The organism is Mesorhizobium silamurunense (genome assembly GCF_014843905.1).
Taxonomy (GTDB): domain Bacteria; phylum Pseudomonadota; class Alphaproteobacteria; order Rhizobiales; family Rhizobiaceae; genus Mesorhizobium; species Mesorhizobium silamurunense.
On record NZ_LPVS01000034.1, the window covers coordinates 1 to 56,578 of the forward strand.

General features: G+C 63.2%; 50 protein-coding genes, 2 tRNA genes and 4 pseudogenes (1 of these 56 cut by a window edge). 20 read left to right on the forward strand and 36 right to left on the reverse strand.

The window, feature by feature from the left end; all coding sequences use genetic code 11:
* Positions 1-1,737, reverse strand: a 1,737-nt coding sequence (locus AU465_RS08720; protein ID WP_210325035.1) for a VCBS domain-containing protein, incomplete at its 3' end; no start/stop codon positions are given.
* An 827-nt stretch (positions 1,738-2,564) separates the two neighbouring features.
* Positions 2,565-2,918: a hypothetical protein gene (locus tag AU465_RS38015; RefSeq protein ID WP_246505936.1), complete on the reverse strand. Its 354-nt coding sequence runs from the start codon at positions 2,916-2,918 to the stop codon at positions 2,565-2,567.
* Here AU465_RS38015 and AU465_RS08730 point away from each other — a divergent pair.
* The 8 genes and pseudogenes from AU465_RS08730 (at position 2,846) to AU465_RS08765 (ending at position 9,327) form a co-directional block, all read left to right on the forward strand.
* Positions 2,846-3,877: an HlyD family type I secretion periplasmic adaptor subunit gene (locus AU465_RS08730; protein ID WP_312891227.1), complete on the forward strand. Its 1,032-nt coding sequence runs from the start codon at positions 2,846-2,848 to the stop codon at positions 3,875-3,877. The two genes, AU465_RS38015 and AU465_RS08730, sit on opposite strands and share 73 nt — an antisense overlap.
* Positions 3,878-3,888: 11 nt before the next feature.
* Positions 3,889-4,044 (forward strand): annotated as a pseudogene (locus AU465_RS37095) (JAB domain-containing protein); the annotation flags it as partial.
* Positions 4,045-4,196: 152 nt separating this feature from the next.
* Entirely contained in the window at positions 4,197-5,081 is an 885-nt protein-coding gene (locus tag AU465_RS08740) for a cytochrome c oxidase subunit II (RefSeq protein WP_192245924.1), read from the forward strand.
* A 21-nt stretch (positions 5,082-5,102) separates the two neighbouring features.
* Positions 5,103-6,878: a cytochrome c oxidase subunit I gene (gene ctaD / locus AU465_RS08745; RefSeq protein WP_192245926.1), complete on the forward strand. Its 1,776-nt coding sequence runs from the start codon at positions 5,103-5,105 to the stop codon at positions 6,876-6,878.
* On the forward strand, positions 6,875-7,579 hold the full coding sequence (locus tag AU465_RS08750; RefSeq protein WP_192245928.1) for a cytochrome c oxidase subunit 3: 705 nt from the start codon (positions 6,875-6,877) through the stop codon (positions 7,577-7,579). Before ctaD ends, AU465_RS08750 begins: the two co-directional genes overlap by 4 nt.
* A gap of 10 nt (positions 7,580-7,589) precedes the next feature.
* The gene (locus AU465_RS08755) at positions 7,590-8,312 is read left to right on the forward strand and encodes a heme-copper oxidase subunit III family protein (RefSeq protein WP_192245930.1); all 723 of its coding nucleotides are present in this window, start codon (positions 7,590-7,592) and stop codon (positions 8,310-8,312) included.
* A gap of 23 nt (positions 8,313-8,335) precedes the next feature.
* On the forward strand, positions 8,336-8,728 hold the full coding sequence (locus tag AU465_RS08760; RefSeq protein ID WP_192245932.1) for a cytochrome C oxidase subunit IV family protein: 393 nt from the start codon (positions 8,336-8,338) through the stop codon (positions 8,726-8,728).
* A 125-nt stretch (positions 8,729-8,853) separates the two neighbouring features.
* Positions 8,854-9,327, forward strand: a complete 474-nt coding sequence (locus AU465_RS08765) for an aminoacyl-tRNA deacylase (RefSeq protein WP_192245934.1) — start codon at positions 8,854-8,856, stop codon at positions 9,325-9,327.
* Between the two features lie 42 nt (positions 9,328-9,369).
* Here the strand turns inward: AU465_RS08765 and AU465_RS08770 are convergent, their stop codons facing one another.
* The 4 genes from AU465_RS08770 to tig form a co-directional block, all read right to left on the reverse strand.
* Positions 9,370-10,188, reverse strand: coding sequence for a DUF2189 domain-containing protein (locus AU465_RS08770; RefSeq protein ID WP_192245936.1), 819 nt, complete (start codon positions 10,186-10,188; stop codon positions 9,370-9,372).
* A 469-nt stretch (positions 10,189-10,657) separates the two neighbouring features.
* Positions 10,658-11,038: a c-type cytochrome gene (locus tag AU465_RS08775; protein WP_192245937.1), complete on the reverse strand. Its 381-nt coding sequence runs from the start codon at positions 11,036-11,038 to the stop codon at positions 10,658-10,660.
* Between the two features lie 187 nt (positions 11,039-11,225).
* Entirely contained in the window at positions 11,226-11,744 is a 519-nt protein-coding gene (locus tag AU465_RS08780) for a hypothetical protein (protein ID WP_192245938.1), read from the reverse strand.
* A gap of 185 nt (positions 11,745-11,929) precedes the next feature.
* Complete coding sequence (tig, locus tag AU465_RS08785; protein WP_192245939.1) at positions 11,930-13,429, reverse strand: trigger factor; 1,500 nt, start codon at positions 13,427-13,429, stop codon at positions 11,930-11,932.
* 344 nt (positions 13,430-13,773) lie between these two features.
* Here tig and AU465_RS08790 point away from each other — a divergent pair.
* A tRNA-Leu gene (locus tag AU465_RS08790) sits at positions 13,774-13,858 on the forward strand.
* Between the two features lie 360 nt (positions 13,859-14,218).
* Positions 14,219-15,151: a COG3904 family protein gene (locus AU465_RS08795; RefSeq protein WP_192245941.1), complete on the forward strand. Its 933-nt coding sequence runs from the start codon at positions 14,219-14,221 to the stop codon at positions 15,149-15,151.
* A gap of 52 nt (positions 15,152-15,203) precedes the next feature.
* Here the strand turns inward: AU465_RS08795 and AU465_RS08800 are convergent, their stop codons facing one another.
* Together AU465_RS08800 and AU465_RS08805 are read right to left on the reverse strand one after the other, a co-directional pair.
* Complete coding sequence (locus AU465_RS08800) at positions 15,204-15,785, reverse strand: GDYXXLXY domain-containing protein (RefSeq protein ID WP_192245942.1); 582 nt, start codon at positions 15,783-15,785, stop codon at positions 15,204-15,206.
* Positions 15,782-16,899 (reverse strand): annotated as a pseudogene (locus tag AU465_RS08805) (DUF2157 domain-containing protein). Before AU465_RS08805 ends, AU465_RS08800 begins: the two are co-directional and overlap by 4 nt.
* A 234-nt stretch (positions 16,900-17,133) precedes the next feature.
* Between AU465_RS08805 and AU465_RS08810 the strand changes: the two are divergent.
* The 5 genes from AU465_RS08810 (at position 17,134) to AU465_RS08830 (ending at position 19,790) form a co-directional block, all read left to right on the forward strand.
* Positions 17,134-17,274: a DUF1127 domain-containing protein gene (locus AU465_RS08810; protein ID WP_006335194.1), complete on the forward strand. Its 141-nt coding sequence runs from the start codon at positions 17,134-17,136 to the stop codon at positions 17,272-17,274.
* Between the two features lie 49 nt (positions 17,275-17,323).
* Entirely contained in the window at positions 17,324-17,464 is a 141-nt protein-coding gene (locus AU465_RS08815; RefSeq protein ID WP_071096637.1) for a DUF1127 domain-containing protein, read from the forward strand.
* Positions 17,465-17,825: 361 nt separating this feature from the next.
* Positions 17,826-19,241 (forward strand): methylenetetrahydrofolate--tRNA-(uracil(54)-C(5))-methyltransferase (FADH(2)-oxidizing) TrmFO, encoded by a 1,416-nt coding sequence (trmFO, locus tag AU465_RS08820; RefSeq protein WP_192245944.1) that lies wholly within the window; start codon positions 17,826-17,828, stop codon positions 19,239-19,241.
* Between the two features lie 4 nt (positions 19,242-19,245).
* On the forward strand, positions 19,246-19,491 hold the full coding sequence (locus AU465_RS08825) for a hypothetical protein (protein ID WP_192245945.1): 246 nt from the start codon (positions 19,246-19,248) through the stop codon (positions 19,489-19,491).
* A complete protein-coding gene (locus tag AU465_RS08830) occupies positions 19,488-19,790 on the forward strand; it encodes a hypothetical protein (RefSeq protein ID WP_192245947.1) in 303 nt (100 codons plus the stop codon). The genes AU465_RS08825 and AU465_RS08830 overlap by 4 nt, the downstream gene beginning before the upstream one ends.
* Before the next feature lie 8 nt (positions 19,791-19,798).
* Here the strand turns inward: AU465_RS08830 and AU465_RS08835 are convergent.
* The 5 genes and pseudogenes from AU465_RS08835 to yajC form a co-directional block, all read right to left on the reverse strand.
* A pseudogene (locus AU465_RS08835) lies at positions 19,799-20,742 on the reverse strand (sterol desaturase family protein).
* A gap of 246 nt (positions 20,743-20,988) precedes the next feature.
* Entirely contained in the window at positions 20,989-21,837 is an 849-nt protein-coding gene (locus tag AU465_RS08840) for a phytoene/squalene synthase family protein (protein ID WP_192245949.1), read from the reverse strand.
* The gene (locus AU465_RS08845) at positions 21,838-22,227 is read right to left on the reverse strand and encodes an Mth938-like domain-containing protein (RefSeq protein ID WP_192245951.1); all 390 of its coding nucleotides are present in this window, start codon (positions 22,225-22,227) and stop codon (positions 21,838-21,840) included. It lies immediately after the preceding gene.
* A 13-nt stretch (positions 22,228-22,240) separates the two neighbouring features.
* Positions 22,241-24,796: a protein translocase subunit SecDF gene (gene secDF / locus AU465_RS08850; protein WP_192245953.1), complete on the reverse strand. Its 2,556-nt coding sequence runs from the start codon at positions 24,794-24,796 to the stop codon at positions 22,241-22,243.
* A 55-nt stretch (positions 24,797-24,851) separates the two neighbouring features.
* Entirely contained in the window at positions 24,852-25,190 is a 339-nt protein-coding gene (yajC, locus tag AU465_RS08855) for a preprotein translocase subunit YajC (protein ID WP_067000009.1), read from the reverse strand.
* 268 nt (positions 25,191-25,458) lie between these two features.
* On the opposite strand from yajC, the gene AU465_RS08860 reads away from it, so the two are divergent.
* Positions 25,459-26,331 carry an ATP-binding protein gene (locus AU465_RS08860; protein ID WP_192245955.1) on the forward strand — a complete coding sequence of 291 codons (873 nt, stop codon included), beginning with the start codon at positions 25,459-25,461 and terminating at the stop codon, positions 26,329-26,331.
* 101 nt (positions 26,332-26,432) lie between these two features.
* Here the strand turns inward: AU465_RS08860 and AU465_RS08865 are convergent, their stop codons facing one another.
* From AU465_RS08865 to AU465_RS08925, 13 genes are all read right to left on the reverse strand, one after another.
* Positions 26,433-27,962, reverse strand: a complete 1,530-nt coding sequence (locus tag AU465_RS08865) for a peptidoglycan DD-metalloendopeptidase family protein (protein ID WP_192245957.1) — start codon at positions 27,960-27,962, stop codon at positions 26,433-26,435.
* 139 nt (positions 27,963-28,101) lie between these two features.
* Positions 28,102-28,755 (reverse strand): protein-L-isoaspartate(D-aspartate) O-methyltransferase, encoded by a 654-nt coding sequence (locus AU465_RS08870; RefSeq protein WP_192245959.1) that lies wholly within the window; start codon positions 28,753-28,755, stop codon positions 28,102-28,104.
* The gene (gene surE, locus AU465_RS08875; protein ID WP_192245961.1) at positions 28,752-29,510 is read right to left on the reverse strand and encodes a 5'/3'-nucleotidase SurE; all 759 of its coding nucleotides are present in this window, start codon (positions 29,508-29,510) and stop codon (positions 28,752-28,754) included. The genes AU465_RS08870 and surE overlap by 4 nt, the downstream gene beginning before the upstream one ends.
* 4 nt (positions 29,511-29,514) lie before the next feature.
* Entirely contained in the window at positions 29,515-30,819 is a 1,305-nt protein-coding gene (gene serS / locus AU465_RS08880) for a serine--tRNA ligase (protein ID WP_192245962.1), read from the reverse strand.
* A 110-nt stretch (positions 30,820-30,929) separates the two neighbouring features.
* Positions 30,930-31,793, reverse strand: a complete 864-nt coding sequence (gene tatC / locus AU465_RS08885; RefSeq protein WP_192245964.1) for a twin-arginine translocase subunit TatC — start codon at positions 31,791-31,793, stop codon at positions 30,930-30,932.
* The gene (gene tatB / locus AU465_RS08890; RefSeq protein WP_192245965.1) at positions 31,790-32,500 is read right to left on the reverse strand and encodes a Sec-independent protein translocase protein TatB; all 711 of its coding nucleotides are present in this window, start codon (positions 32,498-32,500) and stop codon (positions 31,790-31,792) included. Before tatB ends, tatC begins: the two co-directional genes overlap by 4 nt.
* 44 nt (positions 32,501-32,544) lie before the next feature.
* Complete coding sequence (locus AU465_RS08895; protein WP_192245966.1) at positions 32,545-32,766, reverse strand: twin-arginine translocase TatA/TatE family subunit; 222 nt, start codon at positions 32,764-32,766, stop codon at positions 32,545-32,547.
* Between the two features lie 179 nt (positions 32,767-32,945).
* On the reverse strand, positions 32,946-33,701 hold the full coding sequence (gene scpB, locus AU465_RS08900) for an SMC-Scp complex subunit ScpB (protein ID WP_192245968.1): 756 nt from the start codon (positions 33,699-33,701) through the stop codon (positions 32,946-32,948).
* Positions 33,698-34,498 carry a segregation and condensation protein A gene (locus tag AU465_RS08905; RefSeq protein WP_192245970.1) on the reverse strand — a complete coding sequence of 267 codons (801 nt, stop codon included), beginning with the start codon at positions 34,496-34,498 and terminating at the stop codon, positions 33,698-33,700. The genes scpB and AU465_RS08905 overlap by 4 nt, the downstream gene beginning before the upstream one ends.
* Positions 34,499-34,560: 62 nt before the next feature.
* Positions 34,561-35,580: a beta-N-acetylhexosaminidase gene (gene nagZ, locus AU465_RS08910; RefSeq protein ID WP_192245971.1), complete on the reverse strand. Its 1,020-nt coding sequence runs from the start codon at positions 35,578-35,580 to the stop codon at positions 34,561-34,563.
* A gap of 134 nt (positions 35,581-35,714) precedes the next feature.
* Positions 35,715-39,320: an SPOR domain-containing protein gene (locus tag AU465_RS08915; protein WP_192245973.1), complete on the reverse strand. Its 3,606-nt coding sequence runs from the start codon at positions 39,318-39,320 to the stop codon at positions 35,715-35,717.
* A 103-nt stretch (positions 39,321-39,423) separates the two neighbouring features.
* Positions 39,424-41,181 carry an arginine--tRNA ligase gene (gene argS / locus AU465_RS08920; protein WP_192245980.1) on the reverse strand — a complete coding sequence of 586 codons (1,758 nt, stop codon included), beginning with the start codon at positions 41,179-41,181 and terminating at the stop codon, positions 39,424-39,426.
* Between the two features lie 61 nt (positions 41,182-41,242).
* Positions 41,243-42,460 carry a deoxyguanosinetriphosphate triphosphohydrolase gene (locus tag AU465_RS08925; protein WP_192245982.1) on the reverse strand — a complete coding sequence of 406 codons (1,218 nt, stop codon included), beginning with the start codon at positions 42,458-42,460 and terminating at the stop codon, positions 41,243-41,245.
* 70 nt (positions 42,461-42,530) lie between these two features.
* On the opposite strand from AU465_RS08925, the gene erpA reads away from it, so the two are divergent.
* The 4 genes and pseudogenes from erpA to AU465_RS08945 all read left to right on the forward strand — a co-directional run bounded on the left by erpA (position 42,531) and on the right by AU465_RS08945 (position 44,449).
* Entirely contained in the window at positions 42,531-42,878 is a 348-nt protein-coding gene (erpA, locus tag AU465_RS08930) for an iron-sulfur cluster insertion protein ErpA (protein WP_192245984.1), read from the forward strand.
* Between the two features lie 8 nt (positions 42,879-42,886).
* Positions 42,887-43,274: pseudogene (locus AU465_RS08935) on the forward strand (VOC family protein).
* Positions 43,275-43,281: 7 nt separating this feature from the next.
* Positions 43,282-44,076 carry an exodeoxyribonuclease III gene (gene xth, locus AU465_RS08940; protein ID WP_192245985.1) on the forward strand — a complete coding sequence of 265 codons (795 nt, stop codon included), beginning with the start codon at positions 43,282-43,284 and terminating at the stop codon, positions 44,074-44,076.
* Positions 44,077-44,155: 79 nt separating this feature from the next.
* On the forward strand, positions 44,156-44,449 hold the full coding sequence (locus tag AU465_RS08945) for a hypothetical protein (protein WP_192245987.1): 294 nt from the start codon (positions 44,156-44,158) through the stop codon (positions 44,447-44,449).
* A 50-nt stretch (positions 44,450-44,499) separates the two neighbouring features.
* On the opposite strand, the gene AU465_RS08950 is transcribed toward AU465_RS08945, so the two are convergent.
* The 10 genes from AU465_RS08950 to AU465_RS08995 form a co-directional block, all read right to left on the reverse strand.
* Positions 44,500-45,327, reverse strand: a complete 828-nt coding sequence (locus AU465_RS08950) for a tetratricopeptide repeat protein (protein ID WP_192245989.1) — start codon at positions 45,325-45,327, stop codon at positions 44,500-44,502.
* The gene (gene ilvD, locus AU465_RS08955; protein WP_192245991.1) at positions 45,314-47,038 is read right to left on the reverse strand and encodes a dihydroxy-acid dehydratase; all 1,725 of its coding nucleotides are present in this window, start codon (positions 47,036-47,038) and stop codon (positions 45,314-45,316) included. The genes AU465_RS08950 and ilvD overlap by 14 nt, the downstream gene beginning before the upstream one ends.
* Before the next feature lie 283 nt (positions 47,039-47,321).
* On the reverse strand, positions 47,322-48,572 hold the full coding sequence (locus tag AU465_RS08960; protein ID WP_192245993.1) for an OmpP1/FadL family transporter: 1,251 nt from the start codon (positions 48,570-48,572) through the stop codon (positions 47,322-47,324).
* 361 nt (positions 48,573-48,933) lie between these two features.
* Positions 48,934-51,717: a valine--tRNA ligase gene (locus AU465_RS08965; RefSeq protein ID WP_192246007.1), complete on the reverse strand. Its 2,784-nt coding sequence runs from the start codon at positions 51,715-51,717 to the stop codon at positions 48,934-48,936.
* Positions 51,718-51,932: 215 nt separating this feature from the next.
* Entirely contained in the window at positions 51,933-52,742 is an 810-nt protein-coding gene (locus tag AU465_RS08970; RefSeq protein WP_192246009.1) for a PopZ family protein, read from the reverse strand.
* Between the two features lie 237 nt (positions 52,743-52,979).
* Positions 52,980-54,341 carry a TolC family outer membrane protein gene (locus AU465_RS08975; RefSeq protein ID WP_192246196.1) on the reverse strand — a complete coding sequence of 454 codons (1,362 nt, stop codon included), beginning with the start codon at positions 54,339-54,341 and terminating at the stop codon, positions 52,980-52,982.
* Between the two features lie 219 nt (positions 54,342-54,560).
* Complete coding sequence (locus AU465_RS08980; protein WP_192246011.1) at positions 54,561-55,235, reverse strand: protein-L-isoaspartate O-methyltransferase family protein; 675 nt, start codon at positions 55,233-55,235, stop codon at positions 54,561-54,563.
* A 124-nt stretch (positions 55,236-55,359) separates the two neighbouring features.
* Positions 55,360-55,433: transfer RNA gene (locus AU465_RS08985), tRNA-Cys, on the reverse strand.
* 120 nt (positions 55,434-55,553) lie between these two features.
* Positions 55,554-55,925, reverse strand: coding sequence for a hypothetical protein (locus AU465_RS08990; RefSeq protein WP_192246013.1), 372 nt, complete (start codon positions 55,923-55,925; stop codon positions 55,554-55,556).
* Positions 55,926-56,098: 173 nt separating this feature from the next.
* Positions 56,099-56,578, reverse strand: the 3' portion of a protein-coding gene (locus tag AU465_RS08995; protein WP_192246015.1) for an ATP-dependent DNA ligase. Its footprint extends 432 nt past the window's final position; the window shows 480 of its 912 coding nt (coding positions 433-912); its start codon lies off the right edge, out of view — the gene reads right to left on this strand; its stop codon occupies positions 56,099-56,101.

Genomic DNA, 56,578 nt, shown 5'->3' on the forward strand with positions numbered 1-56,578 from the left:
AGCGATGGCAACCGCAGAACCGTTCTCGGTGAAGGTCGCCTGGTAGTCGGCCCCGATCTTCAGGCTCGAGTTGTTGGCATCCAGATCCACCGTCGCCGCGTCGTTGGTGCCGGTGATGGTCACCGTCACCGTCCCCGTCGCCGTGCCGTCCTGGCTCGTCACCGTGAAGGTGTCGGTCACGACCTGACCCGCGGTCAGTTCGTTGTGCGCGGTCAGTTCGTTGTGAGCGCCGTTGCCGGCGTAGGTCCAGGCGCCGTCGGCGTCGATCGAGAAGTCGCCATAGGTGCCGGCCGCATTGGTCTGCGCCACCACATGCGCTTCACCCGTGTCAGGGTCGGTGATCGTCAGCTGGCCGCTGGTGTTCAGCGCCGCCGCCGCGTCGCCTTCGGTCACGGACTTCGAGTCCGAGCTCACCGTCGCCGCGTCGTTGGTGCCGGTGATGGTGACGGTTACGACCTGCGTTGCCGCCGAGCCATGGCCGTCGTTGACCGTTACGGTGTAGTGCTCGACCACGCTCTGGCCGTCGGCCAGGTACTGGGCGGCGGCGTTGTTGAGGGCGTAGTGCCATTGCACCGAGCCGTTGGCGGCGTTCGCGGCTTCACTGACAGGGTCAAGCGAGAAGGTGCCGAGCGCAGTCTCACCGGCGGTCGGCGTGAACGACGCAGTGTGGCCATCGCTGAGGTCGACGTCGTTGAAGGTGATCGTGCCGGCGGCGTTGAGCGAGTCAGTCGCCGAAGGTGTCGTGTTGGCATCTTCGACGACCGCACCGTTCTGTGCGCCGCTGGTGATCGAGACAATGTCATTCGTTCCAGTGATGGTGATGGTAAGCTGCGCAGTATCCGTGAGCCCATGCGGGTCACGGACGGTGTATGTAAACACCTCAGTGACTGTGACCCCGTCCGCCAGCGCGTTCGTGTCCACATCACCGTTGTTGAGCGTGTAGGTATAAGTTCCGTTCGCATTCAAGGTCAGTGAGCCATAGGTGCCCACCAACGGAGATCCGACGGTCCCCCCATTTCCAGATCCGGATTCCGGACCTGTCCGGACCGCCGAGACAACCAAGGACGGCTGGCCATCGTCCGCATCCGTATCGTTAGACAGCACGTTGCCCGCGGCTGTGGGATCGCCCGCTACAGGTGTATTTCCCGGGCCAACACCGGCCTCGCGCACCGGATCCGCGGCGTTGGTGTCGTCAATTCCGACAGGTGAGCCTGGGTCACGGGCGACGAAAACCTGCTCGATCGCGGAGACTTTCAAATTGATGCTGGTGAAGGTGAATTCTGCCTGACCTGCCTGTCCGGTATTCACGTTCGAGTTCGCGGCTATAAAGGCTCGAAACTGAGCAATCTCACCGTTAAGCGTCGTCATAAACGAAGCGTTATTGAGCTGATCATTGCTTAGATAGATGAAAAGCGTATCGATTTCGGCAGTGCCCTTGGCAGCATTCCCGTTGCCGCCATCATAGGCATCGTAGCCGGAAAAGATCGTTTGTCCGGCCGTCGTTCCCGTGCCGAAGACTTGGCCGCCGATCTTGTACTGATTTTCCCATGCTCGGTAGATAAGAGTGTCCGCCCCGGATCCGCCCAAGACCGTATCGAAGCCGGTGCCTCCATCGAGCGTGTCTGCGCCCGATCCGCCATTCAGGCGGTCGTTTCCAGCGCCCCCGGACAGCACGTCGTCTCCGCTGCCGCCAACTAGATTGTCGTTGCCGCTCGTGCCAACAGTCGAAGTGGCCATTTCTACCCCCTGCGGACAGACGCTCCCGGCGCCCGCCTATTGGCCGTCCGAGACGGCCGACTAACCATGCCGAAAAGATCGGCGCCCAGTCTAACGGGGAGAGGAAATGATCAAAGTGCCATGCAACCAGGCGCAACCCGACAGCCTGGCCCGTGGGCCAGCCATATTGGCAGCTCACAGACAGGCGGTGGCTCGATGGTGATGACTGCGACGGCTATAAATAACCGCGCTGCGTTTCCCCTGCCCCAGTAGCGCTGTAGCTCGTTGTTGCCGGTCGGGAGATAATTCGCGCTACCCCTATATATTAGGATATTATTAACTCTATCCCGGGAAGCGTCAACAGCCAACTCGATGAACAGTTAACGACAAAGGCGTACTTGTACGCGTTCGCGAAAAAACTTCATCGATCGATGGAAGTCTGGGCCAACAACGATCGGCAACTGCTGGAGCGAATCGGTCGGAGGCTGGTTGCGCATACAACCGTCTTGCCGCGCTTGCCGCCGTGCTCCGAAATCGTCGTCTCGACAGCGCACTCAGTTCGTCCTTGATCAAGACTGCCTCGGCCGTCCGGGCTGGCCCGATGCGGCTTCTAAGGCCGAGTGCATCGATTAGGTACGCCCCGTAGCGTGTTCTCATTATTCCGATTGCCGCCCGTCACTGATGGTGAACGTTGATTGCGTTCTGGTACTTAACGAAGGCCAGCCGCAAATGTTCGGCCCGCGTGACGGCGTGCTGGCGCAACTGCGCCGTCCCGAGCAGCAGTCAGCAGCGCCGCAGGTCCGGGTCGTGAGCTCTGAAAGGACGGGATCGTGACGGAAGCTGCCCTGTCATTGGAAATGCCGCCCCCACCGCCCGCCTGGCCGGCGGTGAGGGCCTACGTGTTCGGTGGCCTGACCGTCATCGGTCTGTTGTTCGGCTGCTTCGGCCTTTGGGCGGCGACAGCGCCGCTGACCAGCGCGGCGGTCGCGCCGGGTATGGTGAAGGTGGACAGCAACCGCAAGACCGTCCAGCACCTGGAGGGCGGCATCATCCGGGAAATCCTGGTCCGGGAAGGAGATGCGGTCAAACAGGGCCAGACATTGGTGCGCCTTGACGGGCTCGACGCGGAATCCGATCGCGATGCCGTGCGCGGCGAGCTCGACTCCGCGCTCGCCAGCGAAGCCCGCCTGACGGCGCAGCACGACGCCCTGAGCACAATTCCATCCCGGCGGACTTGTCGTCCAGGCGAAGCGAGCCGGGCGTCGCCGAGGCCATGGCCGGACAGGAGCGCATCTTCCGGGATCAGGCCAAGGTGCAGGCGTCGGAGGTCGAGGTCTGGCAGCAGCGGATCGCCCAGTACCAGGCTCAGATGTCGGCGCTCGCCGCGAGAGTTGCAGCCTTCGAGATCCAGTTACCGTATCTGCGGGAAGAGCTGGCGGACGCCCGCACACTTCTCAAGAAGGGCTATGGCGTGAAGTCCCGAGCGCTCCAGCTCGAGCGCCAGATCATCGCCGCCCAGGGCGAGGCCGACTCGAACCGCGCGAGTATAGAAAGCCTGCGACAGCAGGTCGCCGAGGCAAATGCACAGATCGACAATGGCCGGCTCTCGTATATCAAGAAGGCCGCCGAGGATCTGCGTGACGTTCAGACCAAACGCTCGGATCTCGAAAAGGCGCTTCAGAAGACCGGAGCGCGCGCAGCGCGCCGGGATGTCGTCGCGCCTGAGGATGGCGTGGTGATGAACCTTCGCTACTTCACGCCGGGCGGAGTTGTGGCTGCGGGCGGTGCTATTCTCGACCTCGTTCCCGTTCAGGACAAGATGGTGCTGGACGTCAAGATCCAGCCCCTGGACATCGATGTCGTTCGCCCTGGTCTGCCGGCGACGGTGCGCCTGGTGGCGTACAAGCAAAGGACCACGCCCACGGTGGAGGGCGCCGTTACCCGCGTTTCAGCCGACGCGGAGATCGACGAGCGCAGCGGAGCGACGTTTTTCAAGGCAACAGTCGAGGTGGGCGCCGATCAGCTCAAGAAGCTCCCTCAAGTAAAGCTATATCCGGGAATGCCGGTGGACGTCTCCGTTGTTACCGGCAGGCGAACCCTGCTCGAATATCTTTTCCAACCGGTTGCCGACAGTTTTGCTCACGCCTTTAAAGAGGAGTGAGCAGTAACAGGGTTTTGGTCAATTCGGCCCCTTCTTGCTCCCGGCGAGCCGACGCCGTCGCGCCGCAGATCATCGACACGGCGAAGCCGCTCGGCATCGCGGTCCACGACCACATCATCATCGGCCGCAAGGGCAATGCCTCGATGAAGGGCCTGCTGCTGATCTGAGGTGTTTTCCCGACGTCCGAGGATGCAGGGGAACGACGCTGTCTCCTCATCAGACAGTCGGCTCTGGAATTTCAACGGGAAATCGATCATGATGCGGTTTGGTATTTTCCCGGGATGCTTCGTGTTCCGGCGAAATACTGGAGGAACGGGACATGGCAGTAGTGCTTGTACTCGTTTTGATCGTCGTGGGCTCGGTGTTGTTCCACTTCCTGAGCCCATGGTGGTGGACGCCGATTGCCTCGAACTGGGACTATATCGACAACACCATCATCATCAGCTTCTGGATCACCGGCATCGTCTTTTCCGCTGTCGTGCTCTTTATGGCCTACTGCGTCTTCCGCTTCCGGCATCGGGAAGGCAATCGCGCGGCATATGAACCGGAGAACAAGCGCCTCGAATCGTGGCTGATGATCGTCACCGCTGCCGGTGTCACTGCCTTGCTGGTTCCCGGCCTGTTCGTCTGGAGCCGCTTCGTCAACGTTCCCAGCGAGGCCGCCGATATCGAGGTTATCGGTCAGCAATGGCAATGGAGCTTCCGCCTGCCCGGCAAGGACGGCAAGCTCGGCACGTCCGACACCCGCGACGTATCGGCTGAAAATCCGCTCGGCATCGCGCCCGGCGACCCCAACGGCCAGGACGATATCGTGGTCGAGGCGGCAGACCTGCACTTGCCGGTCGGCAAGCCGGTCAAGGTGCTATTGCGCTCGATCGACGTGCTGCACGATTTCTACATCCCGGAATTCCGCGCCAAGATGGACATGATCCCGGGTTCGGTCACCTATTTCTGGTTCACTCCAACCAGGACCGGAACCTTCCAGGTCTTGTGCGCCGAGTTGTGCGGCCAGGGACACCCGCTGATGCATGGCACGGTCGTGGTCGACACCGAGCAGGACTATCTGGCCTGGGTCGGCCAGCAGCAGACCTTTGCGCAATTGTCGGCGCCCAAGCAAACGGGCTCTGTGAACCAACCGTCAGGAAAGACGATGGCGTCCGGTTTGGACGTCGCGGCAAAGCTCGAAACGCTCGAGGCCCGCTGAACAGGGCGCGGAGGTGCTCCCATGGTCGACGTCACACCCGCAGATGCCGTTCCCCCCGCCGAAGTCGGGGAGGTGGAACTCTACCATCCGCACAGCTGGTGGACGAAATACGTCTTCTCGCAAGACGCCAAGGTCATAGCGGTCCAGTATTCGGCGACGGCAACGGCAATAGGCCTCGTCGCGCTGGTGCTGTCCTGGCTGATGCGCCTGCAGCTCGGCTTTCCCGGCACGTTCGACTTCATCACTCCGGAGGCCTATTATCAGTTCATCACCATGCACGGCATGATCATGGTGATCTACCTGCTCACGGCGCTCTTCCTCGGCGGCTTCGGCAACTACCTCATCCCGCTGATGGTCGGCGCCCGCGACATGGTCTTTCCCTATGTCAACATGCTGAGCTACTGGGTCTATCTGCTGGCGGTGCTGGTGCTGGTGTCGAGCTTCTTTGCGCCGGGCGGACCGACGGGCGCCGGCTGGACGCTCTACCCGCCGCAGGCGATCATGACCGGCACGCCGGGAGGCCAGGACTGGGGCATCATCCTGATGCTCTCTTCGCTCATCCTGTTCATCATCGGCTTCACCATGGGTGGCCTGAACTATGTGGTGACGGTGCTGCAGGGCCGCACGCGCGGCATGACCTTGATGCGCCTGCCGCTCACCGTCTGGGGCATCTTCACCGCCACCGTCATGGCACTGCTCGCCTTCCCGGCGCTGTTCGTTGCTTGTGTGATGATGCTGCTCGACCGCCTGCTCGGCACCTCCTTCTTCATGCCGGCGGTTGTCGAGATGGGCGAGCAGCTGCAGCACAATGGCGGCAGCCCGATCCTCTTCCAGCATCTGTTCTGGTTCTTCGGCCACCCGGAAGTCTACATCGTGGCGCTGCCGGCCTTCGGCATTGTCTCCGACCTGATCAGCACCCATGCGCGCAAGAACATCTTCGGCTACCGCATGATGGTCTGGGCCATCATCGCCATCGGCGCGCTGAGCTTCGTGGTCTGGGCGCACCACATGTATGTCAGCGGCATGCACCCCTATTTCGGCTTCTTCTTCGCCACCACCACCTTGATCATAGCCATTCCGACCGCCATCAAGGTCTACAACTGGGTGCTGACGCTGTGGCGCGGCGACATCCACCTAACCATACCGATGCTTTTCGCGCTCGCCTTCATCGTCACCTTCGTCAATGGCGGCTTGACCGGGCTCTTCCTCGGCAACGTGGTTGTCGACGTGCCGCTCTCCGACACGATGTTCGTCGTTGCCCATTTCCACATGGTCATGGGCGTCGCCCCGATCCTGGTGATCTTCGGCGCGATCTACCACTGGTACCCTAAGGTAACCGGCCGCATGCTCGACGAGACGCTCGGCCGCTTCCATTTCTGGGTGACCTTTCTTGGCGCCTATCTGATCTTCTTCCCCATGCACTATCTCGGCCTGATGGGCATCCCGCGGCGCTACGCCGAGCTGACCGACATGACCATCATGACGGAGTCGGCCCATCATCTGAACTCGTTCATCAGCATCATGGCCTTCATCGTCGGCTTCGCGCAGATGGTGTTCCTGTTCAACCTGATCTGGAGCATCCGCCATGGTCGCGAGGCCGGCGGCAACCCGTGGCGGGCAACGACGCTCGAATGGCAGACGCCCCATACGCCGCCTGCGCACGGCAATTTCGGCAAGGAGCTGCCGATCGTCTATCGCTGGGCCTATGACTACAGCGTTCCGGGCGCCAAGGAGGACTTCATCCCGCAGAACGTGCCTGGCTCCTTCGGCCTCGGCCCATCCAGGGAGCAACCATGAGCGTCATCCTGGTCTTCTTGGCTGTGATCGCCGGCTTTGCCGGATGGTGGCTTTCGCACCAGCGGCTGACGGCGAAGCCGTGGCTCGAGCAAGGCCTGGCGGGAGATTTCGTCAGCCTTGACCGGTCGGCCCTGCCCACCGCCAAGATCGGCCTCGGCGTCTTCCTCGCCGTCGTCGGCTGCCTGTTCTCGCTCTTCACCAGCGCCTACTTCATGCGCATGGGCCTGTCGGACTGGCGGCCGCTGCCGCTGCCGCGCCTGCTCTGGCTGAACACCGGCGTGCTGGTGCTGAGCAGCGTCGCGCTGCAATGTGCCGTGGTCGCCGCGCGCAAAGGCCAGATGGACATGGTCAGGCTCGGCCTTGCAACGGCCGGACTGACCGCCCTCGCCTTCCTTGCCGGCCAGTTGATGGCCTGGCGGCAGCTCACCGAAGACGGCTACCTGCTGGCCTCCAACCCGGCCAACAGCTTCTTCTATCTGATCACCGCAATGCATGGCCTGCACATATTGGGCGGGCTGGTCGGCCTCGGCAGGACGAGCGCCGGCGCCTGGAACGGAGCGCGGCCGGAGCGGCTGCGCCTCAGCGTCGAGCTCTGCGCCATGTATTGGCATTTCCTGCTTTTTGTCTGGCTCTGCATCTTCGCCGTTCTGGCCGGCTGGGCGGCGACGTTCATCGACATTTGCCAACGGCTGCTGACCTAGGAGACCGGCGATGGCCGAGACGACCCTGACACATACCGACCGGATGGCGCCCCGGCCAGCGGGCTGGCAAGGCATCGCCGCCGACTGGGCCTCGGACCAGCGCGCGTTCAAGAACGTGTCCTGGGGCAAGGCCATGATGTGGATCTTCCTGCTCAGCGACACCTTCATTTTCGGTTGCTTCCTGCTGTCCTATATGACGGCGCGGATCTCCACGCGCGTGCCGTGGCCGAATCCAAGCGAGGTCTTCGCCTTGCGCATCGGCGGCTCGGAAATCCCCCTCATCCTGATCGCCATCATGACTTTCGTGCTGATCTCCAGCAGCGGAACCATGGCCATGGCGGTCAATTTCGGCTACCGCCGCGATCGTCGCAAAACCGCGATCCTGATGCTTTTGACCGCCGCGCTCGGCGCGACCTTCGTCGGCATGCAGGCCTTCGAATGGACCAAGCTCATCACCGAAGGGGTGCGGCCCTGGGGCAACCCCTGGGGAGCCGCGCAATTCGGCTCGTGCTTTTTCATGATCACCGGCTTCCACGGCACCCACGTGACCATCGGCGTGATCTTCCTGATCATCGTGGCGCGAAAAGTCTGGCGCGGCGACTTCGACATCGGACGACCCGGTTTTTTCACCAGTCGCCGGGGCCGCTACGAGAATGTCGAGATCATGGGACTCTACTGGCACTTCGTCGATCTGGTCTGGGTGTTCATCTTCGCCTTCTTCTATCTTTGGTGAGAGGCGGGCTTTGAGAGGAAGACATGGCTGAAGCAACCGCAAACGGTCTCGGACAACACGCGCTGCACTCCACCCACGATGCGGTGGCCGCCGCCAAGGCGGACACGCATCAGGAACACCCGATCAAGCTCTATCTGGTGGTCTGGGCATGGCTGTTCATTCTCAGCACCTGCTCCTATCTAGTCGACTATTTCGGTATCGACGGTTACCTCAGATGGTCGCTTATCCTGATCTTCATGATGCTCAAGGCAGGACTGATCGTCGCCGTCTTCATGCATATGGCCTGGGAGCGGCTGGCGATGATGTATGCGATCATCCTGCCGCCGATACTGGTGCTGGTTTTCGTGACGATGATGGTCTTCGAGGCCGACTATACGCTTTTGACCCGTATCGCATTTTTCGGGCCCGGCCCCTGACGCGATTCGAGTCCGGCCGCAGCACGACCAGCCGGGCACAGTAGGGCCGGCCATGAAACCATAGGGCCGCCGGTCCGTTTTTGGTTTGGCGTGTGCGTCGTAAACTCAAGCAAAGGACGCGGACAATGACGATAGCAAACAGACTGAGAGACTTTATCGACGGCAAAGGCATCTCCTACGATACCGTCGGGCATCATCGAACCGCCACCAGCAGGCAGGCCGCCATTGCCGCGCACGTGCCCGGCAGCATGATGGCGAAGTCCGTGGTCGTTCACCATGAACTCGGCTATGCGCTGGCCGTGGTCCCAAGCACCCACAGGATCGAACTCGGCAAGCTGCAGGACGTTATGGACACCCGCCTCGGGCTCGCTTCCGAGGACGAGGTGGTATCGCTCTTCGATGATTGCGACATCGGCGCCATACCGCCGATCGGCGCGGCCTATGATGTGCCGGTCATTCTGGACGAAAGCCTGCGTGACGCCGCCGATATCTATTTCGAGGGCGGCGACCACAAGACGCTTGTTCATGTCAGCGGCAAGGATTTCCGCAATCTGACCACGGGCGCGCGTCAGGCACGGTTCAGCCACCCGGCCTTGTGAGAGAGTACCGGCGCTCTCGCCGGTACTCGTGACAGGGTTCGCTCAGTTCGCCGGTCTTGGGATGGCCGGCGCCTCCACCACCTTGCGATACACATGCCAGGTGGCATGGCCGAGGATTGGCAGCACGACCGCCAGCCCCGCGAACACCGGCAGCGATCCGATGATCAGCCCAACGGCGACGATAAGTCCCCAGACGGCCATTACGATCGGGTTCGTCAGCACCGCGCGCACCGAGGTGTGAATGGCTTCGTAGGCGCCGACATCGCGATCAAGCAGCAGCGGGAAAGCCACCACGGTGGTGCACAACACGACCACGGCGAATATGAACCCGATGGCGTGACCCAGCACGATCAGGGTCCAGCCGCGCCCGGTGGCGAATATCTCAGTGATGAAGCTGGACAGCGACGCCGGTGGCTCGGGGCCGAACAGCTGCTCGTAGAAAATCTTGGCGGTCAAAAGCCACGTGATGAAGATCGCAAACAGCATGATCCCGACCGCGGCGATGGCCGGCAGCGCCGGGGAGTTCCTGACCTCGAACGCGTGGCGCCAGGATATATCGAGACCGGCTTCCCGTCTGCGGCTGATTTCGTAGAGGCCGATCGCCGCGAACGGGCCGATCAGCGCAAAACCGGACACCAGCGGAAATAGCAGCGGCAGCGCGTTCGCCCCCGATGTCCAGGTCGCGAGCACCACGCCGACGAGCGGATAGATCATGCACAGAAACACGATGTGAGAGGGTTTGACCATGAAGTCGTCGATACCGCGCCTGAGTGCGTCGAAAAGATCGGATACACCGATCTTTCTCACTCTCGTGTGCTCCAGCGTTTCGCTGGCCCCTGCGATCACGTGAAAATTTGCCATGACCATTCCTCCAGACAAGGTCCGGCAAGGTCGCGGATTCACGGTGCTACCGCTCTGCGTGACTGGCCACCCAAACCGCGACCTGCACCGGCAGCCAACATACTCCTTCGTGCCCGATTTGTCGTCTTTTCATTGGAGCGGGTGCGGTGGCCGGCCAACGCTGCATACTGGTTCCAGAGGTTTTTTTGCGGTATTCTCCTATAGCGTCGCGCGCCCCTGAGGGGCGCGCAAAAGGACGCTGGATCACTTTGATTGGCCCATGATCCTTTCCCGATTTTCGGGGTCATGCGCCCGGTCGAAGGCGAACGTCATGGACACGCGGACGCTTCTCATACTCGGCCTTGGCATCGTTATTCTGCTGGTGTTGGGATTCTTTGCGCTGCCGGCATGACGGCGCTGGGCACGACACTCAGCAGCGCAATGGGCCGGGGCGAGCCGGCGACCACCGACAGAGCCCGGAAGGACCCGCTCACTTGGAAAACTGTTTCAGGTAAGCGATGACGTTGGCTATGTCCTGATCGCTCTTGAGCCCGGGAAACGCCATCTTCGTCCCTTTGACCATCGCCCTGGGATCGTGAAGATACTTTGTCAGCGTAGGCTCGTCCCATTTGATGCCGGATTTTCCGGCCTCGATCATGGCCGTGGAATAAGTGAAACCGGGATGCGTGCCTGCGGTGCGCCCGATGACGCCGTGCAGAGACGGGCCGACCTTGTTCTGGTCCTGGTCGGCAATGTGGCAGACCTTGCACTTGGTGAAGACCTTCTCGCCTGCGGCAGCATCCTGCGCCTGCGTTGGGCTTGCGAAGAAGGTCGTAGCAGACAAGACGATGAAAAGCGCGGTTGAGCGCATGGCACTTCCTCCCTGGCCGTCGTTTACGTCGGACGATCCGCACCGCGCCAGCCCCTGGCGTGCCCTGCACGGCAGAGCGGAATATCCGCGTCCCTTCAGTGGGATTGCGGCACCTACATACCACAGAATCGTCGCAATGGGTAAGAAAAAGCCAGCTTTTGCGAAGGTTTAGGCGTGTGCGGACAGGTCACGGCAGGTCGGTCTTGCAGCTTGAGGCCATCTGCCCGATCGCCTCGGACAGACCGGCAAGTTCGAAATCGGCCTCGCCGCGTCCGGACAGCAGGCCGAAGCGCCAGGACAGCAACAGCCGGTTCGCCGAAACCAGCCGCTTGATGCCGTCATCCCCTTCCCTGACCAGCAATTTGCCGCGAGGGCCAACGGACCAGCTTTCATCGATTTTGCTGCCACCGTCGACCATCACCGACATGGTGATCTTGCGGCTGGCCGAAACCGCGTCGTTGAGCTGCAGCCATTCGCTCCAGCGCGGTTCGCCGTCGGGCCGGCAGGCCAGCGTCAGGACCGGACTGTAGCCCAGCGCGCCGCCGCCGGTGATCAGCTTGTTGGTAGCGTAAAGCGACGCCGTCACCTGGCCGTCGCCGGCGGCGTCGACGCGCCAGTTGCCGAGATCGGGTCCGGCCTGTGCGACACGGGCCGTGGCAAGCAAGAGCGCCGCGGCAACGACCACGCCCTTCATCTTGAATGCCATAATCACCCGTGCCTCCGAACAACCCCGCGACATGCGATACCGCGCAGATAATCATCAACGTTCGGTATCGCCAGCAGCCGGCATTCATCTGAAGCCGATTGTGTTGCCGCGCGGCAACAACGAATGCGGTAACGAAAAAGGCCGCCTCAAGGGCGGCCTTTCGAAAATCGCGTTATTGAGCCGTATTACTCGGCGTCCTTGGCTGCCTTTTTCTTCGGCGCGGCCTTCTTCTTGGGCTCTTCCGCCTCGTCGGCGGCTTCGCCCGCCTTTGCTTCACTTGCCTTGGCCTCGGCCTTCTTCGAGGAAGCCTTCTTCGCCGGCTTCGCCTTGGTCGCGGTTTCAGCCTCCTCGTCGTCGGCCATCAGCTCTTCCTTGCTGACCTTGACGTCGTTGACCGAAATCTGGCCGAGCAGGTAGTCGACGACCTTCTCCTCGAACATCGGCGCGCGCAGCGAATTGATCGCTTCGGGATTGTTGCGATAGAACTCGAAGGCTTCCTGCTGCTGGTTGGCCGGGAAGCGGCGGACCTGCTCGAACAGGCCGCGCTGCAGCTCTTCGTCCGAGACGGTGACGCCGGCCTTCTCGCCAATCTCGGCGAGAACCAGGCCGAGACGCACGCGGCGTTCGGCCAGACGCATATATTCGGCGCGCGCCTCTTCTTCCGTCGTCTCCTCGTCGGCGAAGGTGCGGCCGGCAGCTTCGAGGTCGCGGTTGACCTGCGCCCAGATGTTGTTGAACTCGGCCTCGACGAGCTTTGACGGCGCCTCGAAGGAGTAGGCGGCATCGAGCTGGTCGAGCAGCTGGCGCTTCACCTTCTGGCGGGTCATCGAACCGAACTGGTTCTCGATCTGACCGCGCACGATCTCGCGCAGGCGCTCAAGCGATTCCAGGCCAAGGTTTTTGGCCGTTTCGTCGTTGATCTCCAGCGCGCCGGGTGCGGACACTTCCTTGACGCTGACGTCGAAGGTGGCTTCCTTGCCGGCCAGATGGGCCGCCTGGTAGTTTTCGGGGAAGGTGACGCTGATCTGCTTCTCATCGCCGGCCTTGGTGCCGATCAGCTGGTCCTCAAAGCCCGGGATGAATTCCTTGGAGCCGAGCACCAGCGGCTGGTCGGTGCCGGCGCCGCCGGCGAAGGCCTCGCCGCCGATCTTGCCGACATAGTCGATGCTCACGCGGTCGCCTTCGGCGGCCTTGCCATCCTTCGGCTCGTAGCTGCGCGCCGACTCGGCGACCCGCTTCACTTGGTCGTCGACTTCCTGTTCCGGCACGTCGTAAACTTGGCGCGTCACCTTGATGTCGGAGAAATCCTTGACCTCGATGGCCGGGATGACCTCGTAGTTGAGGCGGAACTCGAAGTCGGCGCCGCCGGCCAGGATCTTCTCGGCTTCCTTCTCGTCCTCGGTCATGATGACTTCGGGCTGCATGGCGGCCTTCTCGCCGCGGCCCGAGATGATCGAACGGGTCGAGTCGTTGAGGATCTCGTTGACGACCTCGGCCATGAACGACTTGCCGTACATCTTGCGCAGGTGCTGCACTGGCACCTTGCCGGGGCGGAAGCCGTTGATCCGCACCTTGTCGCGGGCATCGTTCAGCCGCGCCATCAGCTTGGCTTCCATGTCACCGGCCGGCACGGTGATCTTGATCTCGCGCTTGAGACCGGAGTTGAGCGTTTCGGTGACCTGCATCCTAAAACCTTTGTTTTCACCAATGAGGCTGCCAAACGGTTCTTAGCCGTTCACAGCCTGCCGGTATAATCTTGCCGGAAATGGCTTTTGGTACGGAACCTGGTGATTTGACCGCTAATGCGGCTCAACCTCTCCTGACCTGCGCTTCCAAAAATGTGAAGAAGTCTTTGTTTTTCCTACTTCTTCTTACATTCTGCAGAAGCGGATAGTCGCGTCCCGTCACATTCGACACGCCTTTTGTCACAGGCTAGGCTAATTTTCAACCATCTTCGCGATTAGGCGAATGACGGTGATCTGGACCCCGACATTGACAGAATGATGGCTACATGGGATTGCCGGGGAACGCGGATGTGGCGGAATTGGTAGACGCCCTGGATTTAGGTTCCAGTGCCGAAAGGCGTGGGGGTTCGAGTCCCTTCATCCGCACCAGCTTTTTCGCCGGCTACTAGCAAGTTTCCCGGGCGCATTCGAATTTTCTGCCAGGTACGTCGGCCCTCTCGTGCGGCCGCGATTGTCTCGGCGAAAGGCGGAGAAAATCCCGCCACGAAGAAACTCCGGCAAGGTCACGACTCCAAGCATCCTTCGAGTTTTCCCCAATCTCTCCGACATCAAACAATGCTCTTGAAATAGTCCGTTAACAGGTCCTTAGTTGCACCGGGTAGGTTGGGGCTTTGTGGGGTTGTGCGCGTAATTTCTGTAGTCTTGGGGGTTGGGTCGGCTGTCGCGGCCGCGACGTGTCAGGTTGAGGCTTTGGAGTACACTCCGGCTTCCCCTCCGGGCCAGCAGCCAATGCTTGTTGTCTCTGGTGAATTTGGCGCCAATGAACCCCTCAACACCTTTAGCAGCGCGGTTGTAGGCAGCGGGGCCAGGGTGATTGTATTCAATTCCCCTGGTGGCAACGTCGGCAGTGCGATTCGGTTGGGGCGTATGATCCGCGCGGCAGGGTTGGACACGCTTCAAGTTCGCCAATTGCAGTGTGCTTCAGCCTGCTCATTGGCCTTCTTGGGTGGCGTCCACCGCATTGCCGAACCAGGCTCTATCGGCGTTCATAGGGCGTCCTTTAAACCGGCTGACGGGATGTCCAACGAAGAAGCGGCGGCCCGTTTCCAGCTCGGAACGGCCGAAATTATATCCTATGTAATAGAGATGGGAGTGGACCCCAAGCTGATGGAGTTAGCTTCGAGCTATGACAAGCACGACATAAGATACCTATCTGCCAGCGAAATGGCAGAGTTGCGTGTGACCAATGTCGAAGCGAACCAATCGCCCGTGGGTACTTCGCAGGTGTCCACGAGACAAATTCCCGTGCCTGTGCGTGCGCCTGCACCCGATGCCGGACGTCAGATGGAGAGCGTTGCGGTCGCCTTCATCAAGGATCTCATCGAGCATCATGGCGACAACAACGACTTCGCCCTTGCTCAAGTCCAGGCGTCCTACGCTCCCACGGTCGACTACTATGGCAAGTTGACGACCCTAAGCTCGATCATTCAGGACAAGAGGAACTATTACCAGCGCTGGCCTGAACGCGGATACAGCGTCCGCGATGACAGCATTATGGTCACTTGCGCTGACGATCGCTGCGTGGTCTCGGGCCTCTATGACTGGGTTGTGCGCAGCCCTTCGACCCACAAGCAGGAAAAAGGCGCAGCAAACTTCAGCTATACGATATCGATTGGCCCCTATCCCAAAATCATCGCAGAGACAGGCAATGTTCAGCGATAAGCGGGACCATCATTGACGCCGACCGTCGCGCTGACGCCAGGACCCATACACTCTAATAAAGCGGCTCCTCGAACAGCGTTTTGTCGCCGTCCATCAGCGCCTTGATCTGCGCCGTGCCGTTGGCCGAGAGCGCCAGCTTGATGCCGAACGGCCGCACGCGCATGTCGTTCTGGATCGCCATCCCCTCGCCTTCCGGCAGATAGAAACGATCGATCCCGTATTCCGGCGCGATCGTCGTGTCGGGCGAACGCAGATCCCAGCCCTCGGTGACATGGCCGGCGATGTCTGCCTCGTCCGGGCCGGCCGGCGCCGGCGCCTGGCCGAACCACGCGGTCGTCGGCTGCCAATAGCCCTCGGCACCCTTCTTCAGCCGCACCACGATCGATGTGTCGTCGCTGAATGACTTGCCTTCCGGAATGTTGGCGATCAGCTTCACCGGGATCCGCGATATGCTGTTGTTGACTGAAATATAGTCGCCGCGCAGCAGATCGCGCGGATCGACGGGCTCGACCTTGAGCAGAACCTCCTTGCCATTGCGCAGGATCGCCGCGCGCCCGGCGATGATCCAGCTGAGGATGCCTATCTGGACGAGTGCCAGCACCAGCGCCGCGATGATCAGTCTTTTGCCGCTCATGCCGCTGCTCCTCCTCCGGCAGGCGTCTTCATGCGTTTTTCAACGCGGATGATGACCAGCGCCAGGATGCCGAGCAGCACGGCTGCGGACAGGAAGAAACCGGCCGTGTCGAGCATTGACTGCAACATCACCCCATAAATGATGGCGAGTTCGAAGGCGAAGCCGGCATAGGCCACCCAGCGCAGCCCCCTGCTCTCACGGCCGCCGAGCATGATCGCCGCGACGATGCCGACAAGCGCGGCCGCCGAGGCAATGGCAAAACCACTGTTGTAGCTCGCCTCATCGGCCAGTTCGAACTCGACCATTGCCAGGCCGGCAAGAAAGCCGACGAGCGCGTGCAAGGGCAGTCGGCCGCCAAGCTGCACGATTCTCTCGACGGGTTCGGCGGCGAAGATCGCCGCCGCAAACAGCAGCGCCGAGACGAGCACAAGCGGAATGGCGACCTGGAGCGTGTTGTGGTCTATGGCCAGCAGTGCCAGATAGAACAGGATCGACAGGATGATCAGGTGCCGCGCCGCCTGGCTGCGCGTCCAGAATGAAATGGCAAACAACACCAGTGCGATAGCGGCGAAGAGATACGGAAACTCGGCCGGCGGAAAAATCCGCCCCATTTGAGGAACAACCAGGCGTCGGCAATGCCGACGGAGGCGACGGTAAGCGGGTTCGAGCGCAGGGCAACCGCCGCCAGCGCCGTGCCGGCGCACCACGTCAGCAGCGCCGAGGCCTCGTCGCCCGACAGGTGGTACATCTGGCCGATCAGTGCGATCGACCCGCCGAAACCCGCGGCCGCGACGATCCATAGCGCCTCGCCGATCGCCGGGTGGTCGCGTGCCTTCAGAACGGCGCCGCCGACATAACCGCCGAGGATGACGGCAAACAGCGCCGCCACGCGCACCAGCCGCGGAATGGCTTCCCAGTTGGCGGCGACGAAGATGAGTATCGCTGCGCCGAACAGGAGCGCGGCCATCATCGCCAGGATCGAGCCGAAGCTCAGCGAGGTGCGCTCGTTGGCGGCCACGTCGCGCGCCAATGCGTCTGCCGTCGGCGCGTCGATCAGGCCCGCTTCCCGCCAGCGGGCGATATCCGCCCTCACCTTCGCCGCATAGCCCGCCATGCGCTTCCCCCAAGCTTGGTCATTCTTTTAGCCGGAACAGCCAACCCGTTGACGCAATGGCATTTTCCGATTCGGCCTTCTTTGTGTCGCAAGCGTGAATGGCCGTTAATGTTGCATTGCACAATTTGCATTGCTGCCATGCGCCAATGGCACTTTTAAACCGATATGATCCCACCTATTTTCCGTTCGTACACAAACGGAATGATCCGTACGAAAGACGAAACGAGCACTACCATGAACCTGATCCGCAACTACCGCAACTGGCGCCGCTACCGGGACACCGTTTCCGAGCTGAGCCGCCTGTCGAACCGTGAACTGACCGACCTCGGCATCAGCCGCAGCGACATCCACTACGTCGCCCGCAAGGCGGTCTAATCCGCTTCGGACCGCGAATGGTCCGAACCAGTTTTGAAAGAGTAAGACAATGAACCTGATCCGTAGCTACCGTAACTGGCGCGTTTATCGCGAGACGGTTTCCGAGCTGGGTCGGCTTTCGAACCGCCAGCTCCATGATCTCGGCATCGTCCGCGACGAGATCAAGATGATCGCCCGCAAGGCGGTTTGACAAGGAATTTCGCCAGGGTCGACCTCCTCCCCGACCCTGACGGATACGGTCAACCTTTACCTCCTCCCAAAGGTTGACCACCGAAACGGCGCCCGCCGGACCTCCTCCCCCGGCGGGCGTTGTTCTCCAGAAAGGATCCGCCCCTTTTCAATTGGCGGAAGGAATTTCGTCAAAGCCGACCTCCTCCCCGGCGATGGCGAATATGGTCGATCTTCACCTCCTCCCGAGGATCGACCCCAAAAACGACACCCGCCGGACCTCCTCCCCCGGCGGGTGTTGTTGTTTTGGAGGCAGTCTTCCGCATCAGCCGGGTCGAATCCGGTAATTGCAATCGCCGCGCCAAGCGACTATTTCGGCGCTCATGAGCACAAATCCCGTACACGTCATCGGCGGCGGCCTCGCCGGCTCCGAAGCTGCTTGGCAAATCGCTGAGGCCGGCGTCCCGGTCGTGCTGCATGAGATGCGCCCGGTGCGCGGCACCGATGCGCACAAGACCGACGGGCTGGCCGAGCTCGTCTGCTCCAATTCCTTCCGCTCGGACGATGCCGAGGCCAACGCCGTCGGCCTGCTGCATGCCGAAATGCGGCTCGCCGGTTCGCTGATCATGAGCGCCGGCGACGCGCACCAGGTTCCAGCCGGCGGCGCGCTGGCCGTCGACCGCGATGGCTTTTCCAACGCGGTCACCGCGAAGATCGAGGCGCATCCGCTGATCACCATCGTCCGCGAGGAAGTGCCCGGCCTGCCGCCGGCGGACTGGGACCAGGCGATCATTGCCACCGGCCCGCTGACGGCGCCATCGCTGGCGCAGTCGATCGCCGGGGCAACCGGCGCCGATGCGCTGGCCTTCTTCGACGCCATCGCCCCGATCGTCCATTTCGACACGATCGACATGAATGTCTGCTGGTTCCAGTCGCGCTACGACAAGGTGGGCCCAGGTGGCACCGGCAAGGACTACATCAACTGCCCGATGGACAAGGAGCAGTATCTCGCCTTCGTAGCGGCGTTGCTGGAGGGGCAAAAAACCGAGTTCAAGCAGTGGGAAGGCACGCCCTATTTCGACGGCTGCCTGCCGATCGAAGTGATGGCCGAGCGCGGCGTCGAGACGCTGCGTTACGGACCGATGAAGCCGATGGGACTGACCAACGTCCACAATCCGTCGGTCAAGGCCTATGCGGTCGTGCAGCTCCGCCAGGACAATGCGCTGGGCACGCTCTACAACATGGTCGGTTTCCAGACCAAGCTGAAGCATGCCGAGCAGGTGCGCATCTTCCGCACCATTCCGGGGCTTGAAAATGCGGACTTCGCGCGTCTCGGCGGCCTGCATCGCAACACTTACATCAACTCGCCGACACTGCTCGATCCGTCGCTGCAGCTGAAATCGCGGGCCGGCCTGCGCTTCGCCGGCCAGATCACCGGCTGCGAAGGCTATGTCGAAAGCGCGGCCATCGGCCTGCTCGCCGGCCGCTTCGCCGCCGCCGAACGGCTTGGCCAGCGGCCCTCGCTGCCGCCGTCGACCACCGCCTTCGGCGCGCTGCTCAACCACATCACCGGCGGCCATATAGTCTCCGACGACGAGCCCGGAAAGCGCTCTTTCCAGCCGATGAACGTCAATTTCGGCCTGTTCCCGCCGGTGGAAGCGCCGAAGGTCGAAGGCAAGCGCCTGCGCGGCAAGGACAAAACCGTCGCCAAGCGCCGCGCGATCACATCGCGCGCACTGGCTGATTGCAGGCAGTGGCTGGGGTTGCCGGCGCCGACGGCGCAAGCTGCCGCGGAATAGCCGCATGCCTGGATCCGAATTCGGCACGATCCCTCAGCTTCTGCCACCGGGCTGGCCGGAGAGTGAGGAACCCTTCGCTGGCGACTACGAGATCTTTTGGAGTGTCTACATCCGCTGCAACAACAGGCGGAAGTTGCGCGAGGTTCATATACCGGCACTTGAAGCGCTGATCGGCCAGCCCCATGGAGGCAAGGGCTGGGTGCTCGAAACGAAGACTACAACGAGAACCGCGATCGAAGCTTGCAAATGATCGTTGCCCTGCAGCGCCTCAAAGGCCCGTACAACGACCGATTCCTCGTTGATTTCATGAAGACACTCTATTCGCTGTCGCCGTCCTGGACTATCCAAGCCCGCCTCGATCCGTCACATCCTCACGGCGTGTATGTCAACGCGCGATTTGCACGAGAGACAGCCCCGGAGGCACCGGCAGTTGTCGATGCAATGGTAGAGTTGGAGGGCAGTTTCAGAGACGCCATGGGTGGCGAATCCGGGCGTTACCTTGGGACGGGTCAACGTATCGGCGGTGATTCTGCAGCGGGCGGATCGTGATAGATTAGCTACTCTGCCGGCTCCGCACCTGCCATCGGCAATCCCGGCTTGCCCGCCTCGCCTGGATTTCGCCTGACATAAGCCGCCTTCAGCGTCTCCGACGTGTCGCGCGATCCGTCATGGCTCCAGCCGGGTGGCTGGACGAGATAGTTGAGGCGCTGGCTAAGCGTCAGCCCCGGCATCAGCGTATCCTTGAACATGCCGATCCACTCGTGGAAGGCGACCTTCAGCAGATTGAAGGTGCCGATATTCTTGACGATGCCGTAGCGCGGCCGGTCGCTCTCCAACTCCTCGACGAAAGTACCGAACATGCGGTCCCAGATGATCAGCGTGCCGGCGAAGTTTGCGTCGAGATAGCGCGGATTCGTGGCGTGGTGGACGCGGTGATGCGATGGCCTGTTGAAGATGAATTCGAACCAGCCCCACATCTTGCCGATCGTCTCGGTGTGGATCCAGAACTGCCAGACGAGGTTGAAGCCGAAGGCGAAGGCGATCACCGCCGGATGGAAGCCGAGCAGCACCAGCGGCGCCTGCAGGATGAAGGTGAAAGTAAAGAGCCCGGTCCAGCTCTGCCGGAGCGCCGTCGAGAGATTGTAGTGCTGGCTGGAATGATGGTTGACATGTTCGGCCCACACCCAACGCACCCGATGCGCGATGCGGTGATAGACGTAGTAGCGCAGGTCATCGAGCAGGAAGGCGGCGACGAACACCCAGATCGACAGGCCGAGATTGAAGAAGCGGAACTGCCACAGCAGCGCCCAGTAGGACACGAGCCGAGCAAGAGGCCGGCAACGACGTTGCCCGTTCCCATCATCAGGCTGGTAAGCGTGTCGCGTGTCTCGAACGATCCCCTGGCGCGGCCTGTGCGCACCAGCCAGAGCTCGATCAGGATCGCGGTGACGAAGAACGGAATGGCTAGCTGGGTGACCTGCGGAAAATTGTAGTCGTCCATCACGCTGCCTTTCGGATCCGATCGTGGCCTTGCAGCGCCGCCGCCACGGCCAGCGCGTCGGCTTCGTTGGCAAAGGCAAACCGCCCGCCTTTCCAGGTGAAATCATCCATTCGCAGCAACACGGCGTTCCCTTCCCGCGCCAGAGCGAGAACATCACAGGCTCATGGGAAGCGGCTCCTCCGGCGGCTCGCATTTCTTTGACGCGAGTCCACGCGACGGAACCCCTAGCATGATTGACGTTTTACGTCAAAGGGGTGCCCAGCCGCGCATGGCATGACGCAAGAGCAGCCAGTGCCGGCGCAAGGTTGAGAGTGTCGCGGTGTCTGCGAGTGGAGATCGACCCGCTTTGTCCATCTTGTCGAGATAGGCGCGCGTCAGCGCCAGCGGCAGAAAAGCCGGGCGCAGTGAGGCCGGGAGAGCCAACGCGCCCTTCTCGAAAGCGCTGAGATGCTCCCGCGCCAGGGCCATCATCGCCGCCACCGCCCGCTCCGCGCCGGCACCACCCTCGCCTTTGACGAACTCTTCCGGTGTCGTACCCGCGGCCGCAAGGATATTGGCGGGCACGTAGCATTGGCCTCGCCTGCGATGCAGCGGCAACAGGAGCAGCAAGCCCGTGATCGCCTGCGCGCAGCCGGCCCTGCCCGCCAATTCGGCAAAGCGCGGCGCGGCAGCCGCATCGAGCACCATTGCCGCAAGCTGGATGAGCGCCGCGGCCGTCTCGCCGCAATACCCCTCCAGGTCGGTCCGCGATGGCATCGGGTCGTCATAGAGATCGAAAATGCGTGCTTCTAGCATGTTCTCGAAAGCGGCCTTCGGCAGATGATTGGCGGCGATCGCCGCCCTCAGCGCATCGGCGGTCGGATGACCGGTCTCCGCCCCGCCCTCGGCCATGATGACATCGCGCCACCATTGCAGCCTCACCTCGCCCGGCAGCGGCTCACGGATGCGGTCGCGAACGCTGGCGATCTCGGCATTGAAGGCATAGAGCGCAAGCAACGCGTCGCGCTTGTCGGTCGGCGCGTAGAGCGCGCAGAGATAGCGGTCAGGATCGGCGGTGCGTACCGCGTCCATGACGATGTTGGAAGTGCCGGCCATTCAATCGACGGCAATGAGCGCTGCGGCCACGGCGCGGTCCTCGGCCAGAAGCACGTTGTAGGTGCGCACGGCTGCGCCCGTCGACATCGGATCGGCCGAGATGCCGGCCGCTTTCAGCGCAGAGCGCAACGCCGCCGGCAGCGGCCGCAGATCCTTGCCGGTGCCGACCAGCAGGATTTCGACGTTGCCGGCCTGGGCGAACAGCTTGTCGAAGTCCGAAGCTTTCAGTGCCTGCGGATCGGCCGGCTCCCAGCCATGGATGCCCGACGGCAGGCAGAGCAGCGAGCCGCGATGCGACATGTCGGCAAAGCGGAACCCACCATTGCCATAGGCCTCGATCGGCGCCCTGCCCGGGAAATGCGCCTCGCGGATGACGATGCCTTTGGCCATGGGCCGGGCGGCGTCAGGTCGCCACGGCCTTGCCGTTCGCCGGCTTACTCTCTTCGGCGGTCGCGGCCTGCGGCCTGAGCTTGAAGAGGATCAGCAGCGGCGCGGCGATGAAGATCGACGAATAGGTCCCGAACACCACGCCGAACAGCATTGCCAGCGTGAAGGAGCGGATCACCTCGCCGCCGAACAGCACCAATGCCAACAGCGCCAGGATGGTGGTCACCGAGGTCAGCGTCGTTCGCGACAGCGTCTCGTTGATGGCGTTGTTCAACAGCTGTGGCAGCGGCATCTTCTTGTATTTTCGCAGATCCTCGCGGACGCGGTCATAGACGACGATGGTGTCGTTCAGCGAATAGCCGATGATGGTCAGGATCGCCGCCAGCGACGACTGGTTGAACTCAAGCCCGGATATGACGAAGAAGCCGATGGTCATCACCACATCGTGGACCGTGGCGACGATGGCGCCGACCGCGAACTGCCATTCGAAGCGGAACCAGACATAGAGCAGGATGCCGACCAGCGCGATCAGCATGGCGATCGTGCCTTGCTTGGCGAGTTCCCCGGAAACCGTCGGCCCCACCACCTCGACGCGGCGGAAATCATACTGGTCCTGCAGTTCGCCCCGCACTTTGTCGATGACGGTCTGCTCGGCGTTCTCGCCCGCCTGCTGCGTGCCGACACGGATCAAGACGTCGTTGGGCGCACCGAATTGCTGCACCTGGATCTCGCCGATGTTGAGCTCGGACAGCCGGCCGCGGATGTCGGCGAGATCGGCGTTGCCCTGCTTGGACTGCACCTCGATCATCGAGCCGCCCTTGAAGTCGATGCCGTAGTTGATGTCGATGGTCAGGAACCCGACGACCGACAGGATCGACAGCAGGCTGGACAAAGCGAATGTCCAGCGGCGGATGCCCATGAACGGGATCTTGGTTCCCGGCGGAATGAAGGTGACCGGCGCGCGCGGCAATTCCTTCGGGCGCGCTCGGCGCAGCCAGATCGACACCAGCATGCGCGTGAAGGTGAAGGCGGTGAACACCGTCGTCAGGATACCGATCGCGTAGGTGATCGCGAAGCCCTTGACCGGACCGGTGCCCAGCCAGAACAGCACCACGGTCGCGATCAACGAGGTGACATTGGAGTCGACGATCGTCGCCAGCGCCTTGGCGAAGCCGGTGTCGATCGACTGGATCACCGAGCGGCCGTTTCGTCGCTCCTCGCGGATGCGCTCGTAGATCAGGACGTTGGAGTCCACCGCCATGCCGATGGTGAGCACGATACCGGCGATGCCGGGCAAGGTGAGCGTAGCGCCCAGCAGCGAAAGCAGCGCCACGATCATCGCCACGTGGACGGCCAGCGCGATATTGGCGAGGAAGCCGAGGAAGCCATAGGCGACGAACATGAAGGCGACGACGAGGATCGAGCCGATCACGCCCGCCACCTTGCCGGCGTGGATGGAGTCCTGGCCGAGGCCCGGGCCCACCGTGCGCTCTTCGATCACCGTCAGCGTCGCCGGCAGCGCGCCGGCGCGCAGCAGCACGGCAAGGTCATTGGCGCTTTGCGGCGTGAAGTTGCCGGAGATCTGGCCGGTGCCGCCAAGGATCGGCTCGCGGATCTGCGGCGCCGAAATCACCTGGTTATCGAGGATGATGGCGAACAGCTTGCCGACATTTTGCGCCGTCGCCTGGCCGAAGCGGGTCGCGCCCTTGGAATCGAAACGGAACGAAACGACCGGCTCATTGGTCTGCGAATTGTAGGTCGCCTGCGCATCGACCAGATTTTCACCCGAAACGATGACGCGGTTCTCGATCAGGTACGGAACCGGTGGATCATCCTGCGAATAGAGGATCGAGGAGCCCGCGGGCGGACGGCCCTTCAGCGCGTCCTGCACAGGCATCGACTGGTCGACCATTTGGAATGTCAGCTTGGCGGTCTGGCCGAGGATTTCCTTCAGCCGCTGCGGATCCTGCAGGCCCGGCACCTGCACCAGGATGCGGTCGTCGCCCTGCCGCTGCACGATCGGCTCGGTGGTGCCGAGCTCGTTGACGCGCCGCTCGACCACTTCGATCGACTGCGTCAGCGCTGTCGAGGTGCGGTACTTCAGGCCGGCGTCGGTGACGGTGAATTTGAGTAAGCCGGGCTCGGAATCATCCAGCGCCATTTCCTGGATGGAGCCGCCGCTGAACAGTCCCGCCGCCACCGGATCGGTCAGCGGCCTCAGCACCTTCTTGGCTTGATCGAGCTGAGCCGGGTCCGTGATGCGCACCTGCACGGTGCGGCCGGAGCCGGAAAGGCCGGTGTAGTTGATCTTCGGATTGGCGTCGCGCAGCAGCGTCCTGATCTCGTCGCGCGTCGTCTCCATCCTGTCCTTGATCAGATCGTTCTGATTCATTTCGAGCAGGATGTGCGAGCCGCCCTGAAGGTCGAGGCCGAGCGTCATCTGCCGCTTCGGCACCCAGCTCGGCAGTTGCGCCAGTGTGCTTGCCGGGAACAGGTTGGGCGCGGCGAGGATCACTGTGACGGCCACGGCCAGCCAGATCAGGATCATCTTCAGGCGCGAGAAATAAAGCATTCGTTCTTATCCGTTCAGGCGTACAAGCGGCAGCGTTCCGCCATCGAGGTCTGGATTACTTCTTGGCGTTCTGGTTCGCCACCGGCTCGCCCTTGACGCGCACGTCAGAGATCGTCGAGCGCAGCGCCGTCACCTTGGTTCCGCCGCCAAGGTCGATTTCCAGTTCGTTGTCGTCGATCACCTTGGTCACCTTGCCGACGAAGCCGCCGCCGGTCACCACCGTATCGCCGCGGCGCACCGCAGCCAGCATTTCCTGGCGCTTCTTCAGCTGGGTGCGTTGCGGCCGGATGATCAGAAAATACATGATCACGAAAATCAGGACAAACGGCAAAATGCTGATGAACATGTCAGGCGAGGTACCGACGCCTTGGGCGTATGCCGGTGTGACGAACATCAAGAAACTCCTGGATGATTGAAAACCGCCCCGGGGCGGCCTCGCGAAATTTGGGCGGAATATAGTCGGTAAAGTTGCCAATGCAACTGCGCGACAAGCCGAATCCGTTGCTTTTCCAGCCGTTTGGCGCGTGCTAGAGGGTCGCAGCCGCAAGCCGCTTGGAGCTGGCCGAAAGATCCTGCTCCAACAAAAGCTTGCAGTTGGTTCTTGGTGTGCAGCCCCGGACCCGTTTCACGTTCCGAGATTGCCAAAGCGAAAAAGACCGGAAATGACCGATAGCCTGGATGCCCTGAACAAAAAGCTCGACCGCCTGATCGAAGCGGTGTCCCGCCTCGCCCCGCCGCCGGTTCCGGAGACCGACCTGGGCGTGGCCGACTGCTTCGTCTGGCAGGCCGATCCGGGGTTCCTGGAGCCGGTAGGCAAGGTCAACCGCGTCGACATCGGCCTGATCCGCGGCGTCGACCGTGTCCGCGACATCCTGCTCGACAACACCGAGCGCTTCGCGTCCGGCTTCGCCGCCAACAATGTGCTGCTCTGGGGCGCGCGCGGCATGGGCAAGTCGTCCCTGGTCAAGGCCGTGCACGCCAAGGTCAACGCCTCGGATACGCTCGACCGGCCTCTCAAGCTGATCGAGATCCATCGCGAGGACATCGACACGCTGCCTAAGCTGATGGGCCTGCTGAAGGCGGCGCCCTACCGCTTCATCCTGTTCTGCGACGACCTCTCCTTCGACCATGACGACACCTCCTACAAGTCGCTGAAGGCGGCGCTCGAAGGCGGCGTCGAAGGCAGGCCGGCCAATGTCATCTTCTACGCCACGTCGAACCGGCGGCATCTGTTGCCGCGCGACATGATCGACAATGAGCGCTCGACCGCCATCAACCCTTCCGAGGCGGTGGAGGAAAAGGTGTCGCTCTCCGATCGCTTCGGCCTGTGGCTCGGCTTCCACAAATGCTCGCAGGACGAATATCTCGACATGATCGACGGCTATGTCCGTTATCACGGTCTCACCATCGACCACGAGACGCTGCGCGCGGAAGCCTTGGAATGGGCAACAACGCGCGGCAGCCGCTCTGGCCGCGTCGCCTGGCAGTTCACCCAGGACCTGGCAGGCAGGCTTGGGAAGCCGCTGAAGGACTGACGGTCCGCCTTCGGCTGCAACTGAAAAAGCCCGCTCCTGGCGGAGCGGGCTGAAGACGGCGGGCCGGACTGGAGGTCAGGTGGCCCGCAATTGTTCTTGTTCTATTCGAGATAGCCGCTCGGATCGACCGGGGCAGAGTTCTTGCGCACCTCGAAGTGCAGCTTCGGCGAGTCCGTGGTGCCGCTCATGCCGGACAGCGCGATCTCCTGGCCGCGCTTGACCTTCTGGCCGCGCTGCACCTCGATCGAGCTGGCGTGGCCGTAGACGGTGACCAGCCCGTTCTCGTGGCGCACCAGCACCGTGTTGCCGAACTCCTTGAGGCCGTCGCCGGCATAGATGACGACACCGTTCTCGGCCGCCTTGATCGGCGTTCCTTCCGGCACCGCGATGTCGACGCCGTCCTTGCCGGAGCCAAAGCCGGAGATGACGCGGCCGCGCACCGGCCAGCGCATCTTGCCGATGCCCGTCGCATCCGGCGCCACCGCGTCGTTGTCCTCCGCCTGCTGGATGACCTTGGCGTCCTTCTTCGGCGGCGTGTAGGAGGCGAGCGTCTCCGACGGCGTGGTCTTTGCCGGCGGTTGCGTGGTCGCCGTCGTCACCGGGTCGACGGCCGGCTTGGTCGCGGCAGGCTTGGCGGCGGCGACGGCAACGGTGCCGCCGGCCGGGACCTTGAGCGTCTGGCCGATCTTCAAGAGGCCGTCCTTCATGCCGTTGGCCTGCTTGAGCGCCGTGACGCCGACGCCGGTCTTGCGGGCAATCGAGGAGAGTGAATCGCCCTGCTGGACGGTGTAGGTGCCGCCGGCGCCGGCCGGCTTTGCCTCGGCCATCTGAGCAGGCTTGGCGTTCTTCGAGCCGCTGGCCGCCGCCGATGCATCGACCTGCGCGGCCGACTTGCCGTCCTTGAGCTTCGGCTGCTGCGGCAGCACGGCAACCTTCTCCGGCGCGCCGGCGGGCTGCTTCGGCGGATTGGCGGGCTTGGTACCGTCAGCAACCTTCGGCTCGCCCTTGCTCGAATAGGCATAGGCCGGGATGACGATCTTCTGCCCGCTTCTGATGCCCTTGTTGGCATCCAGCCCGTTGACCTTGATGATCGCGTCGGCCGGCACATGATATTGACGCGCCAGGCCGGAAATCGTTTCCCCTTCCCTCACCACGATCTCGGTCGCGTGCGGCGCGGCACTTGCATTGCGCACGGCATCGGGCTCGGCGGTCTTGAAAGGCTTCGCAGGCTGCACGGTGCCCGTCGCCGTCCTGTCGAGATGTGGCGCGGCAGGAGCTGGCGCGAGCGCCGGGGCGGAGGTGGTGCGCATCGGCTTGGCGGGCGCGGCAGCCGGCGCCGAGGGCGGCGGCAATTGCTGGGACGTCACCGGTTCGAGGCTGGAGCGGCTCACCGACTGGGTGTGGGTTCCGTCGACGGGTGCTGGCGCCACCGTATCGCCCGGATAGGGCTGGTCGGCACTCTGCTTGTTGATGATGGCGCGCTGATTGTTGGTGGACGAGGTGAAGACGTCGTCGACACCATTGAAGCGCATCGCCTGCGAGCTGCACCCTGCCGCGGCGCCGGCGATCATGAGGACGGCGCAGCCACGCGCCAGATTGCGTCCGTTTGCCTTCAAACCATTGAATTGCATCGCACTAACCCGCACAGACCCGGTACAAACTGGTCATGATTAAAGCGCGTTAATGTTACTGGGCGGTTAACCCATTAGAATCCGTCGAAAATTTTCTTAAAACATGCGAGGAAATTTTGGCGGGGCCGCCTGGCGCTGGCTAGATCACCGCGGCGACGCTGCGCAGGACCGGCTGCAGCCTGACCATGCCGATGTCCTCGCGCTCGAAACGGCTGCCGACCTTGGTGAGCTTGGCCAGCACCTGCTCGCCTTCCTCTGGGCCGATCGGCGCTATGACGACGCCACCGCTCGACAATTGATCGAGCAGGAAGCGCGGCAGGCTGTCGAAAGCCGCCCAGGCAAGGATGCGGTCGAACGGCCCTTCGTTGTGCAGGCCGTTGGAGCCGTCGGCCTGGCGCACGATGACATTGCTGATGCCGAGCGCCTCGAAACGCTGTTTTGCCTGCTCGGTCAAGGTCTTGTAGCGGTCGATGGTGACGATACGCGCGGCAAGTCTGGACATCACGGCGGCCGTATAGCCCGACCCGGTGCCGATCTCGAGCACACGGTTGCCCGGCTCGATGGCCAAAGCCGCGATGACGGCCGCCTGCAGGTCCGCGCCCTCGATCGCTTCGCCGCATTCGATCGGCAGCATGCCTTCCGACCAGGCGACGGAATGGAACTGCGCGGACAGGAAGCCGCGGCGCGGCGTCGCCTCGAAGGCGGCGACCAGCGCCTTCGGCGCTGTTCCCCTGCCTCGCAGGCGGAGCAGGAAAGCGGCAAAACCTTCGCGGTCGTCAATGGCCGTATTCATGAGAGCGCCTTGGTCAGCTGGTCGCGGAGTTCATGGGCGGTAAGGTCGAGCTGCAGCGGCGTCACCGACACCAGCCGGTTGCGCAACGCGTAAAGGTCGGTGCCCTTCTTGCCTTCGACCGGCTCGCGGCCGAAGCGCAACCAGTAGTAAGGCAGGCCGCGGCCGTCGCGGCGCTCGTCGACCCAGAGGCTGTGCACGAGCTTGCCTTGCGAGGTGACGACCGTGCCCTCGATTTCGTCCGGCGCGCAGTTCGGGAAATTGACGTTGAGCAGCACGCCTTCCGGCAGCGGTGTCGCGATCAGCTTCTTCAGCAGCGCCGGCGCCAGCGCCTCGGTCGTCTCGTAAGGGACGACGCGGTCCTCGCCGACATAGGAGTAGGCCTGGCTCACCGCGATCGAGCGGATGCCGAGCAGCGCGCCTTCCATGGCGCCGGCGACGGTGCCGGAATAGGTTACGTCGTCGGCGATGTTGGCGCCGGAATTGACGCCCGACAGGATGAGGTCGGGCGGACCGGGCAGGATCTTTTTCGTACCCATGATGACGCAATCGGTCGGCGTGCCGCGCACGGCATAGTGCTTCTCGCCGACCGTCCTTAGCCGCAGCGGCTCCGAGATCGACAGCGAATGCGCGTAGCCGGACTGGTCCTGCTCCGGCGCCACCACCCAGACGTCATCCGACAGCGTGCGGGCGATGCGTTCGAGCGACGCCAGCCCCTCGGCATGGATGCCGTCATCGTTGGTCAGCAGGATGCGCATAAGCTCATTTCGATTCGATCTTGGCGAGACCACCCATGTAAGGCCGCAGCACTTCAGGAATGGTTACGCTGCCGTCCTCATTCTGGTAGTTCTCGATGACGGCAATGAGAGCGCGGCCGACCGCGGTGCCCGAGCCGTTGAGCGTATGGACGAAGCGGTTGCCCTTGCCGTCCTTGTCCTTGTAGCGGGCGTCCATGCGCCTGGCCTGGAAATCGCCGCAGACCGAGCAGGACGAGATTTCGCGATAGGCGTTCTGTCCCGGCAGCCAGACCTCGATGTCGTAGGTCTTGCGCGCGCCAAAGCCCATGTCGCCGGTGCACAGCGTCACCGTGCGGAACGGCAGGCCGAGCCGCTTCAGCACCTCCTCGGCGCATTGCGTCATGCGCTCATGCTCGGCGAGTGAGGTCTCCTGGTCGGTGATCGAGACGAGTTCGACCTTGTAGAACTGGTGCTGGCGCAGCATGCCGCGCGTGTCGCGACCCGCCGAGCCCGCTTCCGAGCGGAAGCACGGCGTCAGCGCCGTGTAGCGCAGCGGCAGCTTTTCATGCGCGGTGATCTCCTCGCGCACCAGGTTGGTGAGCGGCACCTCGGCTGTCGGGATCAGGCCGAGGCGCCCGTCGCCATGCGGCGTGAAGAACAGGTCCAGCTCGAATTTCGGCAGCTGGTTGGTGCCGAAAAGCACTTCGTCGCGCACCATCAGCGGCGGCTGGATCTCCTGATAGCCGTGTTCGGTCGTGTGCAGATCGAGCATGAACTGGCCGAGCGCGCGTTCCATGCGCGCGAGCTGGCTCTTCAGCACGGTGAAGCGCGACCCCGACAGTTTCGCCGCGCGCTCGAAATCCATCATGCCGAGCGCTTCGCCGATCTCGAAATGCTCCTTCACCCAGTTCCGGCGCGTCGGCACCTCGCCAACGATGCGCTTCACGACATTGTCGTGCTCGTCCTTGCCGACCGGCACGTCCTCGAGCGGGACATTGGGCAGCACCGCGAGCGCATCGTCCAGCGCCTTGTCGAGCTCGCGCTCACGCGCCTCGCCGTTCTGGATGAACGCCTTGATGTCGCCGACCTCGGCCTTGAGCTTTTCGGCAAGCGCGGCGTCGCCCGAACGCATGGCATTGCCGATCTCCTTCGAGGCGGCGTTGCGGCGTTCCTGCTTGACCTGCAATTCGCTGAGATGCGCGCGGCGCGCCTCGTCCCTGGCGATCAGGTCCTCGACGGTGGACTGCGCGTCATCGGCCGACCACGAGCGCTTCACCAGCGCATCGACCAGAGCCTTCGGGTTGTCGCGAATCCATTTGATGTCAAGCATGGTCTAAACGCTCCTGGCTGAGGCCAGAGGGCGTAAACCGCATCCGTCATCGATGCAAGACGGCGGGTAACCGCACTGCCGCAATTTCCTGGCGTTGGACGAGTTCGCGACTAGGTCGACGACGCGTCAGGCGTCTTTTCCGCGACCGAGCTCGCCTCTTCCTGCTGCTCGCGCGCCAGGCGATCGCGTGCCTGGCTACGCTCGATCATGCGCGAGGACCAGATGGCGACCTCGTAGAGCAGGATGGTCGGGATGGCGAGGCCGCACTGGCTCATCGGGTCGGGCGGCGTCAGCACCGCAGCAACCACGAAGGAAAGGACGATCGCCCATTTGCGCTTCTCGGCCAGCGCCTGCGACGACAGCAGGCCAACGCGCGTCAGCAGGCTGGTCACCACCGGCAACTGGAACACCAGGCCGAAGGAGAAGATCAGGGTCATGATCAGGCTGAGATATTCCGACACCTTCGGCAGCAGCGAGATCTGCACCTGATCATCGGTGCCGACCTGCTGCATGGCGAGGAAGAACCACATCACCATCGGGGTGAAGAAGAAATAGACCAGCGAGGCGCCCATCAGGAACAGGATGGGCGACGCGATCAGGAACGGCAGGAAGGCGCTGCGCTCGTTCTTATAAAGGCCTGGCGCGATGAACTTGTAGATCTGCGTGGCGATTAGCGGGAAGGCGATGACCATGCCGCCGAACATGGCGAGCTTCACCTGGGTGAAGAAGAACTCCTGCGGAGCGGTGTAGATCAGCTCGACCTTGTGTGGGTCGAGCCCGGCCCATTGTGTCGCCCATTTGAACGGGATGACCAAAAGGTTGAACAGGCGCTTGGCGAAGAAGAAGCAGACGAGGAAGGCGACAAAGAAGCCTCCGAGCGACCAGATCAGGCGGCGGCGCAGTTCGATAAGGTGCTCGATCAGCGGCGCCGACGATTTCTCGATTTCTTCCTTTTCCTTGTCCGAAACGCTCACTTGGCGGCTCCCGCCGTCTTCTTGGTGTCGGCGGCCTTCTTCGGGGCCGGCTTCTTCGCAGCGGGCTTTGCCTCGGCCTTAGGCGCCGCCTTCTTGGCGGGCGCAGCAGCCTTTGCCGGGGCCGGCGAGGATTTAGCCGACGCATTCACGGCCGACGCCTTGGATGCTGCTGTTTTCGCTGCGGCTCCCGGAGCCTTTGCCTTGGAGGTCGCCGCCTTTTTCGCCGGCTGGGCCGGCACTGCGGTCTCCCCCACTGGCACGGCCACGGAGGCATCGGTCATGACCGGGAAGATCGGCGCGGCCGGCGCGGCTTCGGTCCCGGTGATGCCGGGCATTTCCGTCGCGCCGGTCTTGAGCGGCTCGGCCGCCTGCGGTGTCGATGCAGCCGGCTCGGCCGGTTTTGGCTTCATCATCGTGTCAACGCCGGCCCGCACATCGGCCGCCGCCTGCTCGAACGGATTGAGCTGCTTGCGGACTTCGGTCATCGGATTGAGGCTGCGAAGGCTATCTATCGAACTCTTGACGTCGTCGAGTTCGGCTTCCTTCAGGGCGTCGTTGAACTGCTTCTGGAAGTCGGCCGCCATCGTGCGCAATTTGGCCGCGGTGCGACCGAAGGTGCGCAGCATGGTGGGCAAATCCTTCGGCCCGACGACCACGATCATGACGACCGCGATCACCAGCAGTTCGCTCCAACCGACTTCGAACATGGCAATCTATTCCAACGAGAGCTGTTCCAACGAGAGCCCGGGGCTCAGCTCTTGCTGACCTTTTCCTTGCCCGGCGAAACGGTCTCGTCGGCACGGTGCTCGACGGTGCGCTTGTCGTCGGCGGTGTCGTCGTCGGCCATGCCCTTCTTGAAGCTCTTGATGCCCTTGGCCATGTCGCCCATCAGCTCGGGGATCTTGCCCCGGCCGAACACCAGAAGCACGATGACCAGTACGATCATCCAGTGCCAAATCGAAAATGAACCCATAACAATCTCTCTCGAATGTTTTCCCTCGGCGATGATCTATGCGTTTTCGCTCGGGGATTCAAACACAACCGCAATGAAGTTGATAAAATGGCTAGCGGATGTCACGCACTTTCGGCGTGAGCGCCTTGCTACGAATCCGCGCAGCCCTTGCTAATAGACCATTCGCACCGGCTTGGCGGTCACTCTTCCGTGACGCGCGGCGTGAGCAATCCAAGCTCCTCGAGGTCGATGTCGGTCAGCGCATCCTCGTCCTCGGCCAGCGCGTCCGGATCGGCCGGCGGCACCGGCATCGAGAAATTGGACGGCATGCGCGTCGACAACAGCCCAGCGCCCTTCAGCTCTTCCATGCCGGGCAGATCGCGGATCTCCTCCAGCGCGAAGTGATCCAGGAAGGCATCGGTCGTGCCGTAGGTCACGGGACGGCCGGGTGTGCGGCGCCGGCCGCGCATCCTCACCCACTCCGTTTCCAGCAGCATGTCCAGCGTGCCTTTGGAGGTCTCGACGCCCCGGATGTCCTCGATCTCGGCCCGCGTCACCGGCTGGTGATAGGCGATGATCGCCAGCACTTCGAGCGCCGCGCGAGAGAGCTTTCTCTGCTGCACGGAGTCCCGGCTCATCAGGAAGGCGAGATCGCCGGCGGTGCGGAACGCCCAGGCGTCGCCGACCCGCACCAGGTTGACCCCGCGCTTGGCGTAGATTTCCTGCAGATCGGCCATTGCCGCCGCGATTTGCACGCCCTCGGGCAGGCGCGCCGCCAATTGCCTTTCGCTGACAGGCTCGGCGCTGGCGAAGATGATCGCCTCGGCCATGCGGACGGCTTCCGACAGCTGCAGCCGCTCGGCGGGGTTCTCGATGAAACCCTGTTCGGCCATCTCGTCTTCCGGCTCGTCCTCGACCTTGAACGGAATGACCGAAGCGTTGGCACGTTCGCTCATGATACCACCTCGACTGCCTTAACCCCTTGTGCGCGGCCGCGCAGGTAGATCGGCGCGAAAACCTGATCCTGCCGCATTTCCAGCTTCCCCTCGCGCACCATTTCGAGCGTCGCAGCGAAGGAACTGGCCACTGCGGTGCGCTTCTCTTCCGGCGCCGCCAGATATTGGATGAGGAAGCTGTCCAGCGCCGTCCAGTCGCTGATCGTCCCGACCAGCCGCGCCAGCACGTCGCGTGCGTCCTTCAGCGACCACACGGCGCGGCGGGCGATCGTCACGTTGTTGATCGCCTGCCGCTGGCGCTGCTGCGCATAGGCGGTCAAAAGATCGTAGAGCGAGGCCGAATAGGCGTTGCGCTTCTCGACGATGACCATTTCCGGCATGCCGCGCGCGAAGACGTCGCGGCCGAGCCGGTTGCGGTTGACCAGCCGAGCTGCGGCGTCGCGCATCGCTTCCAGCCGCTTCAGCCGGAATTGCAGCACCGCCGCCAGTTCCTCGCCGCTCTCGCCCTCTTCGCCCGGCTGCTTCGGGATCAAGAGCTTCGACTTGAGGAAGGCGAGCCACGCCGCCATCACCAGGTAGTCGGCCGCAAGCTCGAGTCTGAGCGCCCTCACCTTTTCGATGAAGGCCATATACTGCTCGGCGAGCGCCAGGATTGAGATGCGGGCGAGATCGACCTTCTGGTTGCGCGCCAGATGCAGGAGAAGGTCGAGCGGTCCCTCGAAGCCGGCGACATCGACCACCAGCGACGGATCGCCGGTCAGACGTGAATCGTCATTCTCGGCCCACAGACGGTCCATCGGTGCGGCCTTCGCAGCCCTGCTGTCCAATGTTTCCGCCACTTGCCCTTCTATCCCTCGGTTCAGGCCACCGCTTCGAAATAGGTGGCGAATTCCGCGCGTATCGCGCTTTCGTCGGCGACATCGCCGTCTTTTATATAGGCCAGCGCCCGCTCCGCTCTCGCCAGGGACTTGCCTTCGAGCACCGTCGTGCGCGACGCGATGCCGGACATTTCCTCGAAAACGCCGTTGCAGTGAAGGACGAGATCGCAGCCGGCCGCAAGGATCGAGGCCGCCTTTGTCGGGAAATCCCCAGAAAGTGCCTTCATCGAGGTGTCGTCGCTCATCAAGAGCCCGTCGAAGCCGATCTCGCCGCGGATCAGCTCGTTGACAACCTTGGCCGAGGTCGTCGCCGGATTGTCCGGGTCGACGGCGCTGTAGACGACATGCGCCGTCATCGCCATCGGCAGGTGGTTGAGCGCCTTGAACGGGGCGAAATCATGTTGCCGCAACTCGGCGAGCGGCGTGTCGACCGTCGGCAGCGCGAAATGCGTATCGGCAAAGGCCCGGCCATGGCCGGGAACATGCTTCATGACCGGCAGGACGCCGCCCGACATCAGGCCCTCGGCCGAAGCCTTGCCAAGTTCGATCACGGCATTGGGTTCCATGCCATAGGCGCGCGCGCCGATGACATCGCTGGCGCCCGCGATGGGGACGTCGAGCACCGGCAGGCAGTCGGCGGTGATGCCATGGCGCAGCAGATCGAAGGCGTGAAGCCGCGCCAGGAGCCACGCGGCGCGGCGGCCGGCCTCGCGATCGTCGCGCCAAAGGGCGCCAAGCGCCCCACCTGCAGGATAGTTCGGTGCCAGCGGCGGCCGCAGGCGTTGCACCCGGCCGCCTTCCTGGTCGATGAAGACAGGAGCGTCCGGCCGTCCGATGCAGTCGCGCATCGAATCGACCAGGTCGCGGATCTGCTCAGTCTCGCCGACATTGCGCGCGAACAGGATGAAGCCCCAGGGACGTTCGTCGCCGTAGAAACGGATTTCATCTTCAGTAAGGGATTTCCCGGCGCAGCCGAGGATCATGGATTTTGATTCGGTCATGGGTAGAACCTTAGGGCTTTGGGAACGCAAAGGGAATCACCCCTGCCCGCCGACGTCCGAACGCCAAGAACCGTCCACAATGAAAAGCCGGCGCGGCCTTGCGGCGGCGCCGGCTTTGAGACGGTCTGGGACGATCAGCGCGACACGAAGCAGGTGCCGCCGGCCGCCTTGTAGCTGGTGCACAGGTTGATCGCGTCGTTGCGCGACTGCGCCGGCACGCGGACGCGGTAGAAAGTTCCCTTGCCGGCGATTTCCGCCTTGACGATGTTGGCGGTGCGCCCGGAGAGCACGCTGCCGTAGCGGCGCTGCAGGTCCTGGTAGGTCGATTGGGCGCTTTCGACCGTCGGCTGCGAGGCGATCTGCATCGACCACGAGCCGCCGCCTGATGCCGCCGGATCGATGGAGGCGACCTGGTCGGGCTTGACCTCGCCGACGATGTCGACCGGCTGGTCGGACGGACGCGGCGGCGCCACCGGCACCTTCGCCGGCGTGTTGGTCGACTGGGCCCTGGCTTCAGCCTTCGGAGCGGCAGTGGGCTTCGCTGCAACGGCTGGCTTGGCGGTATCGCTCTGGTCGCCGTCGCCTTGATCGGCAGCCTGGTCGGTGGCTGGCGTCACGGTTCCCGTCGGTTGGGCATCGCCCTGCCCGGCCGCAGCGACGTGCTGCGGCGCCGGATCGGCCGGCTCGGCCGCCGCGACTTGCGGCGCGGGAGCTAGGTCCTCGCGAGGAACCAGCGAGCCGTCAGGCTTCACCATCATGGTCTTCACCTTGCGCGGCGCAACGGCGACGACATCGTTGTTGGTCCCCTTGTCGGCCTCCTGCAGCACCTGGGCGATGCGGTCCTCCGATTTCGGCGCCGGGGCGGCCGGCCGTGCACTCTCGGGCGCGGCGACCTGGGCGCCAGCCGGCGCTGCCGCGTTCGGAGCCGGCGCTGCTGCGTCCGGAGCCGGCGCTGCCGTGTTCGGATTGCCCGCTGCGTCGGTACCGGGCGCGGCATCGGTGTCGTCAGGCGAAAGGTCGACGATCCGGCTCTGCGGCGGTTCCTTTGACGCCACGTCGATCGGTTCCTCGACATTGGTCACCAGTTTCTGCTGCACCGGTTCGGTGGGCTTGGCCGACCCGCCCTTGGCCACAGCGTCATAGACCTTGTTGTCCTGGTTCGGCACCACCGCGCCGCCCGGGTTTTCCGGCTTGACCTTGATCGGCGAATTGTCGGCCTTCACGATCACGGGCGCTTCGCTGCCGCCCTTGCCGCCGAATGAGAAGGCGAGAGCGCCGAGACCGCCGGCAATCACCGCGGCGCCGACCAGCGCTGCAACCATCAGATTGCGGCTGCGCGGCTTCGCGGCTTCGCGCTCGGCAAGGCCCGGCACGGTCATTGCCTCGTCGAGTTCGGGATCGTAGTCGAGTTCATCTGCGGCGAAATCGTCAACCTGCGAAACCGGGCGGCTGCCAGGCAAATCGTCGGCATCGAACGCGCTCGCGGCCGCAGCATAGGACGGGGTCGCCGGCGCGGCGGGCGTCTCGGCGCGCAACTCGCGACGATCGTAGCCGGTCTTGAATCCGGCATTGTAGGAATCGTCGTCATAGCCCCGGCTCTGCACCGGAGCGGCCGCGATCTCGGTCGCGTTCATCTCGCTAAGCAGACCTGCAAACTCGGCATCGAGATCGTCATAGGCGGGTGCCGCCGGCTGATCCTCCTCGAAGCTGAGCTCCGGGATATCGAGATCGTCGGCCAGCGCCACGACGCGCTCAGGCACGTCGACCGTCTCGACATCGGGCATTTCCTCCTGATGGCGGGGCGGCGGCGCCGAGGCTGGCTTGGCGTAAGCGGAATAGTCCTTCGCCGGCTCGTCACTATAGGCAGGCGCCGCCATCTGCGGCGACGAAGCCGGTTTGGCGTAGGCGGAATAGTCCTTCGCCGGCTCCTCACGATAGGCGGGAGCCGCCATTTGCGGCGCCGAGGCAGTCATCGGCTGCGGCGCGGACGACGCCTGCGCGGGCGCGGCGACCGGGGTCACGCGGCTCCACGACCGGGACGGCTCGGCCGCCGCCACCGGCAGGTCCTGCTCGATGCCCTTGGCGAAGGCGGCATCGAAAGCCTCGTCATCGAAATCGATGCTCGGTTCGGCATCCTGTTCGGCCGCGACGTCTTCGAAGCCCTGCCGGTCGAGTTCGCCGGCGAGCAGCGTATCGAGATAGGCATCGGCGGACTGGGCGGTCTCATCGAGATCCCAATCGAGATCATCGGCAACGGCGGCCTGATGGCCGGTGTGGCTGGCCGGCTGCTGTACCGGAGCGGATTCTTTGGCGACTGCAACTGGGGCGACTGAAACTGGGGCGACTGAAACCGGGACGACTGAAACCGGAGCGACCGGAATGGGAGCAACCGGGGCCGGCGCAACCGGAATGGGTCGCGCGGTCATGGCGCCGAGCAGCGCGTTGAGTTCGTCTTCCAGGCTCCGCTCGCCAATGGTCGCGGCCGGCTTGGCCGGCTCGACCGCCGCAACCGGCGGAACCGGGGCCGTCACGGCCGGAGCAGGCTCCGCGAAGGACGGCTCGGCCGTGGCGACGGGCTCGACAGCGGGAACCTCCGGCTCCTCGGCCAGGGCCTCGGCGAAGTTGAGTTCGAGATCGTCTTCGAAGACCCGATCGGTCGCGGCCTGATGGTCGGCGACGGGTTCAGGCTCGACGGCGGGAGCTTCCGGCTCCTCGGCAAGGGCGTCACGGAAGCTGAGCTCGAAATCGTCTTCGAGGACCGGATCCGCCGCTGCTTCGTGATCGGCCATGGGCTCCGGATCGGCGGCAGGTTCGTGATCGGCGGCGAAATGCGCCGCCTCGACCGGCGCCTCGACCGCCTGCGGCTGCTCGTCATCGACCGACAGTTCCTGTTCCAGGGTCAGGTCCTGCGGCTGATCGATATCCATATCGACGTCGGCCACCACCTGATCAAGCTGGGCCCGATCGAATTCGGCCTGGTCGAACTGGCTGTCGAAATCTTCGTCGGCGATCGGTTGGTCAGCAACGGCGTGTGCCTCGGTCGGCTGAACGTCAGTGGCTTCGGGCTGCTCGATCTCACGCTCGTCGAACGCCAGCTCGTCCTCGAGCGACATCTGGACCGCGTTGTCGAAATCGGCGTCGAGCGCCGTCTCGGCCACAGGCTCAACGACAGCAGGCTCGACAACCCCAGGTGCGGCGGCCGCGGTGGCGCCTCGGTTCGTGTCAGGCACATCGTGGTCGATCCGAAAGCCCTCATCCAGCGAGACCGCCATTTCCTGGTCGATGGAAAGGTCGTCCTGCAGGGGCGAGACTTCCAAGGAACTCGCGACCGCCTTGTCGAAATCATCGTCGAAGGTCGTGTCGGCGGCCGGCTCCGGCGCACGGGGCGTCGCAAAGTGGGCATGATCCGCCGCGTCGTCAAACACAAAATCCCGCTCGAAGGACGCAAGCTCGTCGTCGGTGAGAGCAATATTGGCGGCTTCGTTGGCCGGCTCGTACTGCGCCGCCGGCGCGCTTTCCTCGGCAGCGTCGAATTCGCCCATCAGCTCCTTTTCGAGGTCGATGTCGAAATCGGCATCGTCCGCGGGCTGGTTTGCCGGCGCAGCCTTTGCGACCGCTGACGTCTGCGGCCTGACCGGCTGACGCGGGTCGAAACCCATGATCCGGGTCAGTTCCGCGAACGGATCGTCGTCGGCGACGTGGTTGTTTGCGGCTACTTTCAGCTGGGTTCTGTCTGCCATTATTGTTCCCGAACTCGCACACAGTCGGACGCCATGGACGTCGCGCAGGGTTGGCCCTTACCAGCGCAATGTGGGCAAAAGGTGACAGGTTTTTTAGTCAAACCTAACGCATTTCGGTAGGCGCATCAGCTCCTATCAGCGTCAGGCCGGAGGTCAAAACATCCGAAACAGCCTGCACCAGCCCTAGTCTGGCATACGTCAATTGTGGGTCGTTAACCTTAACAAAACGTAAGTCCGGGTTGTCGGTGCCCCGATTCCAGTGTGCGTGGAAGCTGGACGCCAGATCGTAGAGATAGAATGCCAGCCGGTGCGGCTCCAGCGCAAGTGCCGCGGATTCGATCAGCCGTGGATATTCAGCCAGCTTACGGATCAGGCCGATCTCGCCCTCGTCCGTCAGCGACGCGACCGAGGCCACGAGCCGGTTGCGGTCGAAATTCGCTTCGCCCAATTGTTCGCTCGCCTGCCGGAACACCGAGTGGCACCGCGCCGAGGCGTATTGCACATAGAACACCGGATTGTCCTTGGACTGCTCGGTGACCTTGGCGAAGTCGAAATCGAGCGGCGCGTCGTTCTTGCGGTAGAGCATCATGAAGCGGATCGGGTCCCGGCCGACCTCCTCCACCACGTCGCGCAGCGTGACGAAATCCCCCGACCGCTTCGACATCCTGACCGGCTCGCCGTCGCGGAACAGCTTCACCAACTGGCAGAGCAGAACCGTCAGCTTGACCGTGTCGCCGGCGACCGCGCGCGCCAGCGCCTCAAGCCGCTTGACGTAGCCGCCATGGTCGGCACCAAGCACATAGATGAGATCGACGAAGCCGCGCTCGACCTTGTCCTTGAGGTAGGCGACGTCGGCAGCGAAATAGGTGAACGAGCCGTCCGACTTCACCAGCGCCCGGTCCATGTCGTCTCCGACCGCGGTCGAACGGAACAGCGTCTGCTCGCGATCTTCCCAGTCGTCCGGCTTCTCGCCCTTCGGTGGCGGCAGCTTGCCCTTGTAGATATGACCCTTGAGCGTCAGGTCGGCAATCGCCGCCCGGATCTTCTTGGCATTGTCGGCATGCAGCGTGCGTTCGGAGAAGAAAACGTCGTGATGCACGTTGAGCAGCGCCAGATCTTCGCGGATCATCGCCATCATCGCGTCGACCGTGCGATCCTTCACGATCGCCAGCGCTTCCTCTTCCGGTATCTCCAGCAGGCCAAGGCCGAACTCCTCGGCCAGCGCCTGGCCGACCGGGACCAGATAGTCGCCCGGATAGAGACCGGCCGGAATCTCGCCGATGTTTTCGCCAAGCGCTTCGCGGTAGCGCAGCATCGCCGAGCGGCCGAGCACGTCGATCTGCGAGCCGGCATTGTTGATGACATATTCCTTGGTGACGTCGTAGCCGGCGAAGGCCATCAGGTTGGCCAGCGTGTCGCCGACGACGGCGCCCCGGCAATGGCCGACATGCATCGGGCCGGTCGGATTAGCCGAGACATATTCGACATTGGCCTTGCGACCGCCGCCGATCTTGGAGCGGCCATAGTTGCGGCCCTCGCCGAGCAGCACCGCGAGATGCGCCTGCCAGAAGCCGTCCTTCAGCCTGAGATTGACGAAGCCCGGCCCGGCAATATCGGCGGACGCGATATCGGCATCGGCGCGCAGCGCTTCGGCCAGTCTCTCGGCAAGCGCGCGAGGATTCTGGTTGGCGGGCTTCGCCAGCACCATCGCCGCATTGGTGGCAAGGTCGCCGTGGCTCGCGTCGCGCGGCGGCTCGACCGCGATGCGCGACAGGTCCAGCGCTCCGCCGTCCTTGTCTTTCAGATCAAGGGCTTCGACAGCTTTTACGATCCGCGCGTTGAAATCGGCGAAGATATTCATTGGGTGTGCTCTGGGCTTTAAACAGGCTACCGGCAGCTTGGCCGGCAAATCGTGGCTCGCCCTAGCTCAAATCGGGCGTATGGTCAAACAGACGCCTGTGCTCCTTGAGCGCATAGGTGTCGGTCATGCCGGCCAGGAAATCGGCGACGCTGCGTGCCTTGATGCGATCCTGCGCCCTGTCCAGCCCTTCGCGCCATCCATCCGGCATGGCGCGCGGGTCGGCGAAATAGATATCGAACAGGTCGCGGACGATCTGTTCGGCCTCTGCCCGCACGCGCATCACCTCGGCATGCCGGTAAAGATGCTTGTAGAGAAAAGCCTTCAGTTCCTTTTCGGCTGCGGCCATGCTTGCGGAGAAGGTCACCATCGTCTCGCCCGCCGCCCTCACCGCATCGGCGCTGTCCGGCTTGAGGCGCTCAATATTGGCGGTGGCGGAAGCAATGACGTCCTCCACCATCAACGTGATCTGCCGGCGCATCAGCTCGTGGCCGGTGCGTACGTCGTCGAGCTGTGGATAGCGGGCGCGCACGCTCTTCAGGATCGAACCCGGCAGGCCGACGTCCTCGAGCATATCCAGCGTCAGGAAGCCGGCGCGCAGGCCGTCGTCTATGTCATGCGTGTTGTAGGCGATGTCATCGGCGATCGCAGCACACTGCGCCTCGATGCCGGCGAAGCGGTCGAGCTCGAGGTCGTGCAGTTCGGAATAGTCGCGGATCGCCTGCGGCACGGGACCCTTCAGCCCCTTTCCGCTGCCATCGATCAGAGGCCCATTGTGCTTGACCAGCCCTTCCAGCGTCTCCCAGGTGAGGTTCAACCCGTCGAAATCGGCATAGCGCCGCTCGAGGCGTGTGACGACACGCAACGACTGTGCGTTGTGGTCGAATCCGCCCCAGCCGGCCATCTTCTCGTTCAGCGCCTCCTCGCCGGTATGGCCGAAAGGCGTGTGGCCGAAATCGTGGACCAGGGCGACCGCTTCGGCGAGATCCTCGTCGCCGCGCAGCGCCCGCGCCAGGGCGCGCGCAATCTGCGCCACCTCGATCGAATGCGTCAGCCTGGTGCGGTAATGATCGCCCTCATGCGCGACGAACACCTGCGTCTTGTGCTTCAACCGGCGAAATGCGGTGGAATGGATGATGCGGTCGCGGTCGCGCTGGAACGGCGTGCGGGTCGGGCTTTCAGGCTCATCGAACAGCCGGCCGCGCGACTGCGCCGGATCGCTCGCATAGACGGCGCGCGGCCGGTAGCCGAATCCGATATCGCCGAGAGCATCCTTGCTCATTCGCCCACCAGTTGACTTGCCCCCGCCCGCTTCATACCTATCATGGGAAACCGAAAGCAAGGTGACGCCGATGGGCGCGGATGCCAAGACTGCCATGAAGGTCGAAATGACCGACGCCGCCGCGAAGCGGATCGTCAAGATCGTCGCCGGCGAGCCCGGCAAGACGGCGCTGCGCGTTTCCGTCGAAGGCGGCGGCTGCTCCGGCTTTTCCTACAAGCTCGATCTCGTCGATAGTCGCAACGACGACGACGTCGCCATCGAGAAGGATGGCGCGACGATCCTGATCGACGACCTCTCGCTGGTCTATATGGGCGGCTCGGTGATCGACTTCGTCGACGACCTGATGGGCCAGTCCTTCCAGATCAGGAACCCGAACGCCGTCGCCTCTTGCGGCTGCGGCACCAGCTTTTCCATCTGACCGATCCGATGCCAGCGATCGGCGCGGTCCGCCAGGTCGCGCTGTCGGCCGGGCGCGATCTCGATACGACGCTGGCCTTCTGGCGCGATGTGCTCGGCATGAGCGTGCATGCGCGCTACGATCCGCCGGGCATGGCCTTCATCATGGCTGGCCAGGTGCGGCTCCTCTTCACCGACGGCGTTCCGCCCGGCACCGTCTATCTCGACATTGCCGGTCTCGAGACCTTCCACGCCGAGGCGAAGGCCGCCGGCGTTCCGTTCACCGCGCCGCCGTGTCCATCGCGACACCGAGGGCCGCTTCGGTCCGGCGGGGGAAAGCGAATGGATGGCCTTTCTAAAGGACCCGGCAGGCAATACGATCGGCCTCGTCGAGCGCCTTGCGCCGGAAGAACATTGAGGTCCGCATGAAGATCGTCACCTGGAACATCAACGGCGTTCGCGCCCGCATCGGCAACCTCACCCACTGGCTGACCGAGAGCGCGCCGGACATCGTCTGCCTGCAGGAGATCAAGACGCTCGACGATCAGTTCCCGCGCGCCGAGATCGAGGCGCAGGGCTACAATGTCGAGACCAACGGTCAGAAAAGCTTCAACGGCGTCGCGCTCCTGTCGAAGCTGCCCTTCGACGAAGTCAATCGCGGTTTGCCCGGCGACGATGCCGACGACCACGCGCGCTTCATCGAAGGCGTCTTCTCGACCGACAAGGGCGCGCTGCGCGTCGCCTCGCTCTATCTGCCGAACGGCAATCCGATCGACGACGAGAGGAAGTTTTCCTACAAGCTGTCATGGATGGCGAGGCTCGAGCGCTGGGCGCAAGAACGGCTGAGGCTCGAGGAAGCATTGGTGCTGGCCGGCGACTACAACGTCATCCCCGAGCCCGCCGACGCCAGGTCCCCCGACAACTGGCTCGGCGACGCGCTGTTCCAGCCGCAGACGAGACAGGCCTTCCGCCGCCTGAAGAATCTCGGCTTCACCGAGGCCGTTCGGGCCGTCACCGATTCGCCCGATGTCTATACTTTCTGGGACTATCAGGCCGGCGCCTGGCAGAAGAACAACGGCATCCGCATCGACCATCTATTGCTGTCGCCCGAAGCCGCCAACCGCTTTTCCTCGGCCTCGGTCGAGAAGCATGTGCGCGCCTGGGAAAAACCCTCCGACCACGTGCCGGTAGCGATCGATCTCGACCTGCAGCCGGCCTGAAAGCGCTGCCTACGCACTCTCGCCGAACCCTGATATCGCCACAAATCGCGCGTTGGATGCGAATTGTTGCGGGGGTTCGATGGTGATCCGATCTGTTCTTTGCCCGATTGGTCTTGCGCTGGCGTTCGCGGTGCCGGCGCCGGCGCTCGCGGCCCCGGAGTGCCTTGCCAACGGCAAATCATTCAAGGTCGGCGAGACGGCCTGTCTGACCGTCGCCGGCGAAAGCCACCTCGCCCGCTGCGACATGGTTCTCAACAACACGTCCTGGACGAAGATCAAGGACGTGTGCCCCGGGGACGCCCCAAAGCTTCACCCCACATCGCTCTCGACGCCGCCGCCAAGTACGATGCCGACAGAGCCGGCCGATAATTGAGGCCGAAGCCGCTGATCTCCCCTCTTGAGGGGGAGATTGGCAGCCGCCGCCTACTGGTCGCCGTTGTTGCCTTTGGTCAGGATGTCGTCGGCCAGCGAAATCGCCGTGCGGCGGTCGGCTTCGCCGGCGGCGGCGAAGGCTTCTTCCTGCATGCTGCGGATCCAGGTCTGGTCGGCCGGCGGAGCACGCTCAAGCGCGGCCGTCATCATCGCCAGGCCGCGCACGACCTTGCCGCTCTGGAACAAGAGATTGCCGAGCGTCGCCTGCGCGCCGGCATGGCCTTTTTCGGCCGCGAGCTGCAGCCAGCGCCCGGCCTGCTTGACGCTGGCCTTCACGCCGCCCTCGCCCTTCAAAAACATCTGGCCGATCTCGAACTGGGCGTTCGGGTTGCGGTAGTTGGCGGCAGCGCGCATGTAGTATTCCTGCGCCGCGACCTCGTTTTCCTCGACCGGGCTGCCCGGGATGCCTTTGCGCAGATAGTCGCCGAGCGCGACAAGCGCATCCGAGACATAGCTTTCCTCCGGCGAACCGGGCTCGACATCCTGGTCGACGATCTCCGAGAAGAACTTGAAAGCCGCATAGTCGTCGCGCGCCACGCCGTCGCCTTCGGCATACATGCGCGCAAGCTTCCAGGTGGCGCCGATCTGGCCGTTCTCCGCGGCATATTTATAGGCCTCGACCGCCTGGTCCTTGTGGCCGTTCTTGTAGGCGGAGAAGCCGAACTGGAACACCGCCCACGGGCTCGACTGCGGCTTCACGCCGGTCTTGTCGTCGAACACCTTGTCGTCGAAGGCCATGGCCTGCCCGACGGCACCCAAGGTCGCAACCGCGACCAGTGCCGAAAAGACAGACGACCTCAACACCTCAAATGTCCGCATAGCAGTGTGTTTCTTTCGCACCGCCCGGATGGGTGACCGCGCCGTCGCGGGCCGACCCTACGGTCTGCGCATATTTCCAGATCGCGCCGGACTGATAGTCGGTCTTGCGCGCCTTCCAACTCTTTGCCCGTGCCGCCAGCTCGGCATCCGACAGCGCCACCTCGATCGTGCCTTTCACGGCGTCGATCGAGATCACGTCGCCATTCTTGATGAGCCCGATCGGACCGCCGACCGCCGCCTCCGGCCCGACATGGCCGATGCAGAAGCCACGTGTAGCACCGGAAAAACGCCCGTCCGTGATCAGCGCCACCTTGCCGCCCATGCCCTGGCCGTAGAGCGCTGCCGTCGTCGACAGCATCTCGCGCATGCCCGGACCGCCGCGCGGCCCCTCGTAGCGGATGACGAGAACCTCGCCTTCCCGGTAATTGCGCTGCGTGACCGCTTCGAAGCACTCCTCTTCCGAATCGAAGCAGCGCGCCGGACCTGAGAATTTCAGCTCCGACATGCCGGCGACCTTCACGATCGCGCCTTCGGGGGCAAGGTTGCCCTTCAAGCCCACAACGCCGCCCGTCTTGGTGATTGGCCGATTGGCGGGACGCACAACATCCTGGCTGTCATTCCAGGAAACGTGCTCCATGTTTTCGGCCAAAGTGCGGCCAGTGACCGTCATGCAATCACCGTGCAGGTAGCCATGGTCGAGCAGCGTCTTCATCAAGAGCGGAATGCCGCCGGCCTCGAACATGTCCTTGGCGACATATTTGCCGCCGGGCTTGAGGTCGGCGATATAAGGCGTCTTCTCGAAGATCGCCGCCACGTCGAAGAGGTCGAACTTGATGCCGGCCTCATGCGCGATCGCCGGCAGGTGCAGCGCCGCGTTGGTCGAACCGCCGGTGGCCGACACGACGGTCGCGGCATTCTCCAGCGCCTTGCGGGTGACGATGTCGCGCGGCCGGATGTTTTTGGCGATCAGCTCCATGACTTTTTCGCCGGAGGCGAAATTGAAGCGATCGCGCATCTCGTAGGGCGCCGGCGCGCCGCAGGAATAGGGCAAGGCCAGGCCGATCGCCTCGGCGACGGTAGCCATGGTGTTGGCGGTGAACTGGGCGCCGCAGGAACCCGCCGAAGGACAAGCCACCTGCTCGATCTCGAGCAGTTCGGCATCCCCGATCGTGCCGACCGAATGCTGGCCGACTGCCTCGAACACGTCCTGCACGGTGATCTGCCGACCGCGATAGCTGCCGGGCAGGATCGAGCCGCCATAGATGAAGATCGACGGCACGTTGAGGCGGACCATCGCCATCATCATGCCGGGCAGCGACTTGTCGCAGCCGGCCAAGCCCACCAGTGCGTCATAGCAATGGCCGCGCATGGTGAGCTCGACCGAATCGGCGATCACCTCGCGCGACACAAGCGACGACTTCATGCCCTGGTGGCCCATGGCGATGCCGTCGGTGACGGTGATGGTGCAGAATTCGCGCGGTGTGCCATTGGCGGCCGCCACGCCCTTCTTGACCGCTTGCGCCTGACGCATCAGCGAGATGTTGCACGGTGCCGCCTCGTTCCAGCAGCTGGCGACGCCGACCAGCGGCTGCGCGATCTCGGCTGCCGACAATCCCATGGCATAGAGATACGAGCGATGCGGCGCGCGCGCCGGACCAACGGTCACGTGGCGGCTAGGCAGTTTGGCCTTGGAGATCACCCTGGCGTCCATACTCGTCCTTGCCGCACACCCCGCGGCCGGTTCCCATCGCCGAGCCTTTGGCCGGAGACCATTTCGAGGTGCGCCGGGTTTATGGCGGGAAATGGGCAGTTCCCTCGGCCTGACTTTTAGCGCGGGGGTTGTTCATAAACTGTTGCCAAAACGTCACAATCGCGAGGGGACGGCAGTTGTGCAGCGAATCTGCAACATCAAGCCGCGCAGCTAGGTTAGGCGGCTATAGCATAAACGAAAAAAGGCCGGGCGGTACCCGGCCTCTTCCTGAATTTTCAAAGACTTAGAACTTGATCTTGAGACCGCCGGAGATTGCGGTGACCAGATCGTTGCCGAAATCGTAGCTGACTTCTGTGCCGGCCTGGTAGCCGTTCTCGCCATTCACTATTCCCGAATGACCGCTGGTCAAGACGCCAATTGCACCAGCTAGGCGAAGCTCGATATTCGGCTTCGGCGTATAGGCAACGCCGCCACCCAGCGTCCAGGTATCGGTCTGCGAGCCATAGCCATGGGAGGTGCCACGGTCCCAGCTCAGCTGGCCGGCGGCGCTCCACTGATCGTTGAATTTGTGGCCGATGCCGCCCGAAACAGTCCAGCCGTCACGATACATCAGATCCAGTGAGGTAATCTGCTGCGAACCGGATGCAGCATTGCCGGTAAAGCAGAGCGACGAAGGAACACCCACAGGGCAGATCGGAACACTCTGCAGAACGCTCCAGTTCACCCACTTGATCGAGCCGAAGGCGAGCCATCCGGGCGCGATACCCGACTGCAGTTTCAACTCCACCACATCCGGCATGTACTGCGTCGAACCGTAGATCGGGATGACGACGCTGCCGACATTCGTCAAATCCAGCGAGCCCGAGATGTTGTCGAGCTTGACCTTCGAATTGTAGACGAGGCTGGCACGCAATGCGATGTCGGGGATTTCGTAGGCGATGCCGGCGCGCCAGCCCCAGCCGCTGCTCGTCAGATCGACACGACCGGTACCCCCGAAGTCGGGCACCAGCGGCGACACCAAATCCTCCTTGAAGCCGTAGACCTTCTGGTAGAAGACACCGCCGATGAAGCGAAGCTGGCCTTTGCCCGCGTCCATCTTGTAAGAGCAGGTCGCCCCGTAGCTGTCGCTTTTGATATCCGTTTCCATATTGGACTGGGCGCCGGCCCAGAGACCGGGTGTCGTATGCGCCCCCCAAGGCTGCGAATAGTCGACCATGCAGTCGACGCCCTGGACGATCTGGGCCTTCGCACCGATGCGCGGCACCCAATAGTCCGCGCTTTCATTCGTCGAGCTACCGAGAGCGGTGATGTCGCCATCGAGCGGATTGGTGTCCACTCCATTCTTGAGCTTGCGGTTCGGCATCACATAGGTTGCTTCCGCTTCCGTGGCGAAGGGCGCCGGATCGAACAGCAGATCGATGTCATAGCCACCGCGCTCGATGCCGCCGGCATGCGCCGGGTGCATCGCCGAGCCGACCAGAGCGAGCGAAAAGCACCCTGCCCCCAGCAGTGCTTTTAGACGCAAAATGTTCATGGAAATCCCTCCCCGAAATACGCGGGATCAAGCTAGAACCAATTCGGGTTAACGGCGCAACTACGAATTCAAGAGTTGTACGCGTACATCTTGACAGTACGCATTTTCGCCATGGTGCCCGGCCGCGAAATCCAGCCTAATCGCGGCTTAACAGGCATCGAATGACAGGAAAAAGCTGCAAAAACCTTTCAATACAGCCCAAAAACAGGCCATTTTGGTGAAAATAGGCCGCATTGTTACATTATGGCAACAATGGGGCGCAAAGTTTCCGTTTACGTCAAAATTAACGCAACGGCACGCCTGTATTCGAGGCGGATGACGTTCCGGAAAATGGCTCTCCAGCGGAGGCGAATCTTGCCCCTCAGGCGGCGTCGCGAACCCTGGTCAGAGCGACCGAAAGCTTCTCTTGCGCCTCGCGATATTCAGCAAGCTTTTCGCGTTCGGCCTCGACCACCTCTTCGGGCGCATTGGCGACGAATTTCTCGTTCGAGAGCTTCTTGTACAGGCGGGCGATCTCCTCGGTCACCTTGGCCAGTTCCTTCTGCAGCCGCGCGGCTTCGGCCGCAAGGTCGATCAGGCTGCCGAGCGGCAGGCAGACGGTCGCTTCGTTGAGGACGATCTGTGCCGAGCCCTTGGGCGGCGTTTCCGCCAGCGATATGTTGCCGACGCGCGCCAGGCGCTTGATGGCCTGGTCGTGGCGTTCGAGCCGCTCGCGTGTCATGGCGTTGGCGCCGATCACCGCCAGGGGCGCGATTGCTGCCGGCGGCACGTTCATTTCCGAGCGCACCGAGCGGATGCCGGAAACGAGATCGACCAGCCAGTTGATGTCGGCTGCCGCGTCGTCGTCCTCGAAATCGGGCGACGGCCAGGCGGCGTGGCAAAGCAGCGACTCGCGTTCCTTGCCCTCGCCCGCCGTCTGCGCCCAAAGCTCCTCGGTCATGAACGGCATCATGGGATGGAGCAGCTTGTAGATCTCGTCGAGCACGAAGGCGACGCAGGCCCGGCTCTCCGCCTTGGCGGCCTCGTCCGTGCCCATGAACACCGGCTTCAGCAGTTCCAGATACCAGTCGCAGAAAAGGTTCCACACGAAGCGGTATGCGGAGCCCGCTGCCTCGTTGAAGCGATAGCTGGTGATGCCCTCTGTGATCGCGCGCGCCGCCCGCGTCAGTTCCGTCAGTATCCAGCGGTTGACCGCTAGCTTGGCGTCGTTCAGCCAGAAATCGTCGTTGCGCGCGACCTCGTTCATTTCGGCAAAGCGCGTCGCGTTCCAGAGCTTGGTGCCGAAATTGCGGTAGCCGACGATACGCGCCGGGTCGAGTTTCACGTCGCGCCCCTGCGCCGCCATCACGGTCAAGGTGAAGCGCAGCGCATCGGCGCCATACTCGTCGATCAGGTCTAGCGGATCGATGACGTTGCCTTTCGACTTCGACATCTTCTGCCCGTTCTTGTCGCGCACGAGCGCATGAACATAGACGGTATGGAACGGTTCCTCGTCCATGAAATGCAGGCCCATCATCATCATGCGGGCCACCCAGAAGAAGATGATGTCGAAGCCGGTCACCAGCACGTCGGTCTGGTAGTAGGTCTTCAGCTCCGGCGTCTGGTCGGGCCAGCCGAGCGTTGAGAACGGCCACAGCGCCGAGGAGAACCAGGTGTCGAGAACGTCCTCGTCGCGGGTCAGGATCTCGCCCGGCTGGAAATTCTCCAGTCTGTCCTCGACCCAGGCCTTCCACGGACCTTCCAGCGCCAGATAGTACTCGATCGCCGCAGCAAGCGCCTCTTCCTCGGTTTTCTCGACGAAGACGCGCCCGTCCGGACCGTACCAGGCCGGAATCTGGTGACCCCACCACAGCTGCCGCGAGATGCACCAGGGCTGGATGTTCTCCATCCAGTCGAAATAGGTCTTTTCCCAGTTCTTCGGCACGAAGTTGGTACGCCCCTCGCGCACCGAGGCGATCGCCGGCTTGGCGAGCTCGGCCGCGTTGACATACCACTGGTCGGTCAGGAACGGTTCGATCGGCACGCCGCCGCGGTCGCCATGCGGCACCGTGTGGCGATGCGGCTCGACCTTTTCCAGGAAGCCGCCGGCTTCCATCAGCTCGACGACCTTCTTGCGTGCGACGAAGCGGTCCAGCCCGTCGAGCTCGTCCCAGACGGCCTGGCGCTCCGGTGTCGCCTCGAGGCCGGCGAGGAAGTCCTCGTTGTCCTTGAGCTTGACGGCGGCTTCGACGGTCAGGATGTTGATCGCCGGCAGCTTGTGGCGCTTGCCGACCTCGAAGTCGTTGAAGTCATGCGCCGGCGTGATCTTGACCGCGCCCGAGCCCTTTTCCGGGTCCGAATATTCGTCGGCGACAATAGGAATCCGCCGGCCGACGATCGGCAGGATGACGTTCTTGCCGACCAGGTCGCGAAACCGCTCGTCATCGGGGTGCACGGCCACCGCGGTGTCGCCGAGCATGGTTTCGGGGCGCGTCGTGGCGACGGTGATGAATGTCTTCGGATTCTCAGGGTCGAACACCGCGCCTTCGACCGGATAGCGGAAGTGCCAGAGATTGCCGTTGACCTCGTGCTGCTCGACCTCGAGATCGGAAATGGCCGTCAACAGCTTCGGATCCCAGTTCACAAGGCGCTTGTCCTTGTAGATCAGGCCTTCCTTGTAAAGCGTGACGAAGACCTCCAGCACCGCCCTGGACAGGCCCTCGTCCATGGTGAAGCGTTCGCGCGACCAATCGGCCGAGGCGCCGAGCCGCTTCAGCTGGTTGAAGATCGCGCCGCCGGATTCGGCCTTCCACTCCCAAACCTTTTCGATGAACTCCTCGCGCGTCAGGTCGCGGCGGTGGATCTGCCTTTCCATGAGCTGGCGCTCGACCACCATCTGTGTGGCGATGCCGGCATGGTCCATGCCGGGCTGCCACAGCACGTTCTTGCCGCGCATGCGCTCGAAGCGCACAAGTATGTCCTGCAGCGTGTTGTTGAGCGCGTGGCCCATATGCAGCGAGCCGGTGACGTTCGGCGGCGGGATGACGATGGTGAAAGCCTCCGCCCCTTCCTCCGCGCCGGCGCCGGCGCGGAAAGCGTCGGCCTCTTCCCAGATTTTGGCGATCTTCGGCTCGACGGTCTTGGCGTCGTAGGTTTTATCAAGCATGGAGGAAGTCCGAACTGTCGGGAACAAGCGTCCGGTGTAAATCGGAAGCTCTTGGCCGAGTCAACCGCGAGAGGATAGGCCTACCTCGCCCAGATAGGCTTGCCGCGATCGGCGGCAATCCCATCCCTCGTCGCAAAACGATCCCGCGGCCGTATTTCCCGGAAACAAAAGCGCCGCCCGGGGGCGGCGGCTTTACCTTGAACGGTTCGGCGAAATCATTGCGCGCCGCGCGCCACGCGCTCGATTTCCTCGCGCACCAGCCGTTCGACCAGTGTCGGCAGGTTGTTGTCGAGCCAGTCCTGCAGCATCGGCCGCAGCATCTCCTCGGCCATCTCGTCGAAGGTCTTCTTGCTGCGGCTGGCGAAAGCATCCGAAAGCTCGCCGAACGCCGCCGCGACCTGACGGCCCGCATGCTCGGACAGGATCGCCTGACGCACCGGCGGGATGTCGGCCGAGGATGGCCCCGAACCCGTGCCGGGCGCCGCGGCTTCGACAGGCGGCGCGGCAAGATCCTCCTCGTCGATCTCGACCTCGGGCGCAACCTCCGGCTGGCGGGTTGTCACCTTCGCCTTGACGGAGCTTCCGCCAACGGCGGCGATCTCGCGCCGCCAGTCGGCGACAATGCTATCGGCGCTTTGCGGCACGCTCGACGCCCCCGCAACCGCCGGCGTGTCGGGCTCCGCCGCGACCCTAGCCCCGACTTCCGCCAGGGTGGTGGGCGCAGGCGCGGTCTTCACGGGTTCGGGGCGTGTCTCGGCGCTCGCGACCGCCGGATCGGACGCCGCGAGCTGGGCCTGTATCTCCGCCAGACTCACCGGCTTCCTGGGAGCGGATTCCGCGTTCAGCTCGGAACGGAAGGCGTCAACGTCGGCGGTCGGCGCCGCCGGCTGAAGGTCCTGGCGCAAGTCTGCGCTGTCGGCCGTCGGCTGCTTGCGGCCGGTATCGCTGTCCTCGATGATCCTCCGGATGGAAGCAAGTATCTCTTCCATGGAAGGTTCGCGCTGTGCGCTGCTTGCCGTCGCCATCGTCACATCCGCCGCCCTTGTGACCCATTGCAGATTTCGATTCCGGCCGGGCCGAAAATTCGAATCAATAGCGACAGCGTAACCGACCGATCGTCATCCGAGAATCCCCAATCTGGGGAGACGTTGGATTTCAACAGATTAGCTGCCTCGGCCGCCAGCAGCCGGCCGGCTGGCTTTTCAAATGCAAAAGCGCCGCGCATCCCTCGGACACGCAGCGCTTTTGCAGTTTACAAAGAATCAGCGGCCGTCCGGCGTGCGCAGCCCGATCCACTTGTCCTTGACGGCGTTGTAGTGCTCTTCCGGCTTGTATGTCGCGACCTGCAGGCCGAGCCGCTCGGCCGACAGCCGGCCGAGCGCCGACAGGATGGCGTAGCTCGCCACGACGACATCGCGCTCGGAACTGGCCTGGTTGATCTTGGCGGTGATGACGGCATTCTGCGCGTTGAGCACGTCGAGCGTGGTTCGCTGGCCGACATTGCGCTCCTCGATGACGCCGTTGAGCGCCAGTTGCGCGGCGGCGATCACCTGCCGGTTGGCATCCACGCTTTCGCGGGCAGCGGTGTATTGCGTCCACGCCGAGGCCACGGCCTGGCGCACCTGGTCGCGGCTGACGTCGACCTCGATGCGTGCCTGGCTGAGCGATTCCTTCGATTGGCGAACCAATGCCGAGGTGCGGCCGCCCGAATAGATCGGCACGGTGAGCGTTGCGCCGATATTGGCCGAATTGGTCGTCCCTTCGGACGACGACGACGCAAAAGCGCCAGGGGTGGTGTTGCGATACTGGCTTGATATCCCAGCACTAGCAGAAAGCTGTGGCAAAAGTGCCCCTTCGGCCGACTTCACCGAAAACGCCGCGGCGTCGACGAGATGCTCGGTGGCAAGGATTGCCGGGTGCTCCGCGGCGGCAATGGTGAAAGCCGAATCAAGGCTCGACGGCAATAGCTTCGCCAGCGGCGCGGGTGCCCTGAGCTTGCCCGGTTCGTCGCCGATTATCTGGTGGTAGGTCGCTGCACTGGCCAGCGCCGTCGCACGAGCTGCGCTAAGCTGGGCCACCGCCGTGGCGCGCGAGGCATCGGCCTGCGCGACGTCGGTGCGGGTGCCCTCGCCGACCTCGAAGCGCGACCGTGCGGCGCGCGCCTGCTCGGTCAGGAACTGCAGGTTCTGTTCGGTCAGCACCGCGACCTGACGGTCGCGAATCACATCCATATAGGCGCTTGCCGCGTTGAACAGGATGTTCTCCTCGGTATTGCGCAAACTTTCTTGCGAGGCGCTGACCTGCGCCTCGGCGGCGGCGACATTGTTCTTGGTCTGGAAACCGTCGAACAGCGTCTGGTCGATCTCAACCCCAAAGTTGCCTGTGGTTATATTTAAGGTTTGACCCAGCCGGTTGGCGTGGCTGCTTGTGTAATCGATGCTTGCCGATCCCTTGATCGTCGGGCGGTAACCCGACTTGGCGATGGCCACACCCTCGTCGGTGACACGAGTGCCGGCGCGGGCGGAGTTCAGCTGCGAGTTGTATTGATAGGCCTTGGCGAGCGCGCCGGTAATTGTTTCGGCGGATGCGGCCAGCGGCGACAGCGCGGTCGCCGAAACAAGCATGGCTACTAGAAAAGTCTTGTGTAGGGGCGGCACGTATTATCCCTCATTCGTTTTGCACGGGAACCACGCCACGCCAGCCTACCCTTTCGGATCAGCCCGCGCCGCGCTATTTCTCGTTCCCCCGCTGACTGCCCCCGAAAATCCCCGGAAAAGCAAATCAGCAACGATTGTTCAAGCGCAAGCGATCATGACCACGCCTTCGCTGCAAGGCAAAACCGCTTAAAATTCGAACGCATGGACACGTTCGAAGCCCGGTAGTGGCTTAATTGCCGCATTAAATGCCCGTCTTCCGGTTACAACCCCCCCGGCTTTGAAAAATAGCCGGGCCACGCCAGAGTTGCCCTGCCCCTCGACCACAACCAGCCGTCCGTCCTCGGCGAGCTGGTCGAGCAGTGCCGCCGGCACCTCCTCGACGCTGCCGCCAATGAAGATGACATCGTAGGGCGCCTTCGCGGCATGACCTTGCGGCAACGGCCCGGTCACCACCGTCACGTTCTGGCAATCCAGCGCCGACAGCGTCGACTTCGCGGCTTCGGCCAGCGTCGGGTCGCTTTCCAGCGCAACCACCGATTTTGCGATTCGGGAAAGCAGAGCGGCCGAATAGCCGGTGCCGCAGCCGACATCGAGCACCGAATCGCTGTCGCTGACTTCAGCCAGTTGCAAAAGCTTGGCGAGCGGCGACGGTTCCATCAGGTAGCGGGCACCGCCGCCATTGACGCCGCCGGAAACACGGATGTCCCCGTCGATATAGGCCAGGTCCCGCTGCCCGGCACCGACAAAAGCCTCGCGCGGCACGGAAAGCATGGCTTCGATCAGCGGCGCGCTGGTCACATCGGTGGTGCGGATCTGGCCATCGACCATCTTCACGCGGCGTTCGGAGAAATCAGCGTCCATGTTCCAACCAACCCGCTTTCCGCGCCCAATTCGCTACCCGCGCCCAATGCATTCCCAGGCAAAGTCCGCGGGCAAATTCGACCGGACCTGGCGCTCCGGCGCGACAGCGCCGGAGTCCGGGCATTGGAGGCCTCGCCCGGAATCGAACCGGGGTGCAAGGATTTGCAGTCCTCTGCGTAACCACTCCGCCACGAGGCCTTCCATGCTCCCGGCGTTCCAGGCGTCTCAATAGGTTGGCGGCCGAAACTCGTCAAGCGCCGCAGCGTCATTCTGAACGCTTTCCTTTGCTGCGTTCTGAACGCCTGTTCCTGATCGGTTTCAGCGGCGCCTGCCTTGGATGACAGCTTGGCGTTCTTCTTCCCTCTCGCGCGGCCATGCCGAGAAGGGAATCGTCAGGGCATGGTGCACAAAGCCGAAGTTCATCGAGACGCGGCCGGCTTCGCGGCAGCGCGAGCAGCAGAAATGAGGCTTGAGATCATTGTCGAGGATCGGATGGTCCATTCCGAGCTTGCGCGCCAACTGCACCAGGTTGACCCGCCCGGAATGCCCGCAGCCGTATTCGTGGCAGTGGATTGTCACTTCATGACCGAGCGCGAGCAGCTTGCCGATCGTGTCGATCGACAACGGATAAGTGATTTCTGGGAGATGGAACGGCATCGGGCCGATATGGGGTGCGATGACGCCTTCCACTAGATCGAATGAGGCGGGCCGGGCATTACTCCGGCTGACGGGATCGATCGGTGGCCTAGTTTGCGGCTCTTCTCCAGCCTGGCGCCAGTCAGCTTCCCGTCCGAAGCCCCGCGTTACGCCGATCGATCAGCATGAATGAACGGATCGCGTTCATTCGCCGCCTGATTTAAGCATTAGGGTATTTTCGCAATCTTCACCAGAGCGTTCACGTCTTTCTCTCGAAAGCCTCGAACAGTTCCATGCCGGAGCTTGGGCTCGTTTCGCAGATATCGGACATCGGCGGTGATCATTCCCGGCTTGATCCACTCGACCGATGGGTCAGCAATCGCCCGCGGCACACCGGCGGGCTGCCCGGCCCGGGCCTTCTGGATCAGCTGCTGCAGGCGATCGCGCATCTGCTTGGAAAGCGTGATGGTCGGCGAGCCCGCATATTTCCCGTCCCGGGCGACGATGCCGACGGGTGGCTTGCCAGGCGTGCGCTTGATGCCGAGCAGATCGAAGTCGCCAACCTCCCAACATTTCGTTTTCAGCCACGCCTCGGTCTTGCCGCTCTTGTACGGGCTGCTCGGACGCTTCGAGACCATCCCCTCGAGGCCCATCTTCTCGACGGCTGCAAAGAACTCGGCGCCGCCACCGTCGACGTGCTGGCTGTA

What these genes read in the sequence shown, in the direction of transcription:
- AU465_RS08740 (WP_192245924.1), top strand. Translation starts at nt 4,197, where the DNA reads ATGGCAGTAGTGCTTGTACTCGTTTTGATCGTCGTGGGCTCGGTGTTG.
- ctaD (WP_192245926.1), top strand. Translation starts at nt 5,103, where the DNA reads ATGGTCGACGTCACACCCGCAGATGCCGTTCCCCCCGCCGAAGTCGGG.
- AU465_RS08750 (WP_192245928.1), top strand. Translation starts at nt 6,875, where the DNA reads ATGAGCGTCATCCTGGTCTTCTTGGCTGTGATCGCCGGCTTTGCCGGA.
- AU465_RS08755 (WP_192245930.1), top strand. Translation starts at nt 7,590, where the DNA reads ATGGCCGAGACGACCCTGACACATACCGACCGGATGGCGCCCCGGCCA.
- AU465_RS08760 (WP_192245932.1), top strand. Translation starts at nt 8,336, where the DNA reads ATGGCTGAAGCAACCGCAAACGGTCTCGGACAACACGCGCTGCACTCC.
- AU465_RS08765 (WP_192245934.1), top strand. Translation starts at nt 8,854, where the DNA reads ATGACGATAGCAAACAGACTGAGAGACTTTATCGACGGCAAAGGCATC.
- AU465_RS08770 (WP_192245936.1), bottom strand. Translation starts at nt 10,188, where the DNA reads ATGGCAAATTTTCACGTGATCGCAGGGGCCAGCGAAACGCTGGAGCAC.
- AU465_RS08775 (WP_192245937.1), bottom strand. Translation starts at nt 11,038, where the DNA reads ATGCGCTCAACCGCGCTTTTCATCGTCTTGTCTGCTACGACCTTCTTC.
- AU465_RS08780 (WP_192245938.1), bottom strand. Translation starts at nt 11,744, where the DNA reads ATGGCATTCAAGATGAAGGGCGTGGTCGTTGCCGCGGCGCTCTTGCTT.
- tig (WP_192245939.1), bottom strand. Translation starts at nt 13,429, where the DNA reads ATGCAGGTCACCGAAACGCTCAACTCCGGTCTCAAGCGCGAGATCAAG.
- AU465_RS08795 (WP_192245941.1), top strand. Translation starts at nt 14,219, where the DNA reads ATGCTTGTTGTCTCTGGTGAATTTGGCGCCAATGAACCCCTCAACACC.
- AU465_RS08800 (WP_192245942.1), bottom strand. Translation starts at nt 15,785, where the DNA reads ATGAGCGGCAAAAGACTGATCATCGCGGCGCTGGTGCTGGCACTCGTC.
- AU465_RS08810 (WP_006335194.1), top strand. Translation starts at nt 17,134, where the DNA reads ATGAACCTGATCCGCAACTACCGCAACTGGCGCCGCTACCGGGACACC.
- AU465_RS08815 (WP_071096637.1), top strand. Translation starts at nt 17,324, where the DNA reads ATGAACCTGATCCGTAGCTACCGTAACTGGCGCGTTTATCGCGAGACG.
- trmFO (WP_192245944.1), top strand. Translation starts at nt 17,826, where the DNA reads ATGAGCACAAATCCCGTACACGTCATCGGCGGCGGCCTCGCCGGCTCC.
- AU465_RS08825 (WP_192245945.1), top strand. Translation starts at nt 19,246, where the DNA reads ATGCCTGGATCCGAATTCGGCACGATCCCTCAGCTTCTGCCACCGGGC.
- AU465_RS08830 (WP_192245947.1), top strand. Translation starts at nt 19,488, where the DNA reads ATGATCGTTGCCCTGCAGCGCCTCAAAGGCCCGTACAACGACCGATTC.
- AU465_RS08840 (WP_192245949.1), bottom strand. Translation starts at nt 21,837, where the DNA reads ATGGCCGGCACTTCCAACATCGTCATGGACGCGGTACGCACCGCCGAT.
- AU465_RS08845 (WP_192245951.1), bottom strand. Translation starts at nt 22,227, where the DNA reads ATGGCCAAAGGCATCGTCATCCGCGAGGCGCATTTCCCGGGCAGGGCG.
- secDF (WP_192245953.1), bottom strand. Translation starts at nt 24,796, where the DNA reads ATGCTTTATTTCTCGCGCCTGAAGATGATCCTGATCTGGCTGGCCGTG.
- yajC (WP_067000009.1), bottom strand. Translation starts at nt 25,190, where the DNA reads ATGTTCGTCACACCGGCATACGCCCAAGGCGTCGGTACCTCGCCTGAC.
- AU465_RS08860 (WP_192245955.1), top strand. Translation starts at nt 25,459, where the DNA reads ATGACCGATAGCCTGGATGCCCTGAACAAAAAGCTCGACCGCCTGATC.
- AU465_RS08865 (WP_192245957.1), bottom strand. Translation starts at nt 27,962, where the DNA reads ATGCAATTCAATGGTTTGAAGGCAAACGGACGCAATCTGGCGCGTGGC.
- AU465_RS08870 (WP_192245959.1), bottom strand. Translation starts at nt 28,755, where the DNA reads ATGAATACGGCCATTGACGACCGCGAAGGTTTTGCCGCTTTCCTGCTC.
- surE (WP_192245961.1), bottom strand. Translation starts at nt 29,510, where the DNA reads ATGCGCATCCTGCTGACCAACGATGACGGCATCCATGCCGAGGGGCTG.
- serS (WP_192245962.1), bottom strand. Translation starts at nt 30,819, where the DNA reads ATGCTTGACATCAAATGGATTCGCGACAACCCGAAGGCTCTGGTCGAT.
- tatB (WP_192245965.1), bottom strand. Translation starts at nt 32,500, where the DNA reads ATGTTCGAAGTCGGTTGGAGCGAACTGCTGGTGATCGCGGTCGTCATG.
- AU465_RS08895 (WP_192245966.1), bottom strand. Translation starts at nt 32,766, where the DNA reads ATGGGTTCATTTTCGATTTGGCACTGGATGATCGTACTGGTCATCGTG.
- scpB (WP_192245968.1), bottom strand. Translation starts at nt 33,701, where the DNA reads ATGAGCGAACGTGCCAACGCTTCGGTCATTCCGTTCAAGGTCGAGGAC.
- AU465_RS08905 (WP_192245970.1), bottom strand. Translation starts at nt 34,498, where the DNA reads ATGGACCGTCTGTGGGCCGAGAATGACGATTCACGTCTGACCGGCGAT.
- nagZ (WP_192245971.1), bottom strand. Translation starts at nt 35,580, where the DNA reads ATGACCGAATCAAAATCCATGATCCTCGGCTGCGCCGGGAAATCCCTT.
- AU465_RS08915 (WP_192245973.1), bottom strand. Translation starts at nt 39,320, where the DNA reads ATGGCAGACAGAACCCAGCTGAAAGTAGCCGCAAACAACCACGTCGCC.
- argS (WP_192245980.1), bottom strand. Translation starts at nt 41,181, where the DNA reads ATGAATATCTTCGCCGATTTCAACGCGCGGATCGTAAAAGCTGTCGAA.
- AU465_RS08925 (WP_192245982.1), bottom strand. Translation starts at nt 42,460, where the DNA reads ATGAGCAAGGATGCTCTCGGCGATATCGGATTCGGCTACCGGCCGCGC.
- erpA (WP_192245984.1), top strand. Translation starts at nt 42,531, where the DNA reads ATGGGCGCGGATGCCAAGACTGCCATGAAGGTCGAAATGACCGACGCC.
- xth (WP_192245985.1), top strand. Translation starts at nt 43,282, where the DNA reads ATGAAGATCGTCACCTGGAACATCAACGGCGTTCGCGCCCGCATCGGC.
- AU465_RS08945 (WP_192245987.1), top strand. Translation starts at nt 44,156, where the DNA reads ATGGTGATCCGATCTGTTCTTTGCCCGATTGGTCTTGCGCTGGCGTTC.
- AU465_RS08950 (WP_192245989.1), bottom strand. Translation starts at nt 45,327, where the DNA reads ATGCGGACATTTGAGGTGTTGAGGTCGTCTGTCTTTTCGGCACTGGTC.
- ilvD (WP_192245991.1), bottom strand. Translation starts at nt 47,038, where the DNA reads ATGGACGCCAGGGTGATCTCCAAGGCCAAACTGCCTAGCCGCCACGTG.
- AU465_RS08960 (WP_192245993.1), bottom strand. Translation starts at nt 48,572, where the DNA reads ATGAACATTTTGCGTCTAAAAGCACTGCTGGGGGCAGGGTGCTTTTCG.
- AU465_RS08965 (WP_192246007.1), bottom strand. Translation starts at nt 51,717, where the DNA reads ATGCTTGATAAAACCTACGACGCCAAGACCGTCGAGCCGAAGATCGCC.
- AU465_RS08970 (WP_192246009.1), bottom strand. Translation starts at nt 52,742, where the DNA reads ATGGCGACGGCAAGCAGCGCACAGCGCGAACCTTCCATGGAAGAGATA.
- AU465_RS08975 (WP_192246196.1), bottom strand. Translation starts at nt 54,341, where the DNA reads ATGCTTGTTTCGGCGACCGCGCTGTCGCCGCTGGCCGCATCCGCCGAA.
- AU465_RS08980 (WP_192246011.1), bottom strand. Translation starts at nt 55,235, where the DNA reads ATGGACGCTGATTTCTCCGAACGCCGCGTGAAGATGGTCGATGGCCAG.